Raw genomic sequence first — 57,671 nt, 5'->3', positions numbered from 1 at the left:
AAAGGTCAGTTGCATCTGGTTGATTTGGGTGAAGAATACCGTGAAATGCAGCGCGAAATGCGCACGGCTCGCCTCAATCCAATCGAGCAAAAACTAACTAACAAAGCGTTCAAAAAGCAGGAAAAAGCGGACGCCAAACAGAAGAAATTACAGGCGAAAAGCGGCGCGACGATCAAAAGCAAACCTTGCCTGTACGTGCTTGATTTCAAAGGCAGTATGGACGCTCACGAAGTCACTTCTTTGCGCGAAGAGATCTCGGCGGTGCTGGCGGTTGCCACGCCTGAAGATGAAGTCCTGCTGCGTCTGGAAAGCCCGGGCGGCGTGGTTCACGGCTATGGTCTGGCTTCTTCACAGCTGGCGCGTTTGCGTCAGGGCGGCATTCGCCTGACCGTGGCGGTGGATAAAGTTGCAGCCAGCGGCGGCTATATGATGGCCTGCGTGGCTGACCGCATCGTGGCGGCACCTTTTGCCATCATCGGTTCTATCGGCGTTGTGGCGCAGATCCCTAACTTCAGCCGCCTGCTGAAAAAGAACGATATCGACGTGGAATTGCACACCGCGGGTGAGTTCAAGCGTACTCTGACGCTGTTCGGCGAGAACACCGAAGAGGGGCGCGAGAAATTCCGTGAAGACCTGAATGAAACTCACGTGCTGTTCAAAGAGTTTGTTCATCAGCATCGCCCGTCGCTGGATATCGACAGCGTTGCCACCGGCGAGCACTGGTTTGGCACTCAGGCGCGTGAAAAAGGGCTGATTGACGCCATTGGTACCAGTGATGATTTGCTGATTGCCGAGATGCAAAATCACGAAGTTATCGCGGTGCGTTATAGCCGTCGCAAGCGCATGATGGACAGATTTACCGGCAGCGCGGCAGAAAGCGCCGATCGCCTGTTCTTACGCTGGTTACAGCGCAGCCAGAAGCCGCTTTTGTAATAGAATAAGTTAAGAATTTTAGTAATGAAAAAAGGGACCTCGGTCCCTTTTTTATTGGCCACAGCGCGTTAATGCGCACTAAAAGTAAACAGCCAGATTTTCTTCCTTTATTACGTTAAGGAAACACGGTCATTTTGGTGACAATTTGGTTAATCTTGCAGATGATATTTTTCTGAAAAAAGATGTGCCAAATGTTTAAACATATTAAATACGGCGGTGGTTTTTAAGGTCGGCAATCCATTATCATCGAGAAAGAATTCCCCGCGAAACACCAACACATTGCCTTTCTGCTCGACGTCTGTTGCCTCCATGCCGTGCAGATAATCACCGTGTGCGCGAATGACTTTATTCGCCTCGGTCAGTAAAGATTCTCGGCTAATTGCCGTTGTATTTCCCTGCATGATATTTACTCCCATGAAGAATTTCTGCCGATATTGTAATCCCACGCCGAACAAAACCGCAAACCTGCTGAGGTTATAGCAAATGTATTGCTGCAATTTTGTTCGTGTTGGCGAAAAACGGTTTTCCGTGCTAATTAAGTTGCGTGGCAATTTTTATCAGGTAGAGTGTGGGATTTTGTGGCTTTAGGTGGAATGTTTTGTTTACGCTTCACAAAATTTTATCATTTCATGCTCTATAAGTCTGTGGGAGGGATAGCGTTAAACCTCCGTTAAATCAGAGAATTGTGCCTCTGGAAGTCTGTTTGATTCGCTAAAAGAAAAAATTAGTTGATCTCCTGACTCACTGCCGCAATATAAAAAAAGACGTTACATTGTGCCGCGGCATAACAAGTTAAAATCTTCTTCATTAGAAGAACAAATTAGGTAAAAGGTAATTATGGGCAAAGCTCTCGTAATAGTTGAGTCCCCGGCAAAAGCCAAAACGATTAATAAGTATTTAGGAAATGACTACGTGGTTAAGTCCAGCGTCGGTCATATCCGCGATTTGCCTACCAGTGGTTCCGCCAGCAAAAAAACTGCCGCCTCAGCCGAAGAAAAAACAAAGAAAAAAGTAAAAAAGGATGAGAAAACGGCGTTAGTTAACCGCATGGGCGTTGATCCATACCACGGTTGGGAAGCGCAATACGAAATTCTGCCCGGCAAAGAAAAAGTGGTTGCCGAGTTAAAAGCCTTGGCGGATAAAGCCGACCACATCTATCTCGCAACCGACCTTGACCGCGAAGGAGAGGCTATTGCCTGGCATTTGCGGGAAGTGATTGGTGGTGATGACAAACGTTTCAGCCGCGTGGTGTTTAACGAAATTACCAAGAACGCGATTCAGAACGCCTTTAAAGAACCGGGCGAGCTGAATATTGATCGTGTTAATGCTCAGCAGGCGCGTCGCTTTATGGACCGCGTGGTGGGTTACATGGTTTCGCCACTGCTGTGGAAGAAAATTGCTCGTGGCCTGTCTGCCGGCCGCGTGCAGTCGGTTGCTGTGCGTCTGGTGGTTGAGCGCGAAAAAGAGATCAAAGCCTTTGTTCCTGAAGAGTATTGGGAACTGCACGCTGACCTCAACGCGCAAGACAAAACCGCGCTGCAAATGCAGGTGACGCATCACAACGATAAGCCGTTCAAACCGGTGAATCGTGAGCAGACTCATGCCGCCGTCTCTTTATTAGAAAAGGCGCGCTACACCGTTGTTGATCGCGAAGACAAACCGACCAGCAGCAAGCCGGGTGCACCTTTTATTACCTCCACGTTGCAGCAGGCGGCCAGTACGCGTCTGGGCTTCGGCGTGAAGAAAACCATGATGATGGCGCAGCGTCTCTACGAAGCGGGCCACATCACCTACATGCGTACCGACTCCACTAACCTGAGTCAGGACGCGGTAGAAATGGTGCGTGGTTATATCGGCGATAACTTTGGCGCGAAATACCTGCCAAAAGCCGCAAATCACTACAGTAACAAAGAGAACTCACAAGAAGCGCACGAAGCGATTCGTCCTTCCGACGTCAACGTCGTGTCCGAGCAGTTGAAGGATATGGAAAACGACGCGCAGAAGCTGTACCAGCTGATTTGGCGCCAGTTCGTTGCCTGCCAGATGATGCCAGCGCAGTACGATTCCACCACCCTGACGGTGAAAGCGGGTGACTATTCGCTGCGCGCCAAAGGCCGTACTCTGCGTTTTGATGGTTGGACCAAAGTCATGCCAGCGCTGCGCAAAGGCGATGAAGACCGCGTGCTGCCAGTGATGGAAGTGGGCACCGAGCTTAACCTGCAACAGCTGTTGCCAACCCAGCACTTCACCAAGCCGCCAGCGCGTTTTAGCGAAGCGTCATTGGTTAAAGAGTTGGAAAAACGCGGCATTGGCCGTCCGTCTACCTATGCGTCGATCATTTCGACCATTCAGGATCGCGGCTATGTTCACGTTGAAAACCGTCGCTTCTACGCCGAAAAAATGGGCGAGATCGTCACCGACCGTCTGGAAGATAACTTCCGCGAACTGATGAACTACGATTTCACCGCGCGTATGGAAGACGGCCTTGACCAGGTTGCTAACAATCAGGCCGAGTGGAAAGCCGTGCTGGACGAGTTCTTCACCGAATTCAGCAAGCAGTTGGAAACCGCTGAGAAAGAGCCAGAAGAGGGCGGTATGCGCCCGAATCAGATGGTCCTGACCAGCATCGAGTGCCCAACCTGCGGCCGCCCAATGGGTATCCGTACCGCCAGCACCGGCGTGTTCCTTGGCTGTTCGGGTTATGCCTTGCCGCCGAAAGAGCGCTGCAAAACCACCATCAACCTGATTGCTGATGCTGAAATTCTTAACGTGCTGGAAGGCGACGAAGCCGAAACCAACGCACTGCGCGCCAAGCGCCGTTGCGGCAAGTGCGGCACGGCGATGGACAGCTACCTGATCGACAACCAGCGCAAATTGCACGTCTGCGGTAACAACCCGGAGTGCGATGGCTATGAAATCGAGCAGGGCGAATTCCGCATCAAAGGCTATGACGGCCCGATCGTTGAGTGTGAGAAATGTGGTTCTGAGATGCATCTGAAAATGGGGCGTTTCGGCAAGTACATGGGCTGTACCAACGACGACTGTAAAAACACCCGTAAGATTTTGCGTAACGGCGATGTCGCGCCACCGAAAGAAGATCCGGTGCCGCTGCCCGAGCTGCCTTGCGAAAAATCAGATGCCTACTTTGTTCTGCGCGATGGCGCAGCCGGGGTGTTCTTGGCGGCCAATACCTTCCCTAAATCGCGCGAAACCCGTGCGCCGCTGGTGGAAGAGTTAGCTCGCTTCAAAGATCGCCTGCCGGAGAAACTGAGCTACCTGGCCGATGCGCCGGTTGCTGACCCAGAGGGCAACAAGTCCATGGTTCGCTTCAGCCGCAAAACCAAGCAGCAATACGTCTCTTCCGAGAAAGACGGTAAAGCCACAGGTTGGTCAGCGTTTTACGTTGACGGCAAGTGGGTTGAAGGCAAAAAGTAAGCAAAGTGTTTTAACCCGCTAGCAAACGTGCAAAAAACCAGCCTTTCGGGCTGGTTTTTTTATTAGGTTAAGATCTATCATCGCAAAGCTTTACGCCTTTTCATGCCAAGGTCTTTTGGGCAAGTTATTCACGTGCTGAAGTCATTCGCATCCGACTATACAACGTGCAAATAATTGATATAATTGTTATATAAAATCTCTTCTTATACTTAAAAATTATAGATATCCGCCGATGACGGCTGTCGGTACGGAGTGAATTTTGGGTATCAATAAGTAGATAACAGTATGTTTCCAGACCTCTCAGCCGCAGGGCGAACAGGAATGGCTGACAGGGTTTGAAAACTAGGATGGTATAAGTTATGAAATTGCAGCAACTGCGCTATATCGTCGAGGTTGTTAATCACAATCTTAACGTTTCTTCGACGGCGGAAGGCCTTTACACCTCGCAACCCGGCATCAGTAAGCAAGTTCGTATGTTAGAAGACGAACTGGGTATCCAGATCTTTGCCCGTAGCGGCAAGCATCTGACGCAGGTCACGCCGGCCGGGCAGGAAATTATCCGTATTGCTCGCGAAGTGCTGTCAAAAGTCGACGCCATCAAAGCGGTTGCTGGGGAACACACTTACCCTGACAAGGGTTCGCTGTATGTCGCAACAACTCATACTCAGGCCCGTTACGCGCTTCCCAACGTCATCAAAGGCTTTATCGAACGCTATCCGCGCGTCTCCCTGCATATGCATCAAGGCTCGCCAACCCAAATCGCCGAGGCGGTTTCCAAGGGCAATGCCGATTTTGCTATCGCCACCGAAGCGCTGCATCTGTACGACGATTTGATCATGCTGCCTTGCTACCACTGGAACCGCGCGGTCGTGGTGCAGCCGGACCATCCGCTGGCTGGCAAAGAGAAAGTGACGATTGAAGAGCTGGCCGAGTACCCGATTGTGACCTACACCTTCGGCTTCACCGGCCGTTCAGAGCTGGACACCGCCTTTAACCGCGCCGGTCTGACCCCGCGCATTGTGTTCACCGCCACCGACGCCGACGTGATCAAAACCTACGTGCGCCTCGGCCTGGGCGTGGGCGTGATTGCCAGCATGGCGGTTGACCCCATCCAAGACCCAGACTTGGTCACTGTCGACGCCCGCGACATCTTCACCTATAGCACCACCAAAATCGGCTTCCGCCGCAGCACCTTCCTGCGCAGCTACATGTATGACTTCATCCAGCGCTTTGCCCCTCACCTGACGCGCGACGTGGTGGATACCGCCATCGCCCTGCGCTCCAATGAAGACATCGAAGCGATGTTCAAAGACATCAAGCTGCCGGTGAAATAAGCCCAGTTTTAGTCGGCAATCCTATCATTCAGCCCTGCTTATGCGGGGCTGAATTTTTTGCTTTATTGCACTTTGCTCGGCACACGAGCAATAACTTTGATTTCAAAATCGAAGCCAGCCAGCCAATTCACGCCCACTGCGGTCCAGTTTGGGTAGGGCGCGCTTGGAAACACTTCACTCTTCACTTCCATCACGCTGGCAAACTGCTTTTCCGGATCCGTGTGGAAAGTGGTGACGTCCACCAGATCCTCCAACCCGCAGCCTGCTGCACTCAGAGTGGCTTTTAGATTGTCGAACGCCAGTCTGACCTGAGCCGCAAAGTCAGGCTCCGCCGAGCCATCGGCGCGGCTGCCCACTTGCCCGGAGACAAACAGCAAATCGCCGGAACGAATGGCAGCGGAGTAACCGTGTTGTTCATAAAGAGCATGGCGATCGGCCGGGAAGATTGCTTGATTGTTCATCATGGTTTTGCCTTCTTTGGAGTAATGTTGGGATGCGAAAAATACAACCTTGATTTAATATACACTTCGTATGCGAATGTAATCACATACGGGGTGTATGTCAACTTAACATACACTCCGTATGTTAAGTTGAGGAATGATGGCCGCGAAACGTCGTGCAGAAACAATGGAAGAGAACCGTGAGAAGCTGATCGCCGCCGCGCGCAAGGCTTTTGCTAAAAAGGGCTTTGCCGCCGCCTCGATGGATGAACTGACCGCCAGCGTCGGTTTGACCCGTGGCGCGCTGTATCACAACTTCGGCGATAAAAAGGGGCTGTTGGCCGCGGTGGTGGCGCAGGTGGACGGGGAAATAGCCCAGCGGGCGAAGCAGATTGCTAGTGTTGCGCCAGACGATTGGAGCCAGTTGGTGGCCGAAGGCGAGGCTTATATCAAAATGGCCCTCGATCCAGAGGTTCAGCGTATCGTGCTGCTCGACGGTCCGGCTTTCCTCGGCGATCCTTCCCTGTGGCCTAGCCAGAATGCTTGCCTTGAGGGCACGCGATCGGCGGTGGCGAGGATGGTGAAGAATGGCACGCTCAAGCCGGTGGATGTAGAAGCCGCCGCGCGGCTGCTCAGCGGCACGGCGCTTAACGCGGCGCTGTGGGTCGCCGCCAGCGACAATCCGCAGGAAAATCTGCCAAAAGCCCAAGAGGCTTTCGCCATGATGGCCAGCGGCTTGCGCCGGTAGATAAACCGCCCGCCAGCAAGGTGGGCGGGCCTGACTTTAGGTAGTCAGCACCTCGTCTATTTTAAGTATTTGCATCACAAAGTCGATAAAGGCGCGCACTTTGGCGGGAGGCAGATGGCGTGAAGGATAGAGGGCGTACAGTGGGAAGCTCTCCCCCTTCCAGTCGGTCAGTAGCTCGACTAAGCGGCCATCGGCCAGCAGATCCTCAATGCCGCTGGTTTTCATTCGCGCAATTCCCGCGCCCGCCAGACAGGCACCGAGCAGGGTGCCGGACTCATTCACCATGAGTCGGCTGGAAATCTTAGCCGGAAACACTTCCCCCTTGAGCGAATATTCCCACTCCAGCGGCTGGCCGGTCATAGAGCTTCTGACCTGAATGCAGGCGTGATGAATCAGGTCCTCAGGGCTTTGCGGCACGCCGTGCTGGCGCAAATACTCTGGCGAGGCGACGGTGGCGGTGGGCGTCTCCAGCAGCTTACGCGCCACCAGTGAAGAAGAGGGCGGATGGCCGAAGCGCACCGCGATATCAAAACCTTCCGACACCAAATCCCCCAGTTGATCCCGCACGACCAGCTCGACGGCAATTTCCGGGTAACGCTGCATAAAGGAGTGGATGTGAGGAGCCAGAATGCGCCGCGAGAAGAAGGTATCCACATTGACCCGCAGTCGACCGTGTACCGCGGTAGAAGCGCCGGACGCCAGGCTCACCGCGTCGCCGATGCCCGCCAGCAGCGGGCTTATCTCTTCATACAGGGTGCGCCCCTCATCGGTCAGGGTGACGGCGCGAGTCGTGCGGTCAAACAGTCGCACGCCGATGCTGGTTTCCAACCGCGTGACTGCCCGGCTGACGCCTGAAGGGGACAAGTTCAGTGCTTCTGCGGCACGCGCAAAACTGCCGCTGTGCACAATGGCGGCTAATACGCTGATATTCGACAGCAGGCGTCCATCAAAGCTCATGGGGATTTCTCTTGATCATCGAATGGTGATTTTAAGTCATCAAAGTAGTGATTAGACGTGCATTCTGTCAAGTGATGCCTTTCTCTATACTCACGTTCACTGATTTAGCATCAGGCTATTTTTCTGCAAACAGGAGCTATCAAATGTATGTGATCACAGGTATTACCGGAAAAGTCGGCGGCGCGGTTGCCCGCACGTTATTGAGCAAAAACCTTCCTGTTCGCGGCGTGATGCGTGATGCCCGCAACGCCGACAAATGGCGCGCTCTGGGTTGTGAAGTCGCGATTGCCGAGATGGATGACGCCAAGGCACTGACTGAAGCCTTTAAAGGCGCGACCGGCGTCTTCATCCTGCCGCCTTCAGATTTTGACCCGGCTCCGGGCTTCCCGGCGGCGCGCATTTTCATCGAAGCTGTCGTCACGGCCATCAGCGCGGCCTCGCCGGAAAAAGTGGTTTGCCTCTCCACCATTGGTGCGCAGGCGACGCAAACTAACCTGCTGACTCAGCGCACGTTGCTGGAGCAGGCGCTTAATGCGTTGGCGCTGCCAGTTACCTTCCTGCGTCCGGGCTGGTTTATGGAAAACTGCGCGCTGGACGTGGCTTCCGCGCGCGACGCGGGCGTTATTCACAGCTACCTTCAGCCATTGGATAAACCCGTGCCGATGATTGCCACCGCCGACGTCGGCAAGCTGGCGGCCAATTTGCTCCAGCAGCGCTGGGAAGGTAAGCGCGTGGTCGAGTTGGAAGGGCCGCGCCGCGTTACGCCAAACGACATCGCCAGCACCTTCGCGCAGATTCTGGGTCGCCCGGTGGTGGCCGAAGTGGTCGAGCGCCACTCGTGGGAAGCCGTTTTCCGCGCCCAGGGGCATCAGTATCCGTCACCGCGTATGCAGATGATCGACGGTTTTAACCAAGAGTGGATCTGTTTCGAAGGGCCAAAGTCAGAACGCGTCATTGGCGAAACCGAGCTGGAAGAGGTGCTGCGTAACCTGCTGCAAGCCTAAACTCAGGCCAACATCTGCTTTTTATAATGCAGCGGCGACATGAACGATGGGTATGCCATCCTGTATCAGCAGGGTGGCATACGGCAAGTGATGAACACTTCGTGTTGTTATCAAAATGTTAACCAGAATTTGTGTTATCTTTATAAGTGGACTTATTGACCGTCCGGTTATTGGTCTTTCACCCGCTTTGCACTTTTTGAGGTAAAACGCCTTGAAAAGCATTGAGAAAGAACAGAAGTCTGAAAGATAAGCGTTATAAAAAGGAGAAGCTATGTCGTCCGATCTTCGCAAGAATAGTCAGGATAAGCTGGCAGCCCTCGATAAGGAATATCACTATTACAGCCTGCCGAAAGCGGCACAAAAGCTGGGTGACATTCAACGCCTGCCAAAATCTCTAAAAGTCCTGCTGGAAAATTTACTGCGTAACGTCGATGGTGACACTGTCACCGAAGAGGATTTACAGGCGCTGGTGGATTGGCAGAAAGCTGGCCACGCCGACCGCGAAATTGCCTACCGACCGGCCCGTGTACTGATGCAAGATTTCACCGGCGTTCCCGCCGTGGTTGACCTCGCGGCCATGCGCCAGGCGGTCAAGCGACTGGGTGGGAATGTCGATCAAGTCAATCCACTCTCCCCGGTGGATTTGGTTATTGACCACTCGGTCACCGTGGATGAGTTCGGCGACGACGAGGCATTTGACGAAAACGTCCGTCTCGAAATGGAACGTAACCACGAGCGTTACATTTTCCTGCGCTGGGGGCAAAAGGCCTTCAACCGTTTCCGCGTTGTGCCGCCAGGCACCGGGATTTGCCATCAGGTTAACCTTGAGTACCTCGGCCAAACCGTCTGGCACGAAGAGATTGACGGCCGCACCGTCGCCTATCCTGACACCCTAGTCGGTACCGACTCCCACACCACCATGATTAACGGCCTCGGCATTCTCGGCTGGGGCGTGGGCGGTATCGAGGCAGAAGCCGCGATGCTCGGCCAGCCGGTTTCCATGCTGATCCCAGACGTGGTGGGCTTCAAACTCACCGGCAAACTGAGTGAAGGCATCACGGCCACCGACCTCGTGCTGACGGTCACCCAGATGCTGCGTAAACACGGCGTGGTGGGTAAATTCGTTGAGTTCTACGGCGACGGTTTGGCGGATCTGCCTCTGGCCGACCGCGCGACCATCGCCAACATGTCCCCTGAGTTCGGCGCGACCTGCGGCTTCTTCCCGGTTGACGAAGTGACCCTCAGCTACATGAAACTCAGTGGGCGCAGTGACGAACAGATCGCCCTGGTCGAGTCCTACAGCCGCGCGCAGGGTCTGTGGCGTCACGAAGGCGACGAGCCAATCTTCACCAGCTCGCTGGAACTCGACATGTCGCTGGTAGAATCGAGCCTTGCTGGCCCGAAACGCCCGCAGGACCGCGTCGCCTTGCCGAACGTGCCAAAAGCCTTCAATGCCGCGACCGAGCTGGAAATCGGCAATGCCAAAGGCAAACAGAGCCAGTCCGAAAGCTTCACCCTCGACGGCCAGCATCACCAACTCGCTACCGGCGCGGTGGTCATTGCGGCGATCACCTCCTGTACCAACACCTCCAACCCGAGCGTGCTGATGGCGGCGGGCCTGCTGGCGAAGAACGCGGCGGACCGCGGCTTAACCAGTAAGCCTTGGGTGAAAACCTCGCTGGCGCCCGGCTCGAAAGTGGTGACCGACTACCTCAACGCCGCTGGCCTGATGCCGCATCTGGAAAAGCTCGGCTTCAATCTCGTCGGCTACGGCTGTACCACCTGTATCGGGAACTCAGGCCCACTGCCTGACCCGATTGAGGCGGCGATCAAAGAGGGCGACCTGACCGTCGGCGCGGTGCTTTCCGGCAACCGTAACTTCGAAGGGCGTATTCACCCGCTGATTAAAACCAACTGGCTGGCTTCTCCGCCGCTGGTGGTGGCCTACGCGCTGGCGGGTAACATGAAGGTTGATTTGACCCATGATCCTCTGGGCGAGGACCAAAACGGCAAGCCGGTCTATCTGAAAGACATTTGGCCGTCAGCCAATGAGATTGCCAAAGCCGTGGAGCAGGTGAAAACCGACATGTTCCACAAAGAGTACGCCGAAGTGTTCAACGGCGACGCCAACTGGCAGGCTATCAAGGTCGAAGGCACACCAACCTACGCGTGGCAGGAAGATTCTACCTACATCCGCCATCCGCCGTTCTTCAGCGACATGAAAGCCCAACCGGACCCGGTAGAGGACATCAAAGACGCGCGTATTCTGGCGATACTCGCCGACTCGGTGACCACCGACCACATTTCACCGGCGGGGAACATCAAGGCTGAAAGCCCGGCAGGACGCTATTTAGAGCAGCACGGCGTACCGCCAAAATCCTTCAACTCCTACGGTTCTCGCCGTGGTAATCATGAAGTGATGATGCGCGGGACCTTCGCCAACATCCGTATTCGCAACGAAATGGTGCCGGGCGTGGAAGGGGGCTTCACTCGCCACATTCCGTCGCAGGACCAGTTGGCGATTTACGACGCCGCCATGCGTTATCAGCATGAAAGCGTGCCGACGGCGGTTATCGCCGGTAAAGAGTATGGCTCCGGCTCCAGCCGCGACTGGGCAGCGAAAGGCCCTCGCCTGCTGGGCGTTCGCGTGGTGATTGCCGAATCCTTCGAGCGTATCCACCGTTCGAACCTGATCGGCATGGGCATCCTGCCACTGGAATTCCCACAGGGCGTGACGCGCAAAACGCTGAAACTGACGGGTGACGAAACCATCAGCGTCAGCGGTATGCAGTCCCTCAAGCCGGGCCAGACGGTGCCAGTTAAAATCACCTTCGCCGACGGCCATGTCGAAACCGTCGATGCCCGTTGCCGTATCGACACCGGCAATGAGCTGACCTACTTCGAGAACGGCGGCATCCTGCACTATGTGATCCGCAAAATGCTCTAAGTGCCGTCAGTTTGGCGATGAAATGAAAAAAGCCCCGTAAGGGGCTTTTTTAGCATTCAACCTAAATCAAGATTACTTTTCTAACAGGTGGCCCATCTTGGCGGCTTTGGTTGCCAGATAGTGTTCGTTTTTTGGGTTTTTGCCGACGATCAGCGGCACGCGCTCGACGATGTTGATCCCGGCTTCGGTGAGGATTTCGACCTTTTTCGGGTTGTTGGTCAACAGGCGAACGGCAGGGACGCCCAGCAGCTTGAACATATCGGCACACAGGGTGAAGTCACGCTCATCGGCGGCAAAGCCTAGCTGGTGGTTGGCTTCTACGGTGTCGTAGCCTTTATCTTGTAATGCATAGGCGCGGATTTTGTTCAGCAAACCGATGTTACGACCTTCCTGGCGGTGGTACATCAGAATGCCACGTCCTTCTTCGGCGATATGATTTAGCGCGGCTTCCAGTTGGAAACCACAATCACAGCGCAGGCTGAACAGCGCGTCTCCCGTCAGGCATTCGGAATGAACGCGAGCGAGTACCGGCGTGTCGCCAGTAATATCACCAAAAACCAGTGCCAGATGGTCGTGACCGGTTGCCAGTTCTTCGAAACCCACCATCAGGAAATCACCCCATGGTGTAGGTAATTTGGCTTCTGCCACACGTTTCAGCTGCATTTTATACTCCAATACTCTTCATCCTTCACGCTGGGGCTGCGTTAGCGACTCTCATTCATTCGGTTACTGCCTTGCCGCAGCGCGAATAATGCTGAGTAACTCCTCATCTTTCATGCCGGGTTGCGTCATTTCATCGCAATCTTAGCGCGGGGTCGCAGGTGAGGGTGATAGAGTGTTTATTAACGTTCAGTATTTTATTTATTGTTGCGCATGCTACGTTCCAATGCGCGGATTGACCAGTAAAAATCTCAGCGACAGCAGAGATTGCAACAATCCTATGAATATTCTGCCACAAATCGCAGAGGCGCTTAGCGCGAATATTTGAATGATTACGTCATAAGTTATGAATTATCGGTCGCAGCAAAAGCCGATTTTCTTATTAGATGTTAAGCAGTAACAAGATTGTTACACTGCGATTCTTTGGCTGTTTAAGGATGCTTATGTATCACATTGTCAGACGTGTCTTGCTAGGCACAGTGATTCTATTGGCCATGCCCGCCGTCGTGTGGGCTTCGGGATGGTTATGGACGCCGGGGCTGAATCCGGACATTTTGCGCCCGCTGTTCTGGGTGACGGAAACCGTGAGTGAGCCTTGGGGCATTCTCACCACCCTCGTGTTTTGCGCCTGGTTCCTGTGGTGCCTGCGTTTCCGGCTCAAGGAGGCGGTAATGCTGGTGGTTATTCTCTGCGCGTCCGTTGTCATCGGCCAGTATGTGAAGGATTTCATCAAGGCAGAGGTGAAGGAGCCGCGCCCTTATGTGGCATGGCTGGGCACTTCTCATGAGATGGACGTGCTGGAGTTCTACGCCATGAAGGGCAAGGAGCGGGGAAAAGAGGTGAAAGCCTTGCTGGGTGATGACAGCGACCTGCCGAAATGGCTGAAAAAGAGCTGGCAGAGTGACACTGGCTACGCTTTCCCATCGGGCCACACCATGTTCGCCGCTACCTGGGCGCTGCTGGCTCTGGGCATTCTCTGGCCGCGCCGCCACTTCAAAACCGTGGCCTTTATGATGGCCTGGGCAGTAATTGTAATGGGCAGCCGTTTGATGCTCGGCATGCACTGGCCGCGAGACTTGATGGCCTCTACCGCCATAAGCGCGGTGCTGGTGATCATCGCCTGTTGGCTGACGGAAAGGTTTATTGGGCCACTCAAGCCGCCTCCGGCAGAGCAGCGCGAGATAGCCGAGCGCGAGGCCGAAGAGACAAAATAGCCCCTCAGGGTAGACGGCGCAGGGCAACAACTGGCCGTTTACCCTTTTAACCGGGGAGTGGCGTCCCCATATATTAACTATCACGCCCTTTTTACTGTGGGGCGCTAAGCCCAATAGGGAGTTATGCTACGCTTTTGTCTGAAGTTTATCCTAAGTCGGTTTTATCCGTTCTGAGCATTTCCCAGCTTTGTTTGGAAATGCTAACTTATTAGGTTAGGACGCGTATTTTTGGCATAATTCATCCGGTACATCCGGCATTACAGGAATGAATGTGAAATATTTGCTGATATTTTTAGTTGTGTTGGTCGTGTTGGTGATCTCCATCACCCTCGGCGCCCACAACGATCAGGTGGTAACTTTCAATTATCTGCTGGCGCAGGGCGACTATCGCGTCTCCACGCTGCTGGCTGTGCTATTTGCGACTGGCTTCGTGCTGGGTTGGGTGATCTGTGGTCTGTTCTATCTGCGCGTTCGCCTGTCTCTTGGCCGCGCTCAGCGTAAAATCAAGCGTCTGGAACAGCAAATCGAACCTGAACCTGTGGTTGTTCCCGCTGTCACGCCTACTGTTATCAGTAAGGAATAATCCTTTATGTTAGAGCTGCTGTTTCTGTTGTTGCCCGTTGCGGCCGCCTATGGCTGGTACATGGGGCGCAGAAGTTCTCAGCAGGATAAACAGGAAAATGCTAACCGCCTGTCGCGTGAGTACGTGGCGGGCGTTAACTTTTTGCTGTCCAACCAACAAGATAAAGCCGTCGACCTGTTCCTTGAAATGCTTAAAGAGGACAGCAGCACCGTCGAGGCTCACTTAACGCTGGGCAACCTGTTCCGTTCGCGTGGTGAAGTTGACCGCGCCATCCGCATCCATCAGTCATTGATGGAAAGCGCCTCGCTGACCTTCGAACAACGTCTGCTTGCCGTGCAGCAACTGGGCCGTGACTACATGGCTGCCGGGCTGTATGACCGCGCAGAAGACATGTTCAACCAGCTGGTGAAAGAGCAGGACTACCAAGTCTTTGCTCTGGAGCAGCTGTTGGTCATTCATCAGGCGACCAGCGACTGGCAAAGCGCCATCGAGGTGGCCGAGCGTCTGGTTAAGCTGGGTAAAGACAATCGCCGCAAAGAGATTGCCCATTTCTGGTGTGAACTAGCGCTGCAAGCCATGTCCAGCGACGACCTAGATAAAGCCACCGGCCTGCTGAAGAAAGCCGCCTCGGCCGACAAACTCTGCGCCCGCGTCTCGATCATGCAGGGTCGCATCCTGATGGCTCAGGGCGACTACGCTAAGGCCGCCGACGCCTTAAAACGCGTGCTGGAGCAGGATAAAGAGCTGGTGAGCGAAACCTTGCCGATGCTGCAAGAGTGCTATCAGCACTTAGGCCAGCTGCAAGCCTGGGCCGAATTCCTCAAACGCTGCGTGGATGAAAACACCGGGGCCAGCGCCGAGCTGATTCTGGCTGAGATAATCCAGCAAGCCGAAGGCCGCGAAGTAGCGCAGTTGTACATCAACCGCCAGCTTCAGCGCCATCCGACCATGCGCGTGTTCCATCACCTGATGGATTACCATCTGGCGGATGCAGAAGAGGGGCGTGCCAAGGAGAGTCTGGTCTTACTGCGTGACATGGTAGGGGAGCAGATCCGCACTAAGCCGCGCTATCGCTGCCATAAGTGTGGGTTTACCGCGCATTCGTTGTATTGGCATTGCCCGTCTTGCCGGGCGTGGTCGACCATCAAGCCTATCCGCGGCCTCGACGGCCAATAAAATCCTCGTCGTCCTTTGTATTGTCTCTGTGTTGGCTTCCTCTGTTATTCGGCCCGTCCATGGGCCTCACCCCTTCGGGGCCGCTGCGAGCAGCGTTCAAATCTGCTCCCGGCAGATTTGTCACCCCAGTCACTGACTTAATGTCAGCTCCTGGGGATTCGTGCAGTTGCCGCCTTGATACAATCCAAATGACTTAGAGGATTTCCGGTGATCGGGGCGAGAAAAACTTCGCTTACTTCTTCTTACTGATGGTCTTGCGGACGGAGACCAGCAGGGTGCGGAGTTTTTTGATCTCTTTTTGAGTCAGCGCCGGTTCGGTGTTTTCGCTGGTGTGCTGGTTGTCGATTTCATGTTCTGGATTTTTGGCGGCCTTTTTCCCCTTAGGTGCAAAGCTTTCCTCTAGGCGCTCGCACACTTCGGCACTTAATGAACGCTCTGATTCAGCCGCTGCGGCACGAATTAACTCTTTTAATTCCACAGGTATCTTGATGGTCAGGGTAGATATCTCGCTCATTTTATTCTATTTCCTTCAGCCTAAAGCTTTACGCTATGTCAGCAAAGTTAAGCTGTCTAGTGTGTAACAAATAATTCATAAAAATGTAACACAACGCGCGACTGGGATTTAGGGGAGATGACAGGTAAAATGCGGGCGGCTTTTTCCACTGATGAATTTGCCTTAGCCCGATATCCTTAAAAACTGACAAGAGGTTGACGACATGAAGTCTGAAAATAATATCCATAACAATGACTTAAAATCCTCACCCATTGTCGTTGCTCTCGACTACGCCGATAAGTCGGCGGCGCTGGCCTTTGCCGATCGCATCGACCCGCGCGATTGCCGTTTGAAAGTGGGTAAAGAGATGTTCACCCACTTCGGCCCGCAAATCGTTAAAGACCTGCAGTCTCGCGGTTTTGACGTATTCCTCGATTTGAAATTCCACGACATTCCTAACACTACCGCCCACGCGGTGGCTGCCGCCGCCGATCTCGGCGTGTGGATGGTGAATGTTCACGCCAGCGGCGGGGCACGCATGATGACTGCCGCCAAAGAGGCGTTAACCTCATTCGGGGCCGACGCGCCCCTGCTGATTGCCGTCACCGTGCTGACCAGCATGGAAGGCAGCGATTTGGCTGATCTAGGTATTCAACTCTCTCCGGCGGACTACGCCGAGCGTTTGGCGCGCCTGACACGCGACTGCGGCCTGGACGGCGTGGTGTGCTCCGCGCAGGAAGCCAGCCGTTTCAAAGCCGCGCTGGGGCAAGAGTTTAAACTGGTGACGCCAGGGATCCGCCCGGCGGGCAGCAAAGCCGACGACCAGCGTCGCGTGATGACTCCCGTTGAGGCACTGACGGCGGGCGTCGACTATATGGTGATTGGGCGTCCGATCACCCAATCTGCCGATCCAGCCCAGACCCTGCGTGATATTCGCGCTTCACTGCGTTAAGGCCAGCCGATGAAAAATGATGATAACAGCCGTCTAGTGTACTCCACAGATACCGGCCGAATTGATGAGCCAAAAGCCAAAGTAGAACGCCCGAAAGGTGACGGTATTGTGCGTATTCAGCGCCAGACCAGCGGGCGCAAAGGCAAGGGCGTTTGCCTGATCACCGGCGTAGACGGTGATGACGCCGATCTGGAGAAACTGGCTGCTGAGCTGAAGAAGAAGTGCGGCTGCGGCGGTTCGGTGAAAGAGGGGGTGATCGAGATTCAGGGGGATAAGCGGGATTTGCTCAAACAGCTGCTTGAAGCCAAAGGCATGAAGGTGAAATTAGCCGGTGGCTGATATTGGCTGCATGTCAGAGGCAGCGCTAAATCGGCAAAAATTTTATTTTTTGCCGATTTCACCCGGAAAGACAAATTAAAAACGTGATTGCCAAGGTGCTGCTCTCTCATCAAAGCAGCATCTTGAGAATACCGATTTGTCTTCTTAGTAGAAGACAAATTAAAAAGACCTGAAAAAAGCAAACAACCTATTTTTGTTTTTATCCTTTATTCTGCTTTAACCATTCTTTACTACTATTTACTGACCTGATGTCCTACGATCCCGCCGACTGCTGCACCACCTAATGTCCCTAAAGTACTGCCATCGGTCAGTACTGCACCACCCAATGCACCGGCACCCGCACCAATGGCGGTATTACGGTCGCGTTTAGACCAGTTGCCACAAGCAGTGACTGACATTGCCAAGGTCATCACTAAAGCAATGCTGGCAATACGTTTAGAAGTAAGACTTGATAATTGCATCATGGTAACTCTCCTTAATAGGATTAACTCTCCGACACACTCATAAGTATAGGTAATAACCAATATTTCGCTGAGAAATTAACCAACGCAATATTGCCGCTATCACCTGGGTGTTTAACGCGAGACCTCCGCGAAAAACTAACAATATTCAGAGTGGGTCAAACAGTTATCTCAACTTGCTCAATTTCACATTTTCACCGGGCGCAATAGCGACCCAGTGGAATAAAACTAATGAAATTGGCATTTTTGCACTAGGTGAATAGTCCTAATTCACTGCAAAGTCTTTGGGTCAAAGCACAAAAACCTCATTATTGGCTGATGCAATCCACCGTAATCCCGGCGCTGGTGAGATGCTGCCTCACGGGGACGGCAAGTTGGTCATCGGTGATCACCCGGCTGATGTGGCGCATAGGGCCGAGGGAGTGGCCGGTGATCTGGCCAAACTTGCTGGAATCGGTCAGCACGATATTTTCCACGCCTTTGGCCAGCACGGCGTTGACGATGTCGGCGCGCAGCATATCGCGGCCGGTGAAGCCGGTTTCAGGGGTATAGCCGTCGATACCAATAAATGCTTTGCTGAAGTTGACCTGCTGCAAGCAGAGTTTGGTCAGGGGGCCGACCAGCGTCTGGCTGGCTTTTTGATACATCCCGCCGAGCAAAATCACCTCGCACGGCATGCTTTTTAATAGGGTGGCGATGTAGCTGCTGACCGTGACCACCGTCAGGCTGCGCTTATCACTCAGATATTGCGCCAACAGCGCGACGCTGCTGCCGCTTTCGAAAAATACGGTTTCACCCTCTTGGATCAGCGACGCGGCATATTGGGCCAGCTTTTGCTTGCGGCCAAAATTGGACATCATGCGCTGGTCCACATCATCGGTCTGCACCGCCACGGCAAATCCGTGCTCTCGGCGCAGATAGTTGCGCCCTTCGAGCAAAGTCAGATCATGGCGAATGGTCACTTCTGATACCTGACATACCTGCGCCAGCGTGCTGACGCTAACCCGCTGTTTATCATTCACCCATTGCAAAATAATCTGCTGTCTGTCGTTCATGCGATTCCGAAACAGCGGGCAACCTGTTGATTACCCGCATTGTGGTAGGGAAGGGTTAGAGCGAGTGCTCGGTACGGGCGATGATATCATCCTGTGCTTCAGGTGATAAGGCCGTGAAAAATGCCGAGTATCCGGCGACGCGCACCACTAAATCCCGGTAATGCTGCGGCGTCTCTTTGGCTTTCAGCAAAGTTTCGCGCGACACAATGTTGTACTGCACGTGCCAGCCGCGATGCTCTTCAAAGAAAGTGCGTAGCATGAGCATCAGCGTTTGCCGGTCGTGCGGGTTTTCCAGCGAAGCCGGGTTCAACTTCTGATTGAGCAACACGCCGCCGAGGATCGCCTCGGTCGGCAGTTTTCCGAGGGAGTTGAACACCGCCGTTGGCCCAAGATGGTCCGTACCGGAAGAGGGGCTGGCACCCTCAGCCAGCGGGGTGAAGGCTTTGCGACCATCCGGCGTGGCGGTGGTGGCGGCGCCGAAAGGCACGTTGGCGGAAATTGATGAGGTGCCCGCGTAATAGGTGCCGCCAATCGGGCCGCGCCCAAATCGGGTGTTGTGATAGTTCGACAGCTCGTCGATATAGCACTGATAAGCGCGAACCAGCAGGTCGTCTACCTCGTCGCAGTCATTGCCATATTTGTCCGCGCCGTTGATGAGTCGCTGGCGCAGGCGCTCGCCGTCTAGCCCGTCGTAGTCGGACGCCAGCGCCGCCGCCAGCTCTTGCTGACCAACCTGACCCTGCTCGAACACCAGCTTTTTGACTGCTGCCAGACTGTTGCCCAGATTGGCGATCCCCACCTGTAAGCCCGACACCCAATCATATTTCGCACCACCCTGTTTGATGGTTTTGCCGCGCTCGATGCAGTCATCAACCAGTGCCGAGCATAAGATGTCGTGGGCATTTTCTTCCAGCACGGTATCCACCACGCACTCCACTTCAATTGATTTGCGGGTGTAGTAGCGGATCTGCTCATCCCACTGGGCGAAGGCCTGTTCGAAATTGTCGAAGTTACCCAGCGACAGCCCGCGCTGCTGCGGTAAGAAGCAGCGGCCGCTTTTGGCGTCTTTGCCTTGCTCCAGCGCCGCCAGCATTACGCGGGCGAAGTTGATGAAACTCATGCCGGTGCAGCGATAGCCCCACTTGCCGCCGACGGCGGTTTCGATGCAGCCAATCGCGGCGTAGTCATAGGCGTCCTGCGGCTCGACGCCGAGTTTGATGAATTCAGGAATGACAATTTCATCATTATTGAAAGCCGGCATGCCGAAGCCGCAGCGAATCACCTGCACGCAGGCGTCGAGGAAGTCATCGCTGATCCCGGCGTGATAGCGCACGCTGAGGTTGGGCTGGGTAGAGCGCAACTGGCCGCATGACTCCAGAATGGCGTAAGAGAGTGGGTTGACGGCGTCGCTGATCTGGCCGTCGCGCCACTGCTGGCCGCCAATGGTGACATTTTGGTACAGCGGGCTGCCCGCCGAGGCTTTGGAGTGGGTGCCGGAGCGGATTTTGTTGACCTCCAGCAGCTTCAGCCAGCAGCTTTGCAAAAGCTCGATGGCAGCGTCGCGGCTCAGGGTTTCAGCCACTTCCACATCGCGGCGATAGTAAGGATAGAGATATTGGTCGAGGCGACCGAAGGAGACCGAGTGGCCGTTGGATTCGATTTGCAGAATCAGCTGGATGAAGTAGCACAGCTGCAACGCCTGCCAGAAGGTCTGCGGCGGCTGGTGGGCAATAAGCTCGCAGTTTTCGGCCATGCTCAGCAGTTCGCTGCGGCGCGCTTCGCGGCTCTCCGTCGCCGCCATTTTCCGCGCCAGCGCAGCAAAACGCAGGATGTGCTCGCCCACCGCCGCTAGCGTGATATCAATCGCCTTCAGCAGCTGCTCTTTATGCAGGTCTTCCCAGTCGGTGAGTTGCAGTCGTTCGCGGCGCTCGGCCACTTTGTTGCGCAGCCCGTCCAGCCCGAGATCGAGCAGCAGCGGGAAGTTGACCGCCAGATGCGCGTCGCCGGAGGTCATATTGCCTTCCGCCTTGACGATGCCACTGTCGAGCAGGGCCTTCTGCTCATCGGTGAACATGCCGTAGCAGCGATCTTGAACCGTCTGGCCGCGCCACCACGGGCACAGCTGGTGAAGGATGTCCTTGTTCGCTTCGCTGACCGAGAAACCGGCTCCCGGCCTGTCGCCCAGTGCGTCAATTTCACTTTCAATCCAGCCGACAGTGTACTCAGGGAAAATCGGCGCGGCGCGCACTTCACTGGCTTGGTTGCCGATGATTAACTCGTCGTGCTTAATCCAGATGGTGCGTTGTTGCAGATGCTCGGCCAGCGCCATTGCCCGGCGCACGGCCAGCGGTTTGTCGGCATGCTGTTGATAAACATGGGTATAGTGCTGCGCGCGTTCGGTACAGATAGGCGGTTTGACGATATGAATCAGCGCCTCTTTGTGTGCTTTGATGCGGTCAGACAGATGTTCCAGCTTCAGTTGAGTCATTATTATTATCCTCTTAGTAGGGCAGTCAGCCCCTTTTCGGCGGCGTAATCTTGGGCAAACGTCAGCAGATCGGGGTCATTCAGCGGCTGGCGCGGGGCCAGATAGGGTTGGTTGAGCAGAGCGTATTTATTGATGCCCAGCGTGTGGTAAGGCAGAAAATGGATCTCCTGGCAGCCGGTTTCCTCAGCGGCGAAGTCGACAATCGCCCGTACCGAGGCGCGGTCGGCATTGAAGTCAGGGATCAGCGGCACGCGGACAATCAGCGACTGCCCGGCATGAGCCAGTCGGCGGAAATTATCCAGCACGCGCTTGGCCGAGCCGCCGGTCAGGCGTTTAAACGCCGTTTCATCTACGTGCTTTAAGTCGGCCAGCAGCAGATCCAGCACGTCCAGTGAGGGTTCGATGTATTTCCACGGCACGTGCAGGCAGCTTTCAACCGCCGTGTGCAACCCCTCTTGGCGGCAGCGTTGCAATAGCCGGTGAGTCACCTGCGGCTGCATGAAAGGCTCGCCGCCGGAGAGGGTGACGCCACCGCCGGTGCGCAGATAGAAGGCTTTGTCGCGCAGGATCTGCTGCATCAGATGGTCTACATCCGCCGACTCGCCGCACAGGCTCAAGGCCCCGGCGGGGCAGACGCGCTCAATGGCGGCCCGGTCGGCGGCGCTGAAGTTCTCGCGGCGGATAATCAGCTTGCCGTCTTCTACATTAATAGCGTGCGGAAAGGCGCTGGCGCAGTAGCTGCAGCCTTCACTGCATAAGCGCGGGTCGAACAAAATGTCCGGCTCGGCCGAGCGGCTCTCCGGGTTCTGGCACCAGGTGCAGCCTAGAGAACAGCCTTTGAGGAACACCACGGTACGCACTCCCGGCCCGTCGTGGGTTGAATAGCGTTGAAGGTTAAAAATCATCGAGGTACTCCAAGCAAAAACGGCCTATTTATTTTCTTTCGCAATTAAGCTACTTTCATTCGAAAGTGATTTTGACTGCGATCAACAAAATAGGCGTTTGAAAGAGTAGACTCATCGATACTTTGTTTTGGTTCACAAGTTTAAGGAGAGAGGGATGGAGCTTTATCTGGATACCGCCGACGTTGGCGCGGTAAAACGACTATCACGCATCCTGCCGTTGCAGGGTGTTACTACCAACCCGAGCATTGTGGCGAAAGAGCGCAAATCGCTATGGGAAGTCCTGCCTGCCTTGCGTGACGCACTGGGCGGAACCGGCAAACTCTTTGCGCAGGTGCTGGCGTCTGATGCCGAGCAAATGGTTGCCGAAGCGGTGAGCATGACCCAGCGCGTGCCGGGTTTAGTGGTCAAAGTTCCGGTGACGGCGGAAGGCTTGGCAGCAATTAAAAAGCTCAAGCTGATGAACATTCCCACGCTGGGAACGGCGGTTTATGGCGCGGGTCAGGGGCTGCTTTCTGCGCTGGCCGGGGCGGAATATGTCGCGCCCTACGTCAACCGTCTGGACGCGCAGGGCGGTGACGGCATCGCCATGGTGACAGAGCTGCAACAGCTACTGAGCCTGCATGCGCCCGGCGCTAAAGTGCTGGCCGCCAGTTTCCGCACGCCGCGTCAGGCGATGGACTGCTTGCTCGCGGGCTGTCAGTCAATCACTCTGCCGGTGGACGTCGCCGAGCAGCTGCTGACCACGCCCGCCGTGACCGCCGCCGTGGCGCAGTTCGACAATGACTGGCAACAGGCTTTCGGGCGCAGCACGCTGGATTAATTCCGCACTCTACTCATCGACTTATCTAACCCGCCTCGGCATCCCCGACGCGGGTTTTTTTATGCCTGAAAATCCTCCAGACATTTAAATGAAACTAGCGATCTATAAAAAAGAAACGTCGTTTCAAAAATATGTGTTTGATCACTTTTATAACTTCCGGAAATGGATACCTTAGCGATCATTGAAAGAGCCGATGAGAGAACCAAGTCGTCACGCCAACCGGGAATGGCACGTTACACCCTTAACCCTAGCTTTCACTACAACACCGCCCGGCGCTGGCAAAACAGTGCCGTGAGCGAATAAAACGATCAGGTGGAAACAACATGCAAATCAAACGTGCTATAGAAAAAATTCCCGGTGGGATGATGCTGGTGCCGCTGTTTATCGGTGCCCTTTGCCATACCTTTGCGCCGGACGCGGGTAAATATTTCGGGTCATTCACCAACGGGCTGATTTCCGGCACCGTGCCGATTCTGGCGGTGTGGTTCTTCTGTATGGGCGCGTCAATCAAGCTCAGCGCCACGGGGACGGTGCTGCGTAAATCCGGCACGCTGGTGGTGACTAAAATCGCCGTGGCCTGGGTGGTCGCCGCGTTGGCGTCGCACTTTATTCCGGAAAACGGCGTCGAGTTTGGCTTCTTCGCCGGGCTGTCTACGCTGGCCTTAGTGGCGGCGATGGATATGACCAACGGCGGCCTGTACGCCTCGGTGATGCAGCAATACGGCACCAAAGAAGAGGCGGGCGCTTTCGTGCTGATGTCTCTGGAATCCGGCCCGTTGATGACCATGATCATCCTCGGCACTGCCGGTATCGCCTCTTTCGAACCTCACGTATTCGTCGGCGCCGTTCTGCCTTTCCTGGTTGGGTTTGCGTTGGGTAATCTTGATTCTGAATTGCGCGAGTTCTTCGGCAAAGCCGTGCAGACGCTGATCCCATTCTTCGCTTTCGCTTTGGGGAATACCATCAATCTGGCGGTGATTGCACAAACCGGCCTGTTAGGTATCGCACTGGGTATCGCGGTGATTATCGTCACCGGCATCCCGCTGATTCTGGCCGACAAGTTTATCGGTGGAGGTGACGGCACGGCAGGCATCGCAGCATCAAGTTCCGCCGGAGCCGCCGTCGCCACCCCGGTGTTAATCGCCGAGATGGTCCCCCAGTTCAAAGCCGCCGCCCCGGCAGCCACCGCGCTAGTCGCCACCTCGGTCATCGTAACCTCGATTCTGGTACCGATTATTACCGCGATGTGGTCGCGCAGAGTGAAGAACAAAGCCATCAAGGGGAAAGTGAATTTGGATGACCAAATGGCGAGAATTAAGTAAGTAGGGGCTGCTGCCCGGGGGCGCTTCTTAACTTCAAATTCAAATTTAAGACCGTGGACGTCGGCGCAAACCGGCCTTAAGGTCAAAACCGTGCGCTGCCGCCACACCGGCCTTAAGGGGCGCCTTTCGCCGCGCCCCTTAAGAATCCCCGGCTCTTTACTGCGCGCTCCGCTCGCTAGGTGGACGTGTTTCAGGTGCACCTGTTCTCCACCGCCCTCCCTATCAATAAAGAATGTCGCCGCTTAGGCGGTGCCTTCGCTTCAGACTTCGAGCCTTTGGTCTCGAACCGTTCGCTCAGCGCCATTTTTGAGCGCGGTTTTGAGACATTTCAACCGTACCGTTTCAGTGGAGTGCTATTCTGCTCCCGCCCCTAAATAGGGGAAGGAGCAAGTCAAAAAAACAATGAAACGGTTCGGTGTAAATGCCAGTAAGTCGCATTCAGAAGTGACGCCGAGGGAGTGGTTCGAGACCAAAGGCTCGAAGCCCGAACTGAGGGAACCGCCTAAGCGGCGGCACTTCGCGACGAACACAGTGGCCGCAACACGTCCATTCCGACCCTGCGAAGCCTCGATCTACCAGCAGCAAAAAACGCAGGATTCCAAAGGGTTTCGTTTAAAACCCTTTGGGCCAGTGTGGGCGGCGAGCCCACGGTTTTGACCTTAAGGCCGGTGTGGCGGCAGCGCACGACCTTGACCTTAAACTTAAAAAGGTGAACAGCAGTTCACCCACCTGATCCTAACATGGGCATTTCCCCATCTTGCCGCCTTCACTCGGGAATCTGGCTTCCAAACATCTGCGATGAAACTCGCGCTCCGACAGCGGCGTGCCTCTTGGGTGGCGAACGCGAAAGTGCGCCACGTAATTGCCGTAATCCTGCACGCCAACCATCAGCCGGAAGCTTTGGGCGGCGCGGCGTCCGGCGAGTTTTAGCCACTGCAAAGCGTTCTTCGGACGCGGCTCGACCACGAACAGGGGGCGGCAGCGGTGGATGACTAGCGCCGCGGGCCGCGGCGCTTTCAACAGTAAACAGTTTTCAGACATTGCGGGCCTCCCGGCGTTGTACCACGGCGGTTTCATGCACGGTCGGGGTGGCGGAGTTCAGTGCGCGGCGGATCACGAAGAACGACGACACCAGCATGGTGACGGCGACCAGCATAAAGAAGGCGCACAGCGCGGCGTTGATCTGATTGTTAATCACGATGGTGTGCATATCGGCAAGAGTTTTGGCCGGTTTAATGATTTCACCGCTGTCGATGCCTGCCGAGAATTTCTTCGCCTGAGCGAGGAAACCGATCGACGGCTTCTCGTGGAAAATCTTCTGCCAGCCCGCCGTCATAGAGGTCACAAACAGCCACACGGTCGGCAGAATGGTTACCCACGCATAGCGCTGCTTCTTCATTTTAAACAGCACCACGGTGCCGAGGATCAAGGCCATCGACGCCAGCATCTGATTGCCGATACCAAACAGCGGCCACAGCGTATTGATGCCGCCCAGTGGGTCGACCACGCCCTGATAGACAAAGAAGCCCCAGCCAGCGACCGCCACGGTGGTTCCGGCTATGGTGCCAACCCAAGAACGGTTATTAGCCAGAGAAGGCACGGCGACGCCCACCAAGTCTTGCACCATAAAACGGCAGGCGCGGGTACCGGCATCCACGGCGGTAAGGATGAACAGGGCTTCGAACAGGATGGCGAAGTGATACCAGAACGCCATCATGGCGCGGCTATTAAACACTTCGGTGATGATGTGCGCCATGCCCACGGCAAAGGTCGGTGCGCCACCGGCGCGGGAGAGAATGGAGTTCTCACCCACGTCTTTGGCAATCAGCGCCAGCGTGTCCGGCGTCACCACAAAGCCCCAGCTGTTAATCACCTGCGAAGCACTCTCTACCGTGGTGCCAATCAGCGCCGCCGGGGAGTTCATAGCGAAATAGACGCCCGGATCGATAACCGAGGCGCAGATCATCGCCATAATCGCCACGAAGGACTCCATCAGCATCGCGCCGTAGCCGATAAAGCGGATATGGCTTTCGCGCTCGACCAGCTTAGGCGTGGTGCCGCTGGAAACCAGCGCGTGGAAACCCGAAATGGAGCCGCAGGCAATGGTGATAAACAGGAACGGGAAAAGGCCGCCGGAGAACACCGGGCCGCTGCCGTCGATAAACTTAGTTACCGCGGGCATTTTCATTTCAGGCATAGCAAATACGATGCCCACCGCCAACCCGGCAATGACGCCGATTTTCAGGAAGGTAGAGAGGTAATCACGCGGGGCCAGCAGCAGCCAAACCGGCAGAACCGAGGCGATAAAGCCGTAAATCACCAACACCCAGGTCAGCGTGGTGCCGTGCAGCGTGAAGAACGGCCCCCAGTAAGGATCCGCCGCTACGTTGCCGCCGTAAATAATCGCCAGCATCATCAGCACGAAGCCAATAATCGATACTTCGGCAATTTTGCCCGGACGCAGGAAGCGCATATAAGCGCCCATAAACAGCGCGATAGGAATGGTCGCGGCGATGGTGAACAGCCCCCACGGGCTGTCTGCCAGCGCTTTAACCACCACCAGAGCCAGCGCGGACAGGATAATAATCATCACGCCCAGCGCGCCTAGCATGGTGATCACTCCGGCGAATTGCCCCAGCTCCTGCTTGGCCATTTCACCCAGCGAGCGACCATCGCGGCGGGTTGAGATGAACAGAATAAGGAAGTCTTGCACCGCGCCCGCCAGCATCACGCCGACCAGGATCCAGATAGTGCCCGGCAAGAAGCCCATCTGCGCGGCCAGGATCGGGCCGACCAGCGGGCCTGCACCGGCAATTGCTGCAAAGTGGTGGCCGAACAGCACCCATTTATTGGTGGGAACATAGTCCAGGCCGTCATTGTGGCGCTCGGCGGGCGTCATGCGACGGTCATCCAGCTCAAACACTTTCTTGGCGATAAACAGACTGTAGAAACGGTAGGCGATGCTGTAACAGGCGATGGCTGCTATCACCAGCCACACCGCGTTGACGTGCTCTCCGCGGCTGAGGGCCAACATGCCAAAGGCAAAGGCGCCGATTAACGCCACCACCAGCCAGGTTATCCCGGACTTGACGCTTTTCATGTGTACTACTCCTTGTGTCACGGGTCCTGTAGGCCCGCTTTATGTTTTATAGGTGCAGAGTTTGGGTGAGGTATGAATGGAACATGCTCAACCGCAGCGCAGAAGTTCCTGAACGATCAGCTTAAATCCCAGTTTTAAGGTAGTGGCTTGGCGGCGACAGGTGAAATGAGAACAACAGAATTGTGATATGGCTTGGGATTTCGTTGGGTAAGGGGGCGGGGAGCACAGAAAAAATGCGCAATAAGATGAATAAATACAAAAAAAAACCGGCCAGCAAAGCTGACCGGTTGAGCCTGAGCGGTTAAGCGATTATTCAGCAGCAGCCGGTTTTGGCTGGCCTGGTTTATGGTCGCGCATTTTTTCCATTTTCTCAGCGCGCTTCTGGTAGTTCTCATTGAACTGTTTCTTCTGCTCTGGCGTCAGCAGGTTGTACATTTTGTTCTCAGCACGGGCGCGTTCTAGCATGTGCTGGGACTGCGCCTGGGTGATGGTATCAATCTGCGATTTCACTTTGGCTTCATCGAAGCTGTCAGAGGCGACCAGGCCGTGCATGGTGTCCATCTGCGCTTTCATGGCCGCGCGGTCAGGGCGTGCGCCGCTGTCTTTCATGATCTCTTTCATCTGAGTTTTTTGCTGCTCAGTCAGGTTCAGGCCAGCGAACGGGTTCATGTGGTGCGGGCCTTTATGGTGCATCATTTTGCCTTGAGTGGCAGGTGCATCAGGTGCTGGCGTAGTATCAGCGGCGAAAGCGAAAGAAGCCGAGCTCAGAGCCAGAGTTGAAGCCACAATCATTGCGGTAAGTTTACGCATTATTAGATTCCTCATAGGGTTTCAGGCACGTTGCCCGTTTTGTGTTGACGAAGGAAAGTCTAAACCTATGAATGAATAGTAATACGAGGAAGATGTAAAAGAGTGAAAGGTGCGCTAACGTTTTTCCGCCGAAAGTGGAGAAAACGTTTAGAAAGCGTAAGGTTGCAAACGATCCCTTAGCACTTGCTCAGAATTATCCGACCGCAAAGCGGGTTGCAAAAACATTATCACGGTTAATGTTTGGCCACCAGACGACACCTAAACTAATCATTCTCCGTTTAACCTCGGTTTCGTTCGCCATGAATTAACCAATCTGCCTATAATAGTTGGCATTTCATTAACATTATCTATAACAGTGAATGACTCTATGGCACTTTCTCGTTATGAAAATCTGGCGCAGACCCTGCGTCGGCAGATTGATTCACAGGTGTGGCTGCCCGGCGACAAACTGCCGTCGCTGCGAGATAGCTGTAAACAGTCCGGCCTGAGCTTGATGACCGTCCTACAGGCGTACCAGCTGCTGGAAAGTCAGGGCGTAATCGTTGCCCGGCCGCAGTCGGGCTATTACGTCGCGCCGCGCAAGGTGCGCGAGCTGAATCGCCGCGCCAATCAAACTCTGCACGCCGCCGAGCAGGTGGATGTTAATGACGCCATTTTCGACATTCTCAAAGGTGGCCAAGACCCGTCGGTGGTGCCTTTAGGCTCGGCATTCCCGGACCCAACTTTGTTCCCCCAGCCGCGCCTTGCCCGCTCCCTGGCCAGCGCGGTGCGCCGCATGTCGCCACACAGCGCCATGGCCAATCTGCCGCCGGGCAACGAGGAGCTGCGCCGCAACATAGCCCAGCGTTACGCCCAAAACGGCATGGAAGTGCCGCCGGACGAAATTGTCATTACCTCGGGGGCCATGGAGTCGCTGGGCCTCAGCCTGCAAGCCGTCACCGAGCCTGGAGACTGGGTGGCGATTGAGTCGCCCGCGTTCTATGGGGTGCTACAGGCGATTGAGCGCCGTAAGCTGAAAGCCGTGGCGATCCCGACCGACGTGCGCAACGGCATGGATCTCGACGCCTTGGAGCAGGCGCTAGATACCTATCCGATCAAAGCCTGCTGGCTGATGTCCAACTTCCAGAACCCTCTCGGCTGCACGCTGTCGGTAGAGAAGAAGGCCCGGCTGGTGGCGATTTTGCAGGCCCACGGCGTGGCGCTGATTGAAGATGATGTTTATGGCGAGCTGTACTTCGGCGGTGAGCGACCTATGCCGCTCAAAGCGTCGGAAAATCGCAGTGAAATTCTGCACTGCTCCTCATTCTCAAAATGTCTGGCTCCCGGCTTTCGCGTTGGCTGGGTGGCGGCGGGGGCCTACGCCGCGCGCATCCAGCGATTGCAGCTGATGAGCACCTTGTCAGCCAGCGTGCCGGTTCAGCTGGCGTTGGCCGACTATATGCAGCAGGGCGGCTATGACACCCATCTGCGCCGCCTGCGTCGCCAGCTGGAACAGAGACAAATGGCGATGTTCAACGCCATCACCGAGACTTTTCCGTCGAGCGTGTCTGTGTCTCAGCCGCAAGGGGGATATTTTTTATGGCTGGATTTAGGCGAAAAGGTGGATGCGGCGAAGGTCTATCAGCGTGCGCTGGCGCAGGGAGTGAGCATTGCGCCCGGCACCATGTTCGCGGTGGACGATCGCTACCGGCACTGTATTCGTATCAATACCTCGTTTGAATGGGGCCCGCACACCGCGCGGGCCATCCAGATTATTGCCAATATTGTGACTGACGAGCTGAAGCACTGACCTGATCTGAAAGGCGACTAGGCTTCATTCTCACGCAAGGTTTTACCAACGTTGCCGCCGGGGTGAACCGCCAGCAGCGTCTGCTTATCAAAGCCGTTGCGCAGCATGATGCAGCCACAAATCGCGTCGAAGATAGCCAGCACCAGCACAATTGAGGTGGTGGCGAGCATGTCCAGCGGGTCGATCTCCCGCTGGATATGGGTCTTCAACACCAGCTTTGAAGCCAGCGCAATGGCCGAATCCAGATTCTCCGTCACGCTAATCAGCGTCACCCCTTTGCTGGCAAGGGTTGGCAACAGACGAGTCAGCTCTTCCGAATTCCCCCCGCGCGAAATCATGATAACCACGTCGTCGCTGCGCAGGAAACCGAGATCGCCGTGGGCGGCGTCAGTCGGATTGAGGTAAATCGCCGGTTGCTCGACACAGGCCAGCATGTGCGCCACTTTGCGTGCCGCGATACCCGAGGTGCCGACGCCGGTCACGGCTATCTTGCCTTTACATTCCGCGAGGGTGTTGAGCACCCGCTGCCAGACCTGCTGGTCGATATTCTGCTGCAGAGCCAGAATCTCTTGGCTATAGGTCTGCCAGCCCGCACAGGCTAGCTGCCACTCATTGGCGTCAAGGGATGGCGACATATCAAACATCCTCCTGCATCAGGCGTCGGTATTTCATGTGGTCGTGGTACATCTCATGGAACACTTTATATTTGCGGTCGTAATACTCTTTAATTTTGTTGGTCTGCGGCGTCACGGTTTTACCAATGCGGCTCATCGCCGCCATGGCTTCCGGTAGGGAGTCATAGGCTCCGGCGGCCACTGTGCCCATCATGGCGCTGCCCAACAGCATGGCTTCACTCTCTTCCGGCAGTAACATCGCGCAGCCCGTGGCGTTGGAGTGCTCTTGCACAAACACCGGGTTCTTGGTGCCGCCGCCGCTCGCCATCATGGTGTCGATGGAGTAGCCGCTCTGATTCATGGTTTCAATGATATGGCGCGTGCCTAACGCCAGCGCCTGAATGGTCGCCAAATAGTGCAGCGCCATATCTTCCGGGGTGCGCGACAGTTTGAGGCCAGTCAGGGTGCCGGTCAGCGTTGGGTTTGCGCGCGGCGAACGGTTGCCGTGGAAGTAGGGCAGCATATGAATATCTTTGGTAAGGAAGGCGATGTTCTCCGGCTCGCCGGCCATTTTGCGCAGAATGCCGTTCAGCACTTCATAAATAGTTTTGCCACTGTCTTTGCCCTGTTTCAGCAGATCCTGATAGCAAGGGTGCGACTGAATTACGTGGTCGATAAGCGCGCCGGTGGTGGACTGCCCGCCCTCGTTCAGCCAGTAATCCGGCAAGATCGCCGAGTAGTATGGTCCCCAGATGCCGCTGATATAGCGCGCGCTGCGTGACATCGCCATGTGCGCCGTCGAGGTGCCGCCAATCAGCGCGATACGATGGTCGAAGTCGGCCGTTTCGCCAGATGCGCCGCTGGCACCTAAGATCCCCAAACTGCCCGCGTGGGCGTCAATGATTGACACACTCACCGCCGTGCCGGGCATCAGGCCCATTTCACTGGCGGCGCGTTGAGTCAGTCCATGGCCCAAAGGTTGGCCCATGGTTTTCACTTCGCTGCCGATTTTCGCCGCGTTGTTTTCCAGCAAATCTTCCAGCCCGATCTGTTTGAAATAGCTCGGATCCCATCTGTCTTCGTGACCGATATAGGTCCACTTACAGACGGTGGAGCAGAGAGAGCGGGTTGGGTCCTGCGTGGCGCGCCAAGTCAGGAAGTCTGGCAGGTCAAACAGATGACCGACGTTGTTCCAGGTGCTCGGCATGTGCTGCTTCAGCCACAGCAGTTTTGGCGTTTGCATTTCAGGCGAGATAATACCGCCGACAAACTCCAGCACGCGGTGACCGGTGGCGTTGATGCGCTCGGCCTGCGTAATGGCGCGGTGGTCCATCCATACAATGATATTCTGCTCATTGCGCCCGGACGGGCTGACGGTCAGCGGTTTACCTTCTTTATCCAGCACCACCAGTGAGCAGGTGGCGTCGAAGCCCAAGCCTTTCACCTGAATCGGGTTGATATCGGCCTGACTCATCGCGTCTTTTACCGCGTTACACACCGCTTGCCAGATCTCGTCGGAAGACTGCTCGACAAAATCAGCTTTAGGGCGGAATAAGGTAATATCGCGGCTGGCCTGACCCACCCGGCGTCCTGTCATATCAAACACGCCTGCGCGAGCACTGCCTGTCCCGACGTCAACGCCAATAAAATAACTCGCCATGTTTCTTTCCCTTAATGTTCTAAAAGTCTGTCAGGACTTACGATTCTGTAAAGCGATAAACAGGATCAATACTCCGCCCCATAACGCCATAGTTAAGTAGCTGCTCACGCCCATCAGGTTCAGACCACTTTCCAGCATTTGCAGTACCACCAATGCCAGAACCAGTCCCAACACGCGACCAAAGCCGCCATCCGGGTTAATGCCGCCGAGGACCGAAGCCAAAATCGTGACCAGTAAATAGGAGTCGCCGTAACCCGCCTTGGCCGAGTTAAATTTCGACATCATCAGCAGCGCCGCGCCCCAGCCCAGCAGGGCGGAAAGCACGTAAACCGCGATAGTGACTTTGTGAGTGTTCACGCCGCTAAAGCGCGTGGCCTGCTCGTTAGACCCCATCAGATACAGGCTGCGGCCAAGGGTGGTGTGCTCGAGCAGCACCCACAGCAGCACGGCGACCAGCAGGAACAGCAGCAGGGCGACGGGAATGCCCAGCAGGCTGCCGTTGCTCAAATACTGAATGGCTTTCGGAAAGCCGGAGATCACCGTGCCGTTGGTCAGAAGAATGTTTAGCCCGGAGATCAGCGTCATGGTGCCGAGGGTGGCGAGGATAGGCGACACCCCGATGTAGGCGATTAATACGCCGTTTAGCGAGCCGATCGCCAGCGCCACGGCCAATCCCGCCAGCATCGCCAGCAGGAAGAAGGCGGGCTGGTCAGGGTGGGCGACCAAAATCGCCGCCATCACCAGCGAACAGGCGTTGGCTCCGGCGATCACCGACAGGTTAATCCCGCCGGTCAGCATGGTGATGCCCATTCCCAGCGCCAACATGCCCAAGATAGGCAGCTGGGAAGAGATTGACTGGAAGTTACCCAGACTAAAGAAGCGACCACCGAGCGTGAAAGAGAACAGCACGGCGACGGCCAGAATGATCAGCAACTGCAAACGGATGATGCGGTCACCGGGGAAAAATCGGGTTAAGGTTGTCATGTTACATTCCCTTCGCCAGTTTGCGTTTTTCGTTCCAGGCGGTGCTACTGATGCTGACCAAAATGATCACGCCGCTGAAAACTTGGTGCCAATAAGAGGAGATACTCAGCAGGGTCAGGCCGTTTTGCAGGAAGGCCAGCAGCATCACGCCCAGCACGGTGCCAGTCAGTGAGCCGCGCCCACCGGTCATGCTGGTGCCGCCCAATACCACGGCAGCCAGCACCGTCAGCTCATAACCTAGCAGCGAATTAGGAGCCACCGACTGGGTGATTTGTGCTTGTACCACTGCCGCGATGCCCGCCAACAGCCCCATAAAGCCGTAAACATAAAAGTGCAGACGCAGGATGTTTAGCCCAAGGCGTGAGGCCGCGTCGCGGTTGCTGCCCATGGCGTAGATTTGACGCCCGACGCGAGTGCGGTTCATCAGCACGCCGGTGGCGATAATCACCCCCAGCAGGCTGAGCAGCGGCAGCGTCAGGCCATAGTCATAGCCATCGCCAGCGGTGAATGAGAACCAGTTGATGCCATTCATAAACCAGTCCGGGAAGCCGTACAGCCAGGTGCCGTTAGTCAGATACACCAGCAGGCCGTAGAACAGGTTCAGGGTGGCGATGGTGATGATAATCGCCGGAACGCGCAGCCAGTAAACTAAGAAGCCGTTGACCAGCCCGAGCAGCAGGCCCACGCCCATCGCCATACCAAACGCCAGCGGGAAGCTGCCGCCGTGGTGGATGATGTAACTCGCCATCACGTATTGGCCAATGGAGGTCATGGCCGGGAAGGAGATGTCGATGCCTCCCGCAATCAGCACCACAAACAGGCCACAGGCCAGAATGCCAAGAATGGCGTAGCTGGTGGCGACATCAGTCAGGTTGCCGAGGGTTAAGAACTCTTTGGTGCTGACGCTCAGGCCAATCGCCAGAACCAACACCAGTAAACCCAACCAGAACTCGTGCTGGCCGATGGCTTTACTCAGCCAACTTCTTTCCATTTTTGAACTACCCATTAATCACCTCCGCAATCTGCGCTTCGCTGCACTGGTGCGGGGCGAATTCAGCAATCAGTTCGCCTTTACGCATCACCAGCACGCGGTGACTGTTGTAATAGGCTTCCGGGATCTCGTCACAAATCATCAAAACCGCCATGCCGGACTCAGCGAGATCGCGCGCAATTCGGTAGATCCCCTCTTTGTTGGCGATATCTACGCCCACGGTCGGCGAATCCAAGATCAGAATGTGCGGATGAGTCGCCACCCACTTGGCAATGGCAATACGCTGCGCATTACCGCCCGAGAGGGTTTTCACCGGCAGGCCGCTGTCCGAGACTTTAATGTTCAAATCGCGGATCAGGTCTTTAACCACTGACGCGGCTTTACGGTGATCCATCAAGCCCGCGCGGGTGTGCAGTTTGTTGAAAATTGACACCAGCGTGTTGTCGTAAATCGACTGCTCCATGATTAAGCCTTGGGTCAGGCGGTCTTCTGACACATAGGCAATGCCGTGACGAATGGCATCGCGGTTGCTGCGTAAAGTGACTTTCTTGCCATTCACTTTGATGTCGCCGCTGTCCGGCTGGCTCATACCAAACAGGCTCATGCACAGTTCGGTGCGCCCGGAGCCTAACAGGCCAATAATCGAGGTGATCTCCCCCTGGCGCAGTGACAGGGAGATATCCTGATACTGCCCGGCGCGGCTGAGATGGCTCACTTCCAGCAAAGGCGTGACGTCCGCCGGTGCGCGATGCGGCAGGTGGCTGTAGCTGAAACGCTGGCCGGTCATCAGGAAGGCCAGCTCATTGCTGTCGAGCTGGCTGGCCGGGTAAGTGCCCACCAGTTTGCCGTCGCGCATCACGCTAATGCGATCGGCCACTTCCATCACTTCGTCCAGACGGTGGCTAACAAACACCACGCAAATCCCGGCGGCTTTCAATTCGTTGACCACGCGCAGCAGGCCGTTAACCTCGGTGCGGGTGAGGGAGGCGGTCGGTTCGTCCATGATAACCAGACTCGCGTCTGCAGCGATTGCCCGGCATATTGCCACCAATTGACGGTCGGCGATCGACAGCTTTTCCACTTTACGATCCGGGTCGAGAGAAACCCCTACGCGTTGCATTGCGGCAATGGCTTTTTTGCGCATTGCCTCGCGATGTACCCAGAAATCGCCGCCCGGCAAATAACGGTGAATGGCAATATTTTCGGCCACGGATAAATTGGGGAATAACGACAGGTCCTGATAAATAACCTGAATGCCGTAATAAGAAGAGAGTTGTGGCGTTAAAGAGTGAAACAATTTGCCATCAATAGTGATGGTCGCGCCTTTTTCTGGCTGATAGACGCCGGAAATCACTTTAATAATGGTACTTTTTCCGCAGCCGTTTTGGCCTGCAAGACAATGCACTTCACCTTTATTTAATGTCAGCGTGACATTATCCAGTGCAAGTACACCGGGGAATTTTTTGCTTATTCCCTCAAGGCTGATAAATGCCTCGGCGGAATGAGGGGAGGTAGGTGAACTGGAATTAATCGTCATCGACTGAATCCTTACTGCGTTCAAGCTGGTCAGTTAAGAAAGCAGATACGGCACAACAAACTACGCCGTATCCCTTCCTATTTCTCTGGTGTGGCGAAAACCCGTCATCCTTTAAGCTGCCTCTGCGTTGGCTGCCTTCATTCATCCCAGTCACTTACTTGAGTAAGTGACTGGGATTCATTCAGTTGCCGCCTTGATGCAACGTAAATAATTCAGGGTTTAAAAAATAAGTAAATACTGACCTATTAGAAGCCCAGTGATTTCGCGTTGTCTGGTGTGACTTCCAGAATCTTATTAAAGCGAATCACGTGTTTATCCATATCTACGTCGGCTTTGCCCAGACCATCGATGGTTAAATCTTTGGTGACAGGCTTGCCTTGCAGCATCTGGTCAGCCACGGAAACTAAGGCGTAACCGGCATCTTTAGGATCCCACAGCAGGACTTTCTTAATATCACCGCGCATCAGGTAAGGCGCGGCCTGAGCTGGCATCGCAATACCCACCACGGCGATTTTATTCTTCGCACGTTTTTGTTGAACGGCCTGGCCTGCACCAATTGGGCCTAATGAACCAAAACCGATAATCCCTTTCATTTCAGGATAGGTTTTCATTAAATCCAGCGTGGTGGAGTAGGACTTATCAATATTCTCAGCAACCGGCAGGCGAGAAGTCACTTCATGCATATCCGGGTATTTTTGTTTCTGATACTTAATAGCCGCATCGGCCCAGGCATTATGTAATGGCACGGTGAGTGAACCGACATAAATTGCGTAACCGCCTTTGCCACCCATATCTTTGGCTAATTCATCCATGTTCGCTTCGGCATATTTCTGGCTGTCGATGGTTTCAATATCCCATTGACCAATTTGCTGGTCTGGAGATTCGTGGGTTAATACCACGATACCGGCGTCGCGAGCTTTTTTAAGTACCGGCTCTAATACTTTGGCGTCATTAGGCACCACAATAATGGCGTCAACTTTCTTGGCGATTAAATCTTCGATGACTTTAACCTGGGCCGCCGGATCTGGAGTAGAAGCACCGACCTGATAGGCGTTGACGTGTAATTTTTGGGCGGCATCTTTCACCCCCACTTCCATGCGTGTGAACCAAGGAATACCGGTGACTTTGGCCACCAGAGCGATGTCGTAGGGTTTATCGGCAGCAAAGCTTGGTGTTGAGATCAACATGCATGCAGAAACCACACATGCGCTGACTAATGCGAGGTTAAATTTCATGGCTGGTACCTTCTTATGATCTTATGTGTAGGGCGTGGGTAGTGGTTATTTTTTCCACGTATTGAGATTAACAAGCCGCTATGCGCTTCTCGCAGCAAAGTAAACAAAATGTGATCAAAGTCCGGAAATGTTAATTTATATGATTTTAATTGTTAAATTAAGGTTAAATAAAATTCAAGACATGAGAAATGAGCAGGATTGGGAGGTGAAATAGTGCGGTTTTAGATCAAGTAAGTATCATTTTTATAACATAAAAATAACATTAAAAAGTGAGGAATTGCTTTTCGCCACCCGCGAGGTATCGACATCAGCAACATAATGCCCAGATTGTGAGAACTATCACGAATTGCCCCTGACCCATCAAAGCGCAGCCTCCCCAAAAAGGTGCGTCACTTTCACCCATATCGAGCAACATCCTCTCTTGCACTCACCGCCAACATGCCTTCGATCACAATCCTGAGCGAAATATTCCTCCAAATCTTGCTGCATATTCAGTCGGAACACCTTCAAGGCGCAAAAGGGTTTGATTTTATGTTATTCACTTTTTATGCATTTTAAGTGAATAACTGCGGTTATTAAGTGGTTGTTTTTTCGTGGCGCAGCCGATTTTATGCATTTATTCCCTTTGCTGGCACGAAGGCTGCAATCTATCATCAACCAAAGAGAGTAAAATTTTTAACTTAAATGTAACAACTTCACAGCAGTTTGGTCCCCTTTGACTCTGAGGTAGATATGCAACAACAACTCAACGTTAGCCGTGAAAACTTTGATGACTGGCTGGTACCGACCTACGCGCCAGCCTCCTTCGTGTTGGTACGCGGAGAGGGCTCATGGCTGTGGGATCAAGAGGGCAAAGACTATGTCGATTTCGCTGGCGGCATTGCGGTTAACGCACTGGGCCACGCGCATCCAGAAGTGAAGAAAACGCTGGTGGAGCAGGCCGATAAAGTCTGGCATCTGGGCAACGGCTACACCAATGAACCCGTGCTGCGCTTGGCGAAACAGCTGATTGACGCCACTTTCGCCGAAAAAGTCTTCTTCTGTAATTCTGGGGCCGAAGCCAACGAAGCCGCGCTGAAACTGGCTCGCCTGTACGGCCACAAGCAGGGCGGCAATAAGAGTGAAATCATCGCCTTCAAAAATGCTTTCCATGGTCGCACGCTGTTTACCGTGACGGCGGGCGGTCAGCCGAAATATTCAGAAGATTTCGCGCCGCTGCCGCAAGACATCACCCACCTGCCGTTTAACGATTTAGCCGCGGTAGCTGATCACATTTCTGAGCGCACCTGCGCGGTGATCGTCGAACCAATTCAGGGCGAGGGCGGCGTGGTGCCTGCCGAGGCGAGCTTCCTGCAAGGGCTGCGTGAACTGTGCGACAAGCACGGCGCGCTGCTGATTTTCGACGAAGTGCAAACCGGCGTTGGCCGTACCGGCGAGCTGTATGCCTATCAGGGTTACGGCGTGGTGCCAGACATTTTGACCACCGCCAAGGCGCTGGGCGGCGGCTTCCCAATTGGCGCGATGCTGACGCTCGACAAGTACGGCGTGCTGTTCCAGCCGGGCACGCACGGCACCACCTACGGCGGTAACCCGCTTGCAACGGCGGTGGCGGGCACCGTGCTGTCGATGATTAACACGCCAGAGGTGCTCAACGGCGTGCAGAAGCGCCACCAGTGGTTTATCGACGGCTTGAAGCGCATTAACGAGCAGTATCAGGTGTTCTCAGAAGTGCGTGGCGCGGGCCTGCTGCTCGGCGCGGTGATGAGCGAACGCTTCAACGGTCAGGCCAAGCAGCTCAACACCTTGGCGGCGGAAGAGGGGCTAATCGCGCTGATTGCCGGACCAAACGTGCTGCGTTTTGCGCCATCCCTGATTATTTCCGGGTCTGATATTGAAGAAGGTTTGAACCGACTTGAGCGCGCCGTAAAACGCCTGTGCGCCTGAGTTAAGCCCCTATTTGCGAGGTAGACAATATGATGTTTATTAGACCCGTGCGGCTTGGCGACCTCGCCGATATTTTGAAGTTATCCGGTAAAACCGGCATCGGTTTGACCTCATTACCCAAAGACGAAACCCAGCTGCGCGCGCGAATTGAACGTTCGCTCGCCACCTGGGCGGGGAAGCTGGACAAGGCCGAGCAGGGTTTCCTGTTCGTGCTGGAAGATACCGAGCAGGAGAAAGTGGTCGGCGTTAGCGCCATTGAGGTGGCAGTCGGCCTGAGTGAGCCTTGGTACAACTTCCGCCTCGGCACCTTGGTTCACGCTTCGAAAAGCCTGAACATTTATAAGCCGGTGCCGACGCTGTTTCTCAGCAACGACCACACCGGCTTTACAGAACTCTGCACCCTGTTCCTCGACCCGGACCACCGCAATGGCAAGAACGGCCATCTGTTATCCAAGGTGCGTTTCCTGTTCTTGGCCGCCTTCCGCCAGCACTTCTCGCCGAAAGTCATTGCCGAGATGCGCGGCGTGTCCGACGACCACGGCCATTCCCCATTTTGGGACAGCGTCGGGCAGCACTTCTTCGGCATGGAGTTTGTCGAAGCCGACCGACTGACCGGCATGGGGCAGAAATCCTTTATTGCCGAGCTGATGCCAAAACATCCGCTCTACACCGAATTGCTTAGTCCTGAGGCGCGATCAGTCATCGGGCAAGTGCATCCGCACACCGCCCCGGCGCGGGCCGTGCTGGAAAGTGAAGGGCTGCGTTACACCGGCTACGTGGATATTTTCGACGGCGGTCCGACGCTGGAAGGGGAAATCGACCAGCTGCGCGCGGTGAGAGAGAGCCGCCTGCTGCCGGTGCATATCGGCCAGCCAAATCAAGAGCAGGACGCGCCGCTGTACGTGGTCGCGCGGGAAGATTATCAGGGCTTCTGCGCCACGCTGGTCGCCGGTGATCCGGTGATGAACCGGCTGACCCTTGACCCCGCCACCGCCGAGCAGTTGGGCGTGAAAGAGGGCGACCGCGTGCGCGCCGTCGCGCTCTATCCCTTTCGGGAGAACCGCGTCGCGCCAAATCAAGTAACCGACTCAAACCCAGAGGAAAGTCTCGCATGATGCATCCAGCACTCTTTATTCAAGGACAGTGGCGTAGCGGACAGGGCGCGCTGCTGGAGAAAACCAACCCGGCCAATAATGTTGGGCTGTGGTCGGCGCTGTGCGCCAGCCCGGAAGATGTCGAAGCGGCCTGCACGGCGGCGCGCACGGCGTTCCCCGCATGGGCGCGTAAATCTCTGGCAGACCGAGCGGCGGTCATTGCCCGTTTCGCCGAGCTGCTGACCGAGCATAAAAGCCGCTTGGCCGAGGTTATCAGCCTTGAAACCAGCAAACCGCACTGGGAAACCCTGACCGAAGTGCAGGCGATGATTGGCAAAGTGGCGATTTCCCTTGAAGCCAATCAGGTGCGCACCGGCGAGAAACATACCCCAATGCCCGACGGCGAGGCGGTACTGCGCCACCGTCCACACGGCGTGCTGGCGGTGTTCGGCCCTTATAACTTCCCCGGCCACTTGCCGAACGGTCACATCGTGCCGTCGCTGTTGGCCGGAAATACTATTGTCTTTAAGCCGAGCGAGCTGACGCCGAAAACCGCCGAAGAGACAGTCAAACTTTGGCAGCAGGCCGGTTTACCTGATGGCGTGATCAATCTGGTGCAGGGCGGCCGTAGCACGGGCGAAGCCCTGGCGGCGTCCGGGCAAATCGACGGTTTGCTGTTTACCGGCAGCGCCGGGACCGGCTACCAGCTGCATCGCCAACTGGCGGGCCAGCCGGAGAAAATTCTGGCGCTGGAGATGGGCGGCAATAACGCGCTGATCGTCGAGCCGGTCCAAGACATCGACGCGGCGGTAAACCTAACTATCCAGTCGGCTTTTATCTCTGCCGGGCAGCGCTGCACCTGCGCGCGCCGCCTGTTGGTCAAGAAGGGCGAGGCGGGGGACAGATTCCTCAGACGGCTGGTGGAAGTGACTTCCGATCTGAAGGTGGGCCACTGGGACGACCAGCCGCAGCCTTTTATGGGCGGCGTGATTTCCGACGTCGCGGCCAAACACATTTTGGCGGCGCAAGATGAGCTGATTGCTCTCGGTGGCAAGCCATTGCTGACCATGACTCGCCCTGACCTACACAGCTCGCTGCTGCTGCCGGGCATTATTGACCTGACGGGCATCGCGGGCGTGCCGGACGAAGAGATCTTCGGCCCACTGCTCAGCGTGCTGCGCTATGACGATTTCAATCAGGCCATCGAGATAGCTAACCAAACGCGCTACGGCTTGGCCGTCGGGCTGATTTCCACCGACCGCGCCCAGTTCGACCAGCTGTTAACCGAAGCCCGGGCCGGGATTGTGAACTGGAATAAGCCGTTAACTGGCGCGTCCAGCAACGCACCTTTCGGTGGCATTGGTGCCTCGGGTAACCATCGCCCAAGCGCCTATTACGCGGCGGATTACTGCGCATGGCCGATGGCATCGCTGGAAACAGAAAAACTTGAACTGCCTGTGACGTTGTCACCGGGAATTGATTTTAGCGGCGCTTAAGCCGCATTGCAGACGGCGAGAGGAGAGGTTTATGTCGGGAAGTGAAGCGAATTTTGATGGTTTGGTTGGGCCGACCCACCACTACGCCGGTCTCTCTTTTGGTAATGAAGCGTCCACCCGCAATCAGAATGCGGCGGCTAACCCAAAACTGGCGGCCAAGCAGGGATTGTTGAAGATGAAGGCGCTGGCGGATTTGGGTTTCGCCCAGGGGGTGTTGCCGCCGCACGAGCGTCCGCATCTCGCCACGCTGCGCCAGATGGGCTTTGGCGGCAGCGATCGCAACGTGCTGGCGCAGGCGCAGGCTTACTCGCCGCGCCTGCTGTCCTCTCTGAGTTCGGCATCCTCCATGTGGGTGGCTAACGCCGCGACGGTGTCGCCGTCGGCCGACAGTGCCGATGGCCGCGCCCATTTCACCGTGGCTAACCTTAATAACAAGTTTCACCGCGCTATTGAAGCCGACACCACTTCGGCGATTTTGCGCGCCACTTTTAAGCATGACGGCCACTTTGCCCACCACGACGCGCTACCGCAGGTGGCGGCGCTGGGGGACGAAGGGGCGGCCAACCACAACCGGCTGTGCGGCGATTACGATAAGCCGGGCGTGCAGGTCTTTGTCTATGGCCGCGACGGATTAGTCACCGGGGAAAATGAGCCGGTGCGCTATCCGGCGCGACAAACCCGCCTGGCCAGCGACGCGGTGGCGCGTTTGCACCAGCTTTCCGCCAACCGGACCGTGTTTGTGCAGCAGAACCCGGAAGCTATCGATCGCGGCGTATTTCACAACGATGTGATTTCCGTCAGCAACCGCAACGTGCTGTTTCACCATCAACAGGCCTTTGCCAATAGCAACGCCGCGCTGGAGGAGATCCGCCGCAAAATGGCCGCGCTGGAGCTGGATTTCCATCCCATTGAAGTGCCTCAGTCTAAGGTGTCGATTGACGATGCGGTGGCCACTTACCTGTTCAACAGCCAGTTGCTGAGTAAGAACGACGGCAAGATGATGATTGTGGTGCCCGAGGAGTCGCGCCAGCACGTCGGGGTCTGGGATTACCTGTGTGAACTGCAAGAGAGCGGCGGGCCGATTAATCAGGTGGAAGTGTTCGACCTGCGCGAAAGTATGCGCAACGGCGGCGGCCCGGCCTGCCTGCGTTTGCGGGTAGCGCTGAACCGCGCCGAGCTGGCGGCGGTCAATGACGGCTCGCTGATGAATGACGCGCTTTTTGCTCGCCTTAACCAGTGGGTCGACAGCCATTATCGCGACCGAATGCACGCTGAAGATCTCGCTGACCCACAGCTGCTGACCGAGGTTCGCTATGCTTTAGATGAACTGACGCAAATTTTGGGCCTTGGAGTGATTTACCCCTTCCAGCGCTAAGTTGCCGCCATCAAGGAGCGAAACATGTTTGATTTTCTGGCGCAAACCCTCAGCGGCGAAGCCCCGGTAGCCATCACCGGGCAGACGCCCAATCTTGACTGGATATGGCGCGAAGAGGGCATTCTGGAGCTGTCGCCGCACCAGGCCTGTCACAGCGCGGTGGTGATTTCGGCGGGCATTCATGGCAATGAAACCGCGCCCATCGAGCTGCTCAACCAATTGGTGAGCGAGCTGCTGAGCGGCCAGCGGTCTTTGCACGTCAGGCTGCTGGTGCTGCTCGGCAACCCGGCATCAATGCGCGTGAATAAGCGTTTTGTCGATGCCGATATGAACCGCATGTTCGGCGGCAGGCACACTCGTTATTGCCCCAACGGCGAAACCCGTCGCGTCCATGAATTAGAACAGGCGATGGCGCTGTTCTATCGCACCTCGACCGCGGCGGGGGCGACCTATCGTTATCACTATGATCTGCACACCGCCATCCGTGGTTCACTGCACGTGCGCTTTGGCCTGTTGCCGTTGCAGGACAGGCCCTACAGCCCCGACATGCTGAAATGGCTCGACGCCGCGGGCCTCGACGCACTGGTCTATCACCGTTCCCCCGGCGGCACTTTTACCCATTTCAGCAGCGAAGTTTTTGGTGCCGACAGCTGCACGCTAGAGCTAGGCAAGGCATTGCCGTTCGGCAGCAACGATCACCAGCAGTTCGCCGGAATCCGTCAGGCATTGCAGTCCTTGGTTAGCGCCACCCCATTGCCGTCAAGGCACGCCGACCAGCCGCTTGAAAGTTACCGTGTCACGCAGGATATCATCCGCTCGCAAGAGGATTTCCAGCTTCACGTCCCGGCAATGGCTCTGAACTTTACCCCTTATCCGAAAGGTTTTTTGATAGCCGAGGAGAGCGGCAAGGCGTATCGAGTCGAAAAGAATGAGGAGTTCGTGTTGTTTCCGAATCCTTCTGTCGCCATGGGGTTAAGAGCGGGGCTGATGTTGGAGCGCTTTTGAGAAAGCGCTGAAACTTCTTAAATTCAAAACCTTGCGTTGCCACGCAAACTGGCCCAGAAGGCGCGTAAGCGCGCGCCCTCTGGACACCCGCGCTTTAATTGCTGTGTGATCGAGGCTTCGCAGGGTTGGAATGAACATGTTTCAGCAGCCACGGTGATCGCCGCGAAGTGCCGCCGCTTAGGCGGTTCCCTCGCTGCGGGATTCCAACCCGCGAAAAAAGACTCGCGGTTTTCCACCTCTTGCTCGGCGTCACTTCTGAATGCGGCCTACTGGCATTTATACCGAACCGTTTCAGTGGAGTTCTTTTCTGCTCACTGATAAGGAGGCTGGGAGGAGTATTGCAAAAGATTCAGTGGCTTATGTTAGTAGCACCCCACCTAAATAGGGGAGGGAGCAAACCAAAAAACTGGAACGGCACGATTTAAATGCCAGTAGGCCGCATTCAGAAGTGACGCCGAGGGAGTGGTTCGAGACCTATGGCTCGAAGCCCGAACTGAGGGAACCGCCTAAGCGGCGGCATTTCGCGGCTGTCACTTAGGTGCCTGAAACACGTCCATTCCAACCCTGCGCAGCCTCGATCTTACAGCGGAAAAAACGCAGGGTTCCAAGGGAGGCGCGTTTACGCCTCCCTTGGTCGGTGTGGGCCGACACCCACGACCTTGACCTCGACCTTGACCTTGTAGTTGAAATTGAATTTAAGATTTTTAGCGGAAGTTGGCCCGCCACCAACCTTTTACCAGCAAAACCCCCCGCCAACGACTAATCTTCCATTAACCCTATTGCGATTTCAAAAGGTCACCATGTTTACTCATCGCTTGGTATTCCCCGCTAGCGTGCTGCGCGGTCGCGGGGCGATAAAACATTTAGGGTCGATGTGTGGCCGTTTGGGGCAGCGGGCATTGCTGGTTGGCGGGAAACGGGCGATTGCCAGCGTTGAGGCGAGCGTGATTGACCAGCTCGAGCAGCAGATGGTCAGCTATCTGGGACATGCAGTGCTCAGCGGCCAGTGCTGTCAGGAGGAGATCTCCCGGCTGGCGGATGCGTTTCGGGTGCAGGGCGTCGAGGTGATTATCGCCACCGGCGGCGGTCGGGCGCTGGACACCGCCAAGGCGGCGGGCGTGGCCTGTAACCTGCCGGTGGTGACGCTGCCGAGCATTCCGGGCACCTGTGCGGCGGTGACGTCGCTGGCGTTTCGTTACCATCAGGATGGCCGTTTTCGCGACATGCTGCCACTGGCCTATGGCCCGGCGGCGGCGGTGATTGATGCGGATTTACTGGCTCAGGCGCCGCTTAACTGGCTGGCGGCCGGGATCGGCGACACCTTGGCGAAATGGTATGAATACCGCGCCATCAGCGATGAAAATAATCTCACCGGGCTGGCGGGCGTGGCGCGGACCAACAGCGCGCTGTGCTTTTCCCAAATTGAACATTTTGCCGCCGATGCCTGCCTGGCGGTGGAGCAGGGCAAAGCCAATAACGCGCTGGAACAGGTGCTGGACGCCATCTTCCTCTATGCCGGTTTGACCTCGATTATGAGCAATGGCGCGCATACCGGCGCGGCTCACGCCTTATATGAAGGTTTCACGGTGTGCAGCAAAACGCGGCATTTCCCGCATGGTTTGCTGGTTGGCTTCGGCAACCTGTGCCTGCTGGCGCTGGAAAACCGCAGTGATGATGAACTGCACGCCGCGCTGGCACTGGCGCGAGCCAGCGCTATTCCCACCCAGCTGGCACAGCTTTCTGCCGAACTCACCGAGCAGGATATCGCCAGCATAATTGACCACAGCCTGACCGCGCCCGATATGGCCAATATGCCGTTTGACGTGGATTTTGCCGCCATGAGGGCGGCAATAGAAAGGGTCGACAGTCTGGGACGTAGCCTGATTTAGCGTTTCCGCTGGTTGGCAACCACCTCGTGGGTGCGCTGTAGCGCCTCGCGTGCGGCGGGCAGTCGCTGGGTAACGCCAATAAACAGACAGTCGATGATCAACAACTGGCTGGTGCGGCTGGCCATCGCCGCCGCGCGAAAACCCAGCTCCCGCCCGCTGGTTAATAACAGGCAGTCAGCTTTACGGGCCAGCGCAGAGCGCGCGTTAGCAGTGATCGCTAACGTATAGGCCCCGGCGTTTTTCGCCTGCTGCAAAGGCTCAAGCGCCTCAAGGGTTTCCCCCGAATGGGAGATGGCAAGAGCGACGTCCTGCGAGCCGAGCATGCAGGCGCTGACCAGGCTCTCATCGCCGCTGCCGTAGGTTTGGCAGACGATGCCGATACGTCGAAGTTTCTGGCACAGGTCCTGAGCCACCAGCGCCGAGGCGCCGACGCCATAGACGTCTATGCGCCGGGCGCGGCTCAATGCCGCCACCGCCTGCTCCAGACTGCCTTCGTCGATCAACTCCGCCGTCGCCGTTGCCCCTTCCACCTCAAAAGCCAACAGCTTTTTCAGCACCTGCTGTGGACTGTCCTGATCGCTAATATCCGCCACTAAGGGGGGGTTGGAGTGGGCAGCCGCGCGCGAGTTTTCCGCCGCCAGCGCCAGACGCAGCGCCGGGTAGCCGTCAAATCCCAGCGTGCGGCTGGCTCGCACCACGGTGGCGCTGCTGGTGGCGGCCTGCTTAGCCAACGCCGTGACGCTCAGCTTGGCGACGCGCTGCGGGTCTTCGGCTATCAGGCGAATCACCCGCTCTTCTGCCTGTGAAAAACTGCCCTGCAAAGCCCGCAGGCGAGCTTCCAAACCTAAAGAGCTCGAAAATGTATTCATCTTATTGCCTACTTTTCCAGTTCGCGCAGGTGGTCGTCTTTGCGCAGGGTCATCAGCGCAAACAGGCTAACCACGCAGGTCGCCACCACGTAATAGGCGGGGATATCCAAATTACCGGTTTGCTTGATAAGGCTGGTGATAATCAGCCCCGCGCAGCCGGAGAACACGGCGTTGGACAGCGAGTAGGAGAGGCCGAGGCCGGTATAACGCACGCGGGTCGGGAACATTTCGGCCAGCATCGCCGGGCCGGGACCGGCAATCATGCCGATGGCCGCACCGGCGATCAGCACTGCGATGCCTTTGGCAATCAGGCTGCTTTCGGTATTTTGCAACAGATGCAACAGCGGGAAGGTGAGCAGAATAACCACCAGCATGGCACCAATCATCACTTTTTTACGGCCAATTTTGTCGCTGAGGATACCTGCAGGTAGGATCGCCAGCGCAAAGCCGACGTTCGCCAACACCGTGGCCACCAAGGCTTGCAGGAAGGTGGCGTGCAGCGAGGTTTGCAGATAAGAGGGCATGACCACCAGGAAGGTGTAGCCACCGGCGGACCAGCCCATCATTCGGCCAATTCCCAGCACGATGGCTTTGAAAGTGGCCGCCGCAGAGGCTTTATCCGCCGCGCTTTTTGGGCCTTTGGCGGGAGTCTGCTTACTGGCTTCAAAGCTGGGTGTCTCATCCAATTTTAAACGCAGCCACAGCGCCACGAAGCCCATCGGCAGGGCCAGCAGGAAGGGAATTCTCCAGCCCCAGGATTTCATGTCGGCGTCCGGCAGGTTGTGAACCAACAGCGCGACCAGCGCCACGCCGGTCAGCAGGCCGAGAGAAACCGTAAAGGACTGCCACGCGCCGTATAGCCCGCGTTTCCCCTTGGGGGCGAACTCGGTCATCAGGGACACAGCACCGCCAAATTCACCACCGGCGAACAGCCCCTGCAACATGCGCAGCAGCGTCAGCAGCAGCGGTGCGGCGACGCCAATTTGCGCGTAGGTTGGCAACAGGCCAATCAGCGCCGTGGCGACGGTCATCAGCAAGACCACGGCAATCAGCGTCGGCTTGCGGCCAATGCGGTCGCCAATTCGCCCGAAAACAATCGCGCCAATCGGGCGACAGAAGAATGCCAGCGCGAAGGAAGCATAGGTGAGGATCAGCCCCGATAATCCGCTTTGCCCTTCGAGGGTAAAGAAGTTGCCGGCGATCAGCGTCGCCAGATAGCCATAGACGCCGAACTCATACCATTCGATGAAGTTGCCGACGGAACCGGCAACCAGCGCCCGCCGCGACTGGGCGGCGCTAACGGCGGGAGTCTCGGGGAGGGAGGTGGATGTGGAACCTGGTTGAGAAGTGGTCATGTAGTACCTCAGAGGAAGTCGGTTTGTTTTTATAATGTGTCGGGTGTTGGGTTAAAATCGTGTAAACAATTTTCTTAATTCTCTAAGTTATTATGTCAATAATTTTCATGCTTTGGCGAAAATTTAAGCAAAACTGTGCGGCAGGCCGAGGTTTTTATGCCGAGGGGGAGAATTAAGGCAATAAAAAAGGCTACATCCCGCAGGAGTAGCCTTTTTCACATCAAAGGGTTATCAGTCAGTTTCAGGGTTACAGCGTATGGATATCAATGCCGTCGCCAATGTTGCTCTTCTGATAATAGTTACGCGGGACTTCTACCTGATACTGCTGGTCGGCGTATGCCACTTCCAGAATGTATCTTTCGTTTTCATAAGATTCGATGGGGATGAACCCAAAGAAGCCTTCTGCAACACTGATAGTGCGCGACGAAGGTACGGCGTAACGGTGAACAATCCTTGCTCTGAGTGGCTCTTGCTTGCCAGTTAACATATTCCAAACACGGCTAACGGGTTGCGCCAGTGTGCCGAGCACATCTGAGGCCAGCGATTTCTTATTCATGATGGTTTCTCTCAATGAAAAGCTCGTTGGTCTATCCCCGACATCAGTCAGTTGTCTGATTGGCGGGGCTTATAACTCAATTCTTATAATTTTCTCAGTTTAAGATCCAATGATTTTTTACGCTAAGCTTAGGCGCTTTTGTATGTGCTGGAAACGTAAGCAGTTCTCAGGCCGGACTTTTGCGTTTTTTCCCCGATTTGCGTTCTGCTAGCAATAATGGGCAGGAAGGGCACATGGCGTGGTCGGCTAATTCGTAGCGCAGGCAGCACTGGCGGCGGAACTGCGGGCTGTTCTCATCCAGCGGATTTTCCGGGCGCATCGGCTGAAACAGCGGGTTCTTGCCGCCGTCCGGCAGCTCGCGGGCATTGAGCAGCGCCATGCCGTCGGAGATATCTGCGTTAACCAGCTCCGCCTGCTTAATTCCCCATCCGACGCGGATCCCCGCGTTACTCCAGTAAATCCCCGGTTTCAGGCCGGAAATCTCCGCCATGGCGTGACACACCGGGCGCAGATGCTGTTCGATCATCTCTGCGAAACGGTCCAACGGCTGCGGCGAAGTAAAAGCCGCGCCGGGGCCATCGAGGTAAATCTGGTGCGGCAAACCTTCATCTTGCAGGGCGAGATAGACATTGTCGGCGGCGATTGGCAGCTGCCAGCCGTGGCTGAGGGAGATGATCACCCAGCTCGGCAGCAGGTTGGCGAAGTACCACTGGGACCACATTGAGATGCGCGCGCGGCGTTTTTCTACGTGGCTGGCGTCTTCGGCGTGCAGCGTCAAATAACGCTCGAGCACACTGGCGCAGCCGTCGGCGGTGGTCAGCAGCGACATCGGCAGGGCGTTAGTCACCAGCGGCGTCATTGGCTTAAAACTGTCGGCGACCCAGCTAATCGGGCCATCGCGGAAACTATCAAGAATTGTTTGCATCGTCGCTGTCAGAGAGATTGATAAACCAAGCTAATAGAAACAGGGTAACGAATAATAAAGTGAAATAATAATGATTTCTATTTGTATTGGCATTTGGGAAGAGTTTGCCGCGAGGATGTGTCCGGGCGCAGAAACACGCCCGGTCAGCATTGATATTTCAGCAGTTACAGCGGGGTGACGGGGGTGAAACCGGTCAAACGCGACTCAGACGGCTGAGGGCGGCCAAAGTAGTAGCCCTGGAACAGCGAGCAACCCTCTTCTTTCAGGCGGCGGAACTGCTCCGGCGTCTCCACCCCTTCGGCGGTGGTTTGGATATCCAGACTGCGGCTCATGCCTGTAATGGCGCGGATGATCGCCAGCGCCTCGCGGCTGTCCTGCATATCATTGATAAACGACTTGTCGATTTTGATTTTGTCGAAAGGGAACGAGCGCAGATAACTCAGCGATGAATAACCGGTGCCGAAATCATCCAGCGCGATGCGCACGCCCAGCTCCTTCAGGCGCGCCAGCGTCGCCACGTTGGCGTTGTTATTGTCGAGCAGAACCGACTCGGTGATTTCGACCTCCAGCCGATTCGGCGCCAGCCCGGACTCACTCAGCGCCGACTCAATCACTGAAATCAGCGAGCTATTTTTGAACTGCACCGGCGAGAGGTTAACCGCGATGGTTTGATTGCCGACCCAGCTGGCCGCTTCGTGACAGGCTTCGTGCAGCGCATAGGCGCCGATACTGTGAATAAGTCCGGTCTCTTCGGCAATTGGGATGAAGTCCATCGGCATGATCAGCCCGTTAATCGGGTGGTTCCAGCGCATCAGGGCTTCATAACCAATCACCGCGTCGTGGGCGCTGTCGGTGATCGGCTGATAATAAAGTTTCAGCTGTTTGCTGGTGATGGCGTCGCGCAGATCCAGCTCAATATCGCGGCGTTTGCGCGCAGCCTCGTCCATCTCTTCGCGGAACATTTCATAGCGATTGCGGCCGTTGCGCTTGGCTTCGTACAGCGCCATATCGGCGCAGCGCAGCAGGTGCTCCGGGGTGTCGTCACTGTTTTCGGCGATGGCGATACCCACGCTCAGGCCGACGGTCAGCGAGTGGCCTTCAATGGTGATGGGCGGCTTCACGGCTTCAATCAGCCGCTGGGCAATCTGGTAGGCCTTGTCGATATAAGGCAGGCTCGGCAGCACGATGGCGAACTCATCGCCGCCGACGCGCGCCAGCGTGTCCCGCTCACGCAGCACAAAGCGCAGGCGTTTGGCGATGCCGCGCAGCAGCTCGTCACCAATCTGGTGGCCGAGGGCGTCATTCACATTCTTGAAGTTATCCAAGTCCAGACAGAGCGTGGCGGTCAGGCGATGAGTGATTTTCGACAGCTGCAAGGCTTCGTTCAGGCGCTGGCTGAACAGCACGCGGTTAGGCAGGCTGGTCAGATTGTCATGGTGCGCCATATGGTGAATACGGGCGTTGGCCGCGTGCTGGTCGGTGACGTCATCGGCAATCATCAACACATAGCTGGTGTGCGAATCGCTGCCATTAATCATCGAGGCGGTGGTTTGCAACGTGCGTTCGCCAATCGGCGTCGCCAGCTGTTGCTCGCTTTTGTGCAGGCCTTCGGAGCGCAGGCACTCATCCGACTGTTTATTCAGATAATCGCTGATCCCGCGATTCAGGCAATCCTGCGGGCGATTGCCAATCAGCTGTTCGCGCGTCTTGCCCAGCAGCAATTCGGCCTGACGGTTGACCAGCAAGATCTCCCGCGAGACGGCATTTTCGACAATGACCGAAGAGGGGATATTGGCGATCACCGTGTCGAGGAACTGCGACAGGGCGGTCATTTTCTCATTGCTGGCTTCGGCAATCTCTTTCGCCGCCAGTAATTCCTGCTCGTAGAGGCGGCGCTCGCTGACGTCGCGGGTCACTTTGGCAAAGCCCAGCAAGGTGCCGGCGTCGCGCACTGCCTCAATGATGACGTGCGCCCAGAATCGCGAGCCATCTTTGCGTTGTCGCCAGCCTTCGGACTCATAGCGGCCGGTGCGACGTGCGGTTTCCAGCCCGTGGGCGGGCCAGCCGCACTCGCGGTCTTCAGAGATATAGAAACAGGAGAAGTGTTTGCCGACAATTTCGTCGCGCGTATAGCCTTTGGCGCGTTGCGCACCGGCATTCCAATTAGCGACGATACCCTCGGGGGTCAGCATATAAATGGCATAGTCTTCAACGCTTTGAACCAGCAACCGATACATTACATCAGAATCTTCGTTCATCTTTTTTGCCTGATAGCGTGCCGCTAAGGTTCAGGTTCCTCCCAAACGCTAGGCCGGCTGTAAGTTGCGTCTGTCCCGACGCATTTTTGCTGTGATGTGTGGGGGTAGACGGTATCATAAGAATATTCCTAGTTCGCCTTGTGTTGGCAGTAACTAGCCTATTTTCAAGCAGATACAGTAAAAAGATCGGACTTAAGCAAAATTTTTAATGTTCAATCGAAGTGACAACTGGGAGTTATCGGCCATTGGTGGGAAAACTTTAGGGGAAATTTGCACTCTTTTTGCCCATCCGCCTTGAAGTCTGAATATGAACCAATGTTATATTCGGGTGGCACAACATCGGCCCCGGAGGTTTTCATAATAAGCTTGAACAAAAAATTACCGGGGGAGTTTTTAGAAAAAAAGGAATTACTGATGAATGGTTTAACTTCTCTGGAGTCATTTTTAGAACAGTTACAACAACGCGATGCCCACCAACCTGAGTACCTACAAGCCGTGCGCGAAGTCTTCACCTCGCTGTGGCCCTTTCTGCAACAAAATCCTCATTATCTCGAGCAAAGCCTGCTCGAACGCCTGGTTGAACCCGAAAGAGTGATCCAGTTTCGCGTGGCCTGGATTGACGACAGCGGCACAGTGCAGGTTAACCGCGCGTGGCGCGTGCAGTTCAACTCGGCGATTGGTCCTTACAAGGGTGGGATGCGCTTCCACCCGTCGGTGAATTTGTCGATTTTGAAATTCCTCGGCTTCGAGCAAACCTTCAAAAATGCCCTGACCACGCTGCCGATGGGCGGCGGCAAGGGCGGCTCTGACTTCAATCCGAAAGGCAAAAGCAAAACTGAAGTCATGCGTTTCTGCCAGGCACTGATGACCGAGCTGTATCGCCATCTGGGGCCGGATACTGACGTTCCGGCTGGGGATATTGGCGTGGGCGGGCGCGAAGTGGCCTTTATGTCCGGCATGATGAAGAAGCTTTCCAACAATACTGCCTGCGTGTTCACCGGCAAAGGGTTGTCATTCGGCGGCAGCCTGATCCGCCCTGAAGCCACGGGCTACGGGCTGGTTTACTTCACCGAGGCGATGTTAAAACGCCACGCTTTGGGCTTTGCTGATAGCAAAGTGGCGGTCTCGGGCGCGGGCAACGTGGCGCAGTACGCCATTGAAAAAGCCATGGAGCTGGGGGCGCGGGTGATCACCGCTTCTGACTCGGGTGGCACGGTGGTGGACGAAGCGGGCTTCACGCCGGACAAACTTGCGCACCTGGCGGAGATTAAAAACTCCCGCTATGGCCGTGTCGAAGAGTACGCCCGCGAGCGCGGTCTGGACTTTTTGGCCGACCAGCAGCCGTGGAACGTGCCGGTGGATATCGCGCTGCCTTGCGCCACGCAAAACGAGTTGGACATCGACGCGGCGCATCGGCTGATCGCCAACGGGGTGAAAGCCGTGGCGGAAGGGGCCAACATGCCGACCACCATTCAGGCTACCGACGCCTTCCTCTCGGCAGGCGTGCTGTTCGCGCCGGGTAAGGCGGCCAACGCCGGTGGCGTGGCAACTTCAGGCTTGGAGATGGCGCAGAATGCAGCGCGGATGAGCTGGAATGCCGAGAAGGTGGACGCCCGCTTGCAGCACATCATGCGTGATATCCACGAAGCCTGCGTCGAGCACGGCGGCGAGGGTAAGCAGACGCATTATGTGCACGGCGCGAATATTGCCGGGTTTGTGAAAGTCGCAGATGCGATGATAGCTCAGGGTATTTTATAGCGTCCTCGTCATCCTTCGTGCCTGCAACACGAATGATTTAGGAGATGCCTCGGAGCATAAAAAATAAAATAATCCGCGCTTGTCGCGGATTTTTTATTGCCCGAAATAGGGGCCGGGGGCGACGGAGTCTCTGAGGATCAGTTCTGAGGAAAAGGCATTGTTTTGCGACAGATAGCCGCCGTCGAGCATGGCGATCAGGCGATTAATTACTTCGTTCACCATGCCGCTGACCGGGTCTTTAATGCTCGACAGCGCGGGCTGCAAGAAGGGGGCGGTGGGGATGTTGTCGAAGCCCATCAGCGAGACGTTTTCCGGCACGCTGAGTTTGGCGGCGTGCAGGGCTTTCATCGCGCCAATCGCCATATCATCGTTACTGGCCAGAATCGCGCTAAAGGGCGTATTGGCCGCCAGCAGGGATTCTATCGCCGCCGCGCCGCTGGCCGGGGTCCATTTCCCTTTAACAATCAGCTCTTGGCGAATAGGCAAACCCTGTGCCTCTAGCGCTGCTTTATAACCCGACAGGCGCTCAATGGCGGTCGGGGAGTCGAGGGAGCCGGTGATAAAGGCGATATCGCGATGTCCTTGGGCCAGCAGATGCCGGGTAGCCTGAAAACTCGAGCCTTTGTGGTCGCAGAAGATGCAGTGGCTCTGGTGGCTGCGCAGCTTTCTGTTCACCACCATGATCGGCTGCTTGTGCTGGCTGATGATGGCGTCCATGGCATCCACGGTCAGGAAGCGCGGGTAGACAATCACCGCGTCGCAGCGCAAATCGAGCAGGAACTGAATCGCCTGCTGCTCCTCCTCGGCGCTGTGTTTACCGTCGACCAGAATCAGCTGCCGCCCGTTGTCCTCGAGCTTTTTGGCCGCCTGAGACAGCAATTCGTTGAAGTAGCTGCCGTTATACAGCGTGTTGGTGATAACCAAGCCAATGCACTGGGACTTGCTGGTTGCAAGATTGCGGGCCAGCAAATTGGGCCGATATCCCGCCTCTTCAATCGCCTGATAGACCGCGACCTTGGTGGCCTCGCTGACATACCCTTTCCCTGACAACAGCCGTGACACGGTGGCCTTTGAGACACCTGCCTTCATCGCCACTTCTTTCATCGTAGACATCGGGTGTTCCTGAATCCTTGAAAATTATTGTCATTCTACACGCAGCCCACGCCCTTAGGCATGGCTTGTGCGCCACGAATTGCCCAAGCCGATCAAGATCACAAATCAAAAATTCTGCCCTTCAAGCTCTTGAACTCATTCTCGCATATGAACACTCTTATGTGGAACCGGTTACTTATTTCTTGAAACTCATCACGGAACGCTGAGTTTCATCCCTGCATCAGTACATAACGCCATGAATTTAAAAAAATAATGCGTCTCTACGAGGGAATTACCACTCATGTCAAAAAATTATGCGGCAGTAGCGCAATCCATTGTCGACGCCGTCGGCGGCGCGGGCAACGTGGCGGCGGTGACTCACTGTATGACCCGGCTGCGCTTCACGCTGGTGGACGAAACCGCCGTGGATTTGGCGCGGCTGAAAGCCATCAGCGGCGTGATGGGCGTGGTCAATACTGACCAGCAGTGTCAGGTGATTATTGGAAATACGGTTTCTCAGGCTTATGCCGAGGTGGTGAAACTTTTGCCGCAGGGCGCGACGGGGCAGCCCGCGCAGCCGGAGAAAAAACGCCTGACGCTGAGGCGCATTGGCGCGGGCATTCTCGACGCGCTGATAGGTACCATGTCGCCGCTGATCCCGGCGATCATTGGCGGCTCGATGGTCAAGCTGCTGGCGATGATTTTGGACATGACCGGCGTCTTTGACAAAGGCTCGTCGACGCTGATTATCCTCAACGTGATTGGCGACGGTGCCTTCTTCTTCCTGCCGGTGATGGTGGCGGCCTCGGCGGCAATCAAATTTAAAACCAATATGTCGCTGGCTATTGCTATCGCCGGGGTGCTGGTTCACCCGAACTTTATCGACCTGATGGCGAAAGCCGCGCAGGGCCAGCCGGTGGAGTTTATCGGCTTCTCGGTGACGGCGGTGAAATATACCTACACCGTGATCCCCGCGCTGTGCATGACCTGGCTGCTCTCTTACATTGAGCGCTGGGTGGACAAAATCACCCCTGCGGTGACTAAAAACTTCCTCAAGCCAATGCTGATTGTGCTGATCGCCGCACCGATCGCCATCATGCTGATTGGCCCGCTGGGTATCTGGATCGGCAGCGGCATTTCCGCGCTGGTTTACACCGTTCATAGCTATCTCGGCTGGCTCTCGGTTGCAATCATGGGGGCTATCTGGCCGCTGCTGGTGATGACCGGCATGCACCGGGTGTTTACCCCGACCATTATTCAAACCATTGCCGAAACTGGCAAAGAGGCGATGGTGATGCCATCGGAAATCGGTGCCAACTTGTCGCTCGGCGGTTCATCGCTGGCGGTAGCGTGGCGCACTAAAAACCCGGAATTGCGCCAAACCGCGTTGGCGGCAGCGGCCTCGGCGATTGTTGCGGGGATTTCTGAACCGGCGCTGTATGGCGTGGCGCTGCGCCTAAAACGCCCGCTGATTGCCTGCCTGATTAGCGGCTTTATCTGTGGCGGTATCGCCGGGATTGGCGGCCTTGCCAGCCACTCCATGGCCTCGCCGGGGCTGTTCACCAGTGTGCAATTCTTCGATCCAAGCAATCCAATGAGCATCGTCTGGGTGTTCGCCGTGATGGTGCTAGCTGTTGTGATCTCCTTTATCACCACCTTGCTGCTCGGCTTCGAAGATATCCCCGTCGAGCAGCCAAAAAGTGAAACAACTCAGCCAGAAAATAACCCGCTGACGCCACTAAAAAATATTTGATTGAGTAACGAGAGAGGACCTCTGATGCACACATCCACATTTCCTGACGGTTTTTTATGGGGCGGCGCGATTGCCGCCAATCAGGCCGAGGGCGGCGTAAACCAAGGGGGGAAAGGGCTGGCGACGGTAGACACCTTGCCTCACGGCGAACATCGGCTGGCAGTGAAAACCGGGCTGGAAAAACGCTTTACCCTGCGCGAAGACGAGTTTTACCCTAGCCATCAGGCGATCGATTTTTATCATCGTTATAAAGAAGATATCGCGCTAATGGCCGAGATGGGCTTCAGCGTGTTTCGCACCTCCATTGCCTGGAGCCGCCTCTACCCGCAGGGCGACGAGCTGACGCCCAACGCCGAGGGCATCGCCTTCTATCGCGATCTGTTTACCGAATGCGAAAAGCACAATATTGAGCCGCTGGTGACGCTGTGCCACTTCGACGTGCCGATGCATCTGGTCACCGAATATGGTTCATGGCGTAACCGCAAAATGGTGGAGTTTTTCACCCGCTACGCCCGCACCTGCTTTACAGCTTTCGACGGGCTGGTGAAGTACTGGCTGACCTTCAATGAGATTAACATTCTGCTACATAGCCCGTTTTCCGGCGCGGGATTGGCGTTTGAGGAGGGAGAGAATAAGCAGCAGGTGAAATATCAGGCGGCGCACCACGAGCTTCTCGCCAGCGCGCTCGCCACCAAAATTGCCCATGAGATTAACCCGCACAACCAAGTGGGCTGCATGCTGGCCGGGGGGAATTTCTACCCGCGAACCTGTAAACCAGAAGACGTGTGGGCAGCGCTGCAAAAAGACCGCGAAAACCTGTTCTTTATCGACGTGCAGGCGCGCGGCGCTTATCCGTCTTACACCCGCCGCCAGTTTAAAGAGCAGGGGATTGAGATTCATACCGAGCCGGGCGATGACGACATTCTCAAAAACACCGTGGATTTCGTCTCCTTCAGCTATTACGCCTCGCGCTGCGCCTCGGCGGAGATGAATGAGAACAACAGCAGCGCGGCCAATATCGTTAAATCCCTGAGCAACCCCTATATCGAAAGCAGCGAGTGGGGCTGGGGCATTGATCCTCTGGGCCTGCGCATCACCATGAACATGATGTATGACCGTTACCAAAAGCCGCTATTTCTGGTGGAAAACGGTTTAGGGGCCAAAGACGTGGTCAACGGGCAAGGGGAAATCAACGACGACTATCGCATCAGCTATCTGCGCGAGCACATCAAAGCCATGGGCGAAGCCATCGAAGACGGCATCCCTGTGATGGGTTACACCTCGTGGGGCTGCATTGATTTGGTGTCGGCGTCGAC

At 55.8% G+C, this 57,671-nt stretch carries 47 protein-coding genes (2 of these 47 running past the window's edge); 23 read left to right on the top strand and 24 right to left on the bottom strand.

Annotated features, from left to right (window positions below; translation table 11 throughout):
- Window positions 1-933: the 3' portion of a protease SohB gene (gene sohB, locus ACT3RT_RS00830; RefSeq protein WP_100937208.1), read on the top strand. 114 nt of this gene lie to the left of the window's left edge; only the last 933 of its 1,047 coding nucleotides appear in the window; the start codon falls outside the window, past its left edge; its stop codon occupies window positions 931-933.
- Between the two features lie 149 nt (window positions 934-1,082).
- Here sohB and ACT3RT_RS00825 read toward each other — a convergent pair whose 3' ends face one another.
- Window positions 1,083-1,334, bottom strand: a complete 252-nt coding sequence (locus tag ACT3RT_RS00825; protein WP_496202595.1) for a YciN family protein — start codon at window positions 1,332-1,334, stop codon at window positions 1,083-1,085.
- A gap of 436 nt (window positions 1,335-1,770) precedes the next feature.
- Here ACT3RT_RS00825 and topA point away from each other — a divergent pair, with 436 nt between their 5' ends.
- Both topA and cysB read left to right on the top strand, forming a co-directional pair.
- Window positions 1,771-4,368: a type I DNA topoisomerase gene (topA, locus tag ACT3RT_RS00820; RefSeq protein ID WP_353502352.1), complete on the top strand. Its 2,598-nt coding sequence runs from the start codon at window positions 1,771-1,773 to the stop codon at window positions 4,366-4,368.
- A gap of 359 nt (window positions 4,369-4,727) precedes the next feature.
- Entirely contained in the window at window positions 4,728-5,702 is a 975-nt protein-coding gene (gene cysB / locus ACT3RT_RS00815) for an HTH-type transcriptional regulator CysB (protein WP_034790971.1), read from the top strand.
- Window positions 5,703-5,764: 62 nt separating this feature from the next.
- Here cysB and ACT3RT_RS00810 read toward each other — a convergent pair whose 3' ends face one another.
- A complete protein-coding gene (locus tag ACT3RT_RS00810; RefSeq protein WP_353502351.1) occupies window positions 5,765-6,166 on the bottom strand; it encodes a RidA family protein in 402 nt (133 codons plus the stop codon).
- Between the two features lie 136 nt (window positions 6,167-6,302).
- Between ACT3RT_RS00810 and ACT3RT_RS00805 the strand changes: the two genes are divergently transcribed.
- Entirely contained in the window at window positions 6,303-6,890 is a 588-nt protein-coding gene (locus tag ACT3RT_RS00805) for a TetR/AcrR family transcriptional regulator (RefSeq protein WP_496202594.1), read from the top strand.
- A 36-nt stretch (window positions 6,891-6,926) separates the two neighbouring features.
- Here ACT3RT_RS00805 and ACT3RT_RS00800 read toward each other — a convergent pair whose 3' ends face one another.
- Window positions 6,927-7,847, bottom strand: coding sequence for a LysR family transcriptional regulator (locus ACT3RT_RS00800; RefSeq protein ID WP_496202376.1), 921 nt, complete (start codon window positions 7,845-7,847; stop codon window positions 6,927-6,929).
- 143 nt (window positions 7,848-7,990) lie between these two features.
- Here ACT3RT_RS00800 and ACT3RT_RS00795 point away from each other — a divergent pair, with 143 nt between their 5' ends.
- Both ACT3RT_RS00795 and acnA read left to right on the top strand, forming a co-directional pair.
- Window positions 7,991-8,851: an NmrA family NAD(P)-binding protein gene (locus ACT3RT_RS00795; protein WP_496202375.1), complete on the top strand. Its 861-nt coding sequence runs from the start codon at window positions 7,991-7,993 to the stop codon at window positions 8,849-8,851.
- 271 nt (window positions 8,852-9,122) lie between these two features.
- Window positions 9,123-11,798 (top strand): aconitate hydratase AcnA, encoded by a 2,676-nt coding sequence (gene acnA / locus ACT3RT_RS00790; protein ID WP_496202374.1) that lies wholly within the window; start codon window positions 9,123-9,125, stop codon window positions 11,796-11,798.
- A gap of 72 nt (window positions 11,799-11,870) precedes the next feature.
- Here the strand turns inward: acnA and ribA are convergent, their stop codons facing one another.
- Window positions 11,871-12,461, bottom strand: a complete 591-nt coding sequence (gene ribA / locus ACT3RT_RS00785) for a GTP cyclohydrolase II (protein WP_353502347.1) — start codon at window positions 12,459-12,461, stop codon at window positions 11,871-11,873.
- Between the two features lie 440 nt (window positions 12,462-12,901).
- On the opposite strand from ribA, the gene pgpB reads away from it, so the two are divergent.
- The 3 genes from pgpB (at window position 12,902) to lapB (ending at window position 15,431) form a co-directional block, all read left to right on the top strand.
- On the top strand, window positions 12,902-13,672 hold the full coding sequence (gene pgpB / locus ACT3RT_RS00780) for a phosphatidylglycerophosphatase B (protein WP_496202373.1): 771 nt from the start codon (window positions 12,902-12,904) through the stop codon (window positions 13,670-13,672).
- Window positions 13,673-13,943: 271 nt separating this feature from the next.
- The gene (locus tag ACT3RT_RS00775) at window positions 13,944-14,255 is read left to right on the top strand and encodes a LapA family protein (protein WP_396130487.1); all 312 of its coding nucleotides are present in this window, start codon (window positions 13,944-13,946) and stop codon (window positions 14,253-14,255) included.
- Between the two features lie 6 nt (window positions 14,256-14,261).
- Window positions 14,262-15,431, top strand: coding sequence for a lipopolysaccharide assembly protein LapB (gene lapB / locus ACT3RT_RS00770; protein ID WP_353502344.1), 1,170 nt, complete (start codon window positions 14,262-14,264; stop codon window positions 15,429-15,431).
- Between the two features lie 232 nt (window positions 15,432-15,663).
- Here lapB and ACT3RT_RS00765 read toward each other — a convergent pair whose 3' ends face one another.
- Window positions 15,664-15,945: an Arc family DNA-binding protein gene (locus ACT3RT_RS00765; protein WP_100937199.1), complete on the bottom strand. Its 282-nt coding sequence runs from the start codon at window positions 15,943-15,945 to the stop codon at window positions 15,664-15,666.
- A gap of 202 nt (window positions 15,946-16,147) precedes the next feature.
- Between ACT3RT_RS00765 and pyrF the strand changes: the two genes are divergently transcribed.
- Both pyrF and yciH read left to right on the top strand, forming a co-directional pair.
- Window positions 16,148-16,876 carry an orotidine-5'-phosphate decarboxylase gene (gene pyrF, locus ACT3RT_RS00760; RefSeq protein WP_353502343.1) on the top strand — a complete coding sequence of 243 codons (729 nt, stop codon included), beginning with the start codon at window positions 16,148-16,150 and terminating at the stop codon, window positions 16,874-16,876.
- A gap of 9 nt (window positions 16,877-16,885) precedes the next feature.
- Window positions 16,886-17,215, top strand: coding sequence for a stress response translation initiation inhibitor YciH (gene yciH / locus ACT3RT_RS00755; protein ID WP_353502342.1), 330 nt, complete (start codon window positions 16,886-16,888; stop codon window positions 17,213-17,215).
- A gap of 233 nt (window positions 17,216-17,448) precedes the next feature.
- On the opposite strand, the gene osmB is transcribed toward yciH, so the two are convergent.
- From osmB to ACT3RT_RS00735, 4 genes are all read right to left on the bottom strand, one after another.
- Entirely contained in the window at window positions 17,449-17,676 is a 228-nt protein-coding gene (gene osmB / locus ACT3RT_RS00750; RefSeq protein WP_034791472.1) for an osmotically-inducible lipoprotein OsmB, read from the bottom strand.
- A gap of 308 nt (window positions 17,677-17,984) precedes the next feature.
- Window positions 17,985-18,731, bottom strand: coding sequence for a DeoR family transcriptional regulator (locus ACT3RT_RS00745; protein ID WP_496202372.1), 747 nt, complete (start codon window positions 18,729-18,731; stop codon window positions 17,985-17,987).
- Between the two features lie 55 nt (window positions 18,732-18,786).
- The gene (locus tag ACT3RT_RS00740) at window positions 18,787-21,219 is read right to left on the bottom strand and encodes a formate C-acetyltransferase/glycerol dehydratase family glycyl radical enzyme (RefSeq protein WP_496202371.1); all 2,433 of its coding nucleotides are present in this window, start codon (window positions 21,217-21,219) and stop codon (window positions 18,787-18,789) included.
- Window positions 21,220-21,224: 5 nt separating this feature from the next.
- The gene (locus ACT3RT_RS00735) at window positions 21,225-22,124 is read right to left on the bottom strand and encodes a glycyl-radical enzyme activating protein (RefSeq protein ID WP_353502339.1); all 900 of its coding nucleotides are present in this window, start codon (window positions 22,122-22,124) and stop codon (window positions 21,225-21,227) included.
- Between the two features lie 154 nt (window positions 22,125-22,278).
- On the opposite strand from ACT3RT_RS00735, the gene fsa reads away from it, so the two are divergent.
- Both fsa and kdgT read left to right on the top strand, forming a co-directional pair.
- Window positions 22,279-22,944, top strand: a complete 666-nt coding sequence (fsa, locus tag ACT3RT_RS00730; RefSeq protein ID WP_100937193.1) for a fructose-6-phosphate aldolase — start codon at window positions 22,279-22,281, stop codon at window positions 22,942-22,944.
- Window positions 22,945-23,267: 323 nt separating this feature from the next.
- The gene (kdgT, locus tag ACT3RT_RS00725; protein ID WP_353502338.1) at window positions 23,268-24,266 is read left to right on the top strand and encodes a 2-keto-3-deoxygluconate transporter; all 999 of its coding nucleotides are present in this window, start codon (window positions 23,268-23,270) and stop codon (window positions 24,264-24,266) included.
- A gap of 735 nt (window positions 24,267-25,001) precedes the next feature.
- On the opposite strand, the gene ACT3RT_RS00720 is transcribed toward kdgT, so the two are convergent.
- The 3 genes from ACT3RT_RS00720 to spy form a co-directional block, all read right to left on the bottom strand.
- Window positions 25,002-25,307: a YbdD/YjiX family protein gene (locus ACT3RT_RS00720; RefSeq protein WP_496202370.1), complete on the bottom strand. Its 306-nt coding sequence runs from the start codon at window positions 25,305-25,307 to the stop codon at window positions 25,002-25,004.
- On the bottom strand, window positions 25,300-27,366 hold the full coding sequence (locus tag ACT3RT_RS00715) for a carbon starvation CstA family protein (protein ID WP_496202369.1): 2,067 nt from the start codon (window positions 27,364-27,366) through the stop codon (window positions 25,300-25,302). Before ACT3RT_RS00715 ends, ACT3RT_RS00720 begins: the two co-directional genes overlap by 8 nt.
- Window positions 27,367-27,675: 309 nt before the next feature.
- Window positions 27,676-28,176 (bottom strand): ATP-independent periplasmic protein-refolding chaperone Spy, encoded by a 501-nt coding sequence (gene spy, locus ACT3RT_RS00710; protein ID WP_485900882.1) that lies wholly within the window; start codon window positions 28,174-28,176, stop codon window positions 27,676-27,678.
- Between the two features lie 367 nt (window positions 28,177-28,543).
- Between spy and ACT3RT_RS00705 the strand changes: the two genes are divergently transcribed.
- Window positions 28,544-29,965 carry an aminotransferase-like domain-containing protein gene (locus tag ACT3RT_RS00705; RefSeq protein WP_353502334.1) on the top strand — a complete coding sequence of 474 codons (1,422 nt, stop codon included), beginning with the start codon at window positions 28,544-28,546 and terminating at the stop codon, window positions 29,963-29,965.
- A gap of 17 nt (window positions 29,966-29,982) precedes the next feature.
- On the opposite strand, the gene ACT3RT_RS00700 is transcribed toward ACT3RT_RS00705, so the two are convergent.
- The 6 genes from ACT3RT_RS00700 to ACT3RT_RS00675 form a co-directional block, all read right to left on the bottom strand.
- On the bottom strand, window positions 29,983-30,600 hold the full coding sequence (locus tag ACT3RT_RS00700; protein WP_496202368.1) for an SIS domain-containing protein: 618 nt from the start codon (window positions 30,598-30,600) through the stop codon (window positions 29,983-29,985).
- 1 nt (window position 30,601) lies between these two features.
- Entirely contained in the window at window positions 30,602-32,239 is a 1,638-nt protein-coding gene (locus ACT3RT_RS00695; protein WP_100937188.1) for an FGGY-family carbohydrate kinase, read from the bottom strand.
- A 30-nt stretch (window positions 32,240-32,269) separates the two neighbouring features.
- Entirely contained in the window at window positions 32,270-33,223 is a 954-nt protein-coding gene (locus tag ACT3RT_RS00690) for an ABC transporter permease (RefSeq protein ID WP_353502331.1), read from the bottom strand.
- 1 nt (window position 33,224) lies between these two features.
- Window positions 33,225-34,214, bottom strand: a complete 990-nt coding sequence (locus ACT3RT_RS00685; protein WP_353503980.1) for an ABC transporter permease — start codon at window positions 34,212-34,214, stop codon at window positions 33,225-33,227.
- 7 nt (window positions 34,215-34,221) lie between these two features.
- Complete coding sequence (locus ACT3RT_RS00680) at window positions 34,222-35,751, bottom strand: sugar ABC transporter ATP-binding protein (RefSeq protein WP_353502330.1); 1,530 nt, start codon at window positions 35,749-35,751, stop codon at window positions 34,222-34,224.
- A gap of 245 nt (window positions 35,752-35,996) precedes the next feature.
- Window positions 35,997-36,986 (bottom strand): autoinducer 2 ABC transporter substrate-binding protein, encoded by a 990-nt coding sequence (locus ACT3RT_RS00675; RefSeq protein WP_353502329.1) that lies wholly within the window; start codon window positions 36,984-36,986, stop codon window positions 35,997-35,999.
- 732 nt (window positions 36,987-37,718) lie between these two features.
- Between ACT3RT_RS00675 and ACT3RT_RS00670 the strand changes: the two genes are divergently transcribed.
- The 6 genes from ACT3RT_RS00670 to ACT3RT_RS00645 all read left to right on the top strand — a co-directional run bounded on the left by ACT3RT_RS00670 (window position 37,719) and on the right by ACT3RT_RS00645 (window position 45,789).
- Entirely contained in the window at window positions 37,719-38,930 is a 1,212-nt protein-coding gene (locus tag ACT3RT_RS00670; protein WP_485900874.1) for an aspartate aminotransferase family protein, read from the top strand.
- A 29-nt stretch (window positions 38,931-38,959) separates the two neighbouring features.
- Window positions 38,960-40,045, top strand: coding sequence for an arginine N-succinyltransferase (gene astA / locus ACT3RT_RS00665; RefSeq protein ID WP_496202367.1), 1,086 nt, complete (start codon window positions 38,960-38,962; stop codon window positions 40,043-40,045).
- Window positions 40,042-41,520: a succinylglutamate-semialdehyde dehydrogenase gene (gene astD, locus ACT3RT_RS00660; RefSeq protein WP_496202366.1), complete on the top strand. Its 1,479-nt coding sequence runs from the start codon at window positions 40,042-40,044 to the stop codon at window positions 41,518-41,520. Before astA ends, astD begins: the two co-directional genes overlap by 4 nt.
- A 31-nt stretch (window positions 41,521-41,551) precedes the next feature.
- A complete protein-coding gene (astB, locus tag ACT3RT_RS00655) occupies window positions 41,552-42,895 on the top strand; it encodes an N-succinylarginine dihydrolase (protein WP_485900869.1) in 1,344 nt (447 codons plus the stop codon).
- A gap of 24 nt (window positions 42,896-42,919) precedes the next feature.
- Window positions 42,920-43,900: a succinylglutamate desuccinylase gene (astE, locus tag ACT3RT_RS00650; RefSeq protein ID WP_496202365.1), complete on the top strand. Its 981-nt coding sequence runs from the start codon at window positions 42,920-42,922 to the stop codon at window positions 43,898-43,900.
- Between the two features lie 800 nt (window positions 43,901-44,700).
- The gene (locus ACT3RT_RS00645) at window positions 44,701-45,789 is read left to right on the top strand and encodes an iron-containing alcohol dehydrogenase family protein (RefSeq protein ID WP_496202364.1); all 1,089 of its coding nucleotides are present in this window, start codon (window positions 44,701-44,703) and stop codon (window positions 45,787-45,789) included.
- On the opposite strand, the gene ACT3RT_RS00640 is transcribed toward ACT3RT_RS00645, so the two are convergent.
- The 5 genes from ACT3RT_RS00640 to ACT3RT_RS00620 all read right to left on the bottom strand — a co-directional run bounded on the left by ACT3RT_RS00640 (window position 45,786) and on the right by ACT3RT_RS00620 (window position 51,752).
- Window positions 45,786-46,658, bottom strand: coding sequence for a MurR/RpiR family transcriptional regulator (locus ACT3RT_RS00640; protein ID WP_496202363.1), 873 nt, complete (start codon window positions 46,656-46,658; stop codon window positions 45,786-45,788). The genes ACT3RT_RS00645 and ACT3RT_RS00640 overlap by 4 nt on opposite strands.
- Window positions 46,659-46,666: 8 nt before the next feature.
- A complete protein-coding gene (locus tag ACT3RT_RS00635) occupies window positions 46,667-48,013 on the bottom strand; it encodes an MFS transporter (protein ID WP_353502321.1) in 1,347 nt (448 codons plus the stop codon).
- A 247-nt stretch (window positions 48,014-48,260) separates the two neighbouring features.
- The gene (locus ACT3RT_RS00630; protein WP_034790896.1) at window positions 48,261-48,569 is read right to left on the bottom strand and encodes a hypothetical protein; all 309 of its coding nucleotides are present in this window, start codon (window positions 48,567-48,569) and stop codon (window positions 48,261-48,263) included.
- Window positions 48,570-48,735: 166 nt separating this feature from the next.
- Window positions 48,736-49,494, bottom strand: a complete 759-nt coding sequence (gene fhuF / locus ACT3RT_RS00625; protein WP_486030564.1) for a siderophore-iron reductase FhuF — start codon at window positions 49,492-49,494, stop codon at window positions 48,736-48,738.
- Window positions 49,495-49,658: 164 nt separating this feature from the next.
- Window positions 49,659-51,752 carry a sensor domain-containing protein gene (locus tag ACT3RT_RS00620; protein ID WP_496202362.1) on the bottom strand — a complete coding sequence of 698 codons (2,094 nt, stop codon included), beginning with the start codon at window positions 51,750-51,752 and terminating at the stop codon, window positions 49,659-49,661.
- Window positions 51,753-52,166: 414 nt separating this feature from the next.
- On the opposite strand from ACT3RT_RS00620, the gene gdhA reads away from it, so the two are divergent.
- Window positions 52,167-53,510: an NADP-specific glutamate dehydrogenase gene (gene gdhA / locus ACT3RT_RS00615; protein WP_496202361.1), complete on the top strand. Its 1,344-nt coding sequence runs from the start codon at window positions 52,167-52,169 to the stop codon at window positions 53,508-53,510.
- Between the two features lie 93 nt (window positions 53,511-53,603).
- Here gdhA and ACT3RT_RS00610 read toward each other — a convergent pair whose 3' ends face one another.
- On the bottom strand, window positions 53,604-54,623 hold the full coding sequence (locus ACT3RT_RS00610; RefSeq protein WP_353502317.1) for a LacI family DNA-binding transcriptional regulator: 1,020 nt from the start codon (window positions 54,621-54,623) through the stop codon (window positions 53,604-53,606).
- 280 nt (window positions 54,624-54,903) lie between these two features.
- Here ACT3RT_RS00610 and ascF point away from each other — a divergent pair, with 280 nt between their 5' ends.
- Window positions 54,904-56,355 carry a PTS cellobiose/arbutin/salicin transporter subunit IIBC gene (gene ascF, locus ACT3RT_RS00605; RefSeq protein ID WP_496202360.1) on the top strand — a complete coding sequence of 484 codons (1,452 nt, stop codon included), beginning with the start codon at window positions 54,904-54,906 and terminating at the stop codon, window positions 56,353-56,355.
- Window positions 56,356-56,379: 24 nt separating this feature from the next.
- Window positions 56,380-57,671, top strand: partial view of a 6-phospho-beta-glucosidase gene (locus tag ACT3RT_RS00600; protein WP_496202359.1) — the 5' portion only. It continues 139 nt past the right edge of the window; 1,292 of the gene's 1,431 nt are visible here — the first part of the coding sequence; its start codon is at window positions 56,380-56,382; its stop codon lies beyond the right edge, outside the window.

Origin of the sequence: Ewingella sp. AOP9-I1-14, assembly GCF_052375995.1 — a bacterium.
Lineage (GTDB): Bacteria > Pseudomonadota > Gammaproteobacteria > Enterobacterales > Enterobacteriaceae > Ewingella > Ewingella allii.
This window is presented reverse-complemented; position numbering and strand designations above follow the sequence as displayed.

Excerpts from the sequence above, each read along its gene's own strand:
- astD (WP_496202366.1), top strand. The coding sequence starts at position 40,042 with ATGATGCATCCAGCACTCTTTATTCAAGGACAGTGGCGTAGCGGACAG.
- ACT3RT_RS00765 (WP_100937199.1), bottom strand. The coding sequence starts at position 15,945 with ATGAGCGAGATATCTACCCTGACCATCAAGATACCTGTGGAATTAAAA.
- ascF (WP_496202360.1), top strand. The coding sequence starts at position 54,904 with ATGTCAAAAAATTATGCGGCAGTAGCGCAATCCATTGTCGACGCCGTC.
- lapB (WP_353502344.1), top strand. The coding sequence starts at position 14,262 with ATGTTAGAGCTGCTGTTTCTGTTGTTGCCCGTTGCGGCCGCCTATGGC.
- pyrF (WP_353502343.1), top strand. The coding sequence starts at position 16,148 with ATGAAGTCTGAAAATAATATCCATAACAATGACTTAAAATCCTCACCC.
- ribA (WP_353502347.1), bottom strand. The coding sequence starts at position 12,461 with ATGCAGCTGAAACGTGTGGCAGAAGCCAAATTACCTACACCATGGGGT.
- ACT3RT_RS00825 (WP_496202595.1), bottom strand. The coding sequence starts at position 1,334 with ATGCAGGGAAATACAACGGCAATTAGCCGAGAATCTTTACTGACCGAG.
- gdhA (WP_496202361.1), top strand. The coding sequence starts at position 52,167 with ATGAATGGTTTAACTTCTCTGGAGTCATTTTTAGAACAGTTACAACAA.
- ACT3RT_RS00720 (WP_496202370.1), bottom strand. The coding sequence starts at position 25,307 with ATGTCTGAAAACTGTTTACTGTTGAAAGCGCCGCGGCCCGCGGCGCTA.
- topA (WP_353502352.1), top strand. The coding sequence starts at position 1,771 with ATGGGCAAAGCTCTCGTAATAGTTGAGTCCCCGGCAAAAGCCAAAACG.
- ACT3RT_RS00640 (WP_496202363.1), bottom strand. The coding sequence starts at position 46,658 with ATGAATACATTTTCGAGCTCTTTAGGTTTGGAAGCTCGCCTGCGGGCT.
- yciH (WP_353502342.1), top strand. The coding sequence starts at position 16,886 with ATGAAAAATGATGATAACAGCCGTCTAGTGTACTCCACAGATACCGGC.
- ACT3RT_RS00700 (WP_496202368.1), bottom strand. The coding sequence starts at position 30,600 with ATGTCGCCATCCCTTGACGCCAATGAGTGGCAGCTAGCCTGTGCGGGC.
- osmB (WP_034791472.1), bottom strand. The coding sequence starts at position 17,676 with ATGCAATTATCAAGTCTTACTTCTAAACGTATTGCCAGCATTGCTTTA.
- ACT3RT_RS00795 (WP_496202375.1), top strand. The coding sequence starts at position 7,991 with ATGTATGTGATCACAGGTATTACCGGAAAAGTCGGCGGCGCGGTTGCC.
- ACT3RT_RS00810 (WP_353502351.1), bottom strand. The coding sequence starts at position 6,166 with ATGATGAACAATCAAGCAATCTTCCCGGCCGATCGCCATGCTCTTTAT.
- ACT3RT_RS00675 (WP_353502329.1), bottom strand. The coding sequence starts at position 36,986 with ATGAAATTTAACCTCGCATTAGTCAGCGCATGTGTGGTTTCTGCATGC.
- ACT3RT_RS00670 (WP_485900874.1), top strand. The coding sequence starts at position 37,719 with ATGCAACAACAACTCAACGTTAGCCGTGAAAACTTTGATGACTGGCTG.
- ACT3RT_RS00620 (WP_496202362.1), bottom strand. The coding sequence starts at position 51,752 with ATGAACGAAGATTCTGATGTAATGTATCGGTTGCTGGTTCAAAGCGTT.
- fhuF (WP_486030564.1), bottom strand. The coding sequence starts at position 49,494 with ATGCAAACAATTCTTGATAGTTTCCGCGATGGCCCGATTAGCTGGGTC.
- astB (WP_485900869.1), top strand. The coding sequence starts at position 41,552 with ATGTCGGGAAGTGAAGCGAATTTTGATGGTTTGGTTGGGCCGACCCAC.
- ACT3RT_RS00690 (WP_353502331.1), bottom strand. The coding sequence starts at position 33,223 with ATGACAACCTTAACCCGATTTTTCCCCGGTGACCGCATCATCCGTTTG.
- cysB (WP_034790971.1), top strand. The coding sequence starts at position 4,728 with ATGAAATTGCAGCAACTGCGCTATATCGTCGAGGTTGTTAATCACAAT.
- ACT3RT_RS00805 (WP_496202594.1), top strand. The coding sequence starts at position 6,303 with ATGGCCGCGAAACGTCGTGCAGAAACAATGGAAGAGAACCGTGAGAAG.
- pgpB (WP_496202373.1), top strand. The coding sequence starts at position 12,902 with ATGTATCACATTGTCAGACGTGTCTTGCTAGGCACAGTGATTCTATTG.
- ACT3RT_RS00745 (WP_496202372.1), bottom strand. The coding sequence starts at position 18,731 with ATGAACGACAGACAGCAGATTATTTTGCAATGGGTGAATGATAAACAG.
- ACT3RT_RS00740 (WP_496202371.1), bottom strand. The coding sequence starts at position 21,219 with ATGACTCAACTGAAGCTGGAACATCTGTCTGACCGCATCAAAGCACAC.
- ACT3RT_RS00800 (WP_496202376.1), bottom strand. The coding sequence starts at position 7,847 with ATGAGCTTTGATGGACGCCTGCTGTCGAATATCAGCGTATTAGCCGCC.
- ACT3RT_RS00680 (WP_353502330.1), bottom strand. The coding sequence starts at position 35,751 with ATGACGATTAATTCCAGTTCACCTACCTCCCCTCATTCCGCCGAGGCA.
- ACT3RT_RS00705 (WP_353502334.1), top strand. The coding sequence starts at position 28,544 with ATGGCACTTTCTCGTTATGAAAATCTGGCGCAGACCCTGCGTCGGCAG.
- ACT3RT_RS00685 (WP_353503980.1), bottom strand. The coding sequence starts at position 34,214 with ATGGAAAGAAGTTGGCTGAGTAAAGCCATCGGCCAGCACGAGTTCTGG.
- astA (WP_496202367.1), top strand. The coding sequence starts at position 38,960 with ATGATGTTTATTAGACCCGTGCGGCTTGGCGACCTCGCCGATATTTTG.
- ACT3RT_RS00610 (WP_353502317.1), bottom strand. The coding sequence starts at position 54,623 with ATGTCTACGATGAAAGAAGTGGCGATGAAGGCAGGTGTCTCAAAGGCC.
- ACT3RT_RS00645 (WP_496202364.1), top strand. The coding sequence starts at position 44,701 with ATGTTTACTCATCGCTTGGTATTCCCCGCTAGCGTGCTGCGCGGTCGC.
- acnA (WP_496202374.1), top strand. The coding sequence starts at position 9,123 with ATGTCGTCCGATCTTCGCAAGAATAGTCAGGATAAGCTGGCAGCCCTC.
- astE (WP_496202365.1), top strand. The coding sequence starts at position 42,920 with ATGTTTGATTTTCTGGCGCAAACCCTCAGCGGCGAAGCCCCGGTAGCC.
- ACT3RT_RS00735 (WP_353502339.1), bottom strand. The coding sequence starts at position 22,124 with ATGATTTTTAACCTTCAACGCTATTCAACCCACGACGGGCCGGGAGTG.
- ACT3RT_RS00630 (WP_034790896.1), bottom strand. The coding sequence starts at position 48,569 with ATGAATAAGAAATCGCTGGCCTCAGATGTGCTCGGCACACTGGCGCAA.
- fsa (WP_100937193.1), top strand. The coding sequence starts at position 22,279 with ATGGAGCTTTATCTGGATACCGCCGACGTTGGCGCGGTAAAACGACTA.
- ACT3RT_RS00715 (WP_496202369.1), bottom strand. The coding sequence starts at position 27,366 with ATGAAAAGCGTCAAGTCCGGGATAACCTGGCTGGTGGTGGCGTTAATC.
- kdgT (WP_353502338.1), top strand. The coding sequence starts at position 23,268 with ATGCAAATCAAACGTGCTATAGAAAAAATTCCCGGTGGGATGATGCTG.
- ACT3RT_RS00695 (WP_100937188.1), bottom strand. The coding sequence starts at position 32,239 with ATGGCGAGTTATTTTATTGGCGTTGACGTCGGGACAGGCAGTGCTCGC.
- ACT3RT_RS00635 (WP_353502321.1), bottom strand. The coding sequence starts at position 48,013 with ATGACCACTTCTCAACCAGGTTCCACATCCACCTCCCTCCCCGAGACT.
- spy (WP_485900882.1), bottom strand. The coding sequence starts at position 28,176 with ATGCGTAAACTTACCGCAATGATTGTGGCTTCAACTCTGGCTCTGAGC.